Annotated in this window: 55 protein-coding genes and 2 pseudogenes (1 of these 57 only partly in view); 34 read left to right on the forward strand and 23 right to left on the reverse strand. The window is 56.0% G+C overall.

All coding sequences use genetic code 11. From position 1 onward, the window contains the following. Together M2418_RS17110 and M2418_RS17115 are read left to right on the forward strand one after the other, a co-directional pair. Positions 1–237: pseudogene (locus M2418_RS17110) on the forward strand (ABC transporter ATP-binding protein); the annotation flags it as partial. A gap of 273 nt (positions 238–510) precedes the next feature. After that, on the forward strand, positions 511–744 hold the full coding sequence (locus M2418_RS17115; RefSeq protein ID WP_250983718.1) for a BrnA antitoxin family protein: 234 nt from the start codon (positions 511–513) through the stop codon (positions 742–744). 294 nt (positions 745–1,038) lie between these two features. On the opposite strand, the gene M2418_RS17120 is transcribed toward M2418_RS17115, so the two are convergent. The 6 genes from M2418_RS17120 to M2418_RS17145 form a co-directional block, all read right to left on the reverse strand. Then, the gene (locus M2418_RS17120; protein ID WP_250983719.1) at positions 1,039–1,974 is read right to left on the reverse strand and encodes a hypothetical protein; all 936 of its coding nucleotides are present in this window, start codon (positions 1,972–1,974) and stop codon (positions 1,039–1,041) included. 35 nt (positions 1,975–2,009) lie between these two features. After that, positions 2,010–2,936, reverse strand: coding sequence for a LysR substrate-binding domain-containing protein (locus tag M2418_RS17125; protein ID WP_259148052.1), 927 nt, complete (start codon positions 2,934–2,936; stop codon positions 2,010–2,012). 59 nt (positions 2,937–2,995) lie between these two features. After that, complete coding sequence (locus M2418_RS17130; RefSeq protein WP_259148053.1) at positions 2,996–3,925, reverse strand: tripartite tricarboxylate transporter substrate binding protein; 930 nt, start codon at positions 3,923–3,925, stop codon at positions 2,996–2,998. An 86-nt stretch (positions 3,926–4,011) separates the two neighbouring features. Then, on the reverse strand, positions 4,012–5,514 hold the full coding sequence (locus tag M2418_RS17135; RefSeq protein ID WP_192490038.1) for a tripartite tricarboxylate transporter permease: 1,503 nt from the start codon (positions 5,512–5,514) through the stop codon (positions 4,012–4,014). Further along, the gene (locus tag M2418_RS17140; RefSeq protein WP_259148056.1) at positions 5,514–5,963 is read right to left on the reverse strand and encodes a tripartite tricarboxylate transporter TctB family protein; all 450 of its coding nucleotides are present in this window, start codon (positions 5,961–5,963) and stop codon (positions 5,514–5,516) included. Before M2418_RS17140 ends, M2418_RS17135 begins: the two co-directional genes overlap by 1 nt. A 611-nt stretch (positions 5,964–6,574) precedes the next feature. Beyond that, positions 6,575–6,883: a hypothetical protein gene (locus tag M2418_RS17145; protein ID WP_250983720.1), complete on the reverse strand. Its 309-nt coding sequence runs from the start codon at positions 6,881–6,883 to the stop codon at positions 6,575–6,577. Between the two features lie 866 nt (positions 6,884–7,749). Between M2418_RS17145 and rsgA the strand changes: the two genes are divergently transcribed. The 4 genes from rsgA (at position 7,750) to M2418_RS17165 (ending at position 11,903) form a co-directional block, all read left to right on the forward strand. Further along, the gene (gene rsgA, locus M2418_RS17150) at positions 7,750–8,772 is read left to right on the forward strand and encodes a ribosome small subunit-dependent GTPase A (protein WP_259148057.1); all 1,023 of its coding nucleotides are present in this window, start codon (positions 7,750–7,752) and stop codon (positions 8,770–8,772) included. Positions 8,773–9,305: 533 nt separating this feature from the next. Then, positions 9,306–9,767 carry a DUF4126 family protein gene (locus M2418_RS17155; RefSeq protein WP_259148059.1) on the forward strand — a complete coding sequence of 154 codons (462 nt, stop codon included), beginning with the start codon at positions 9,306–9,308 and terminating at the stop codon, positions 9,765–9,767. Next, positions 9,764–11,119: an FAD-containing oxidoreductase gene (locus M2418_RS17160; RefSeq protein WP_259148061.1), complete on the forward strand. Its 1,356-nt coding sequence runs from the start codon at positions 9,764–9,766 to the stop codon at positions 11,117–11,119. Before M2418_RS17155 ends, M2418_RS17160 begins: the two co-directional genes overlap by 4 nt. Before the next feature lie 265 nt (positions 11,120–11,384). Next, positions 11,385–11,903, forward strand: a complete 519-nt coding sequence (locus M2418_RS17165; RefSeq protein ID WP_250983724.1) for a YidB family protein — start codon at positions 11,385–11,387, stop codon at positions 11,901–11,903. Between the two features lie 464 nt (positions 11,904–12,367). On the opposite strand, the gene M2418_RS17170 is transcribed toward M2418_RS17165, so the two are convergent. Beyond that, positions 12,368–13,573 (reverse strand): ROK family transcriptional regulator, encoded by a 1,206-nt coding sequence (locus M2418_RS17170; RefSeq protein ID WP_250983725.1) that lies wholly within the window; start codon positions 13,571–13,573, stop codon positions 12,368–12,370. A gap of 221 nt (positions 13,574–13,794) precedes the next feature. Between M2418_RS17170 and M2418_RS17175 the strand changes: the two genes are divergently transcribed. The 7 genes from M2418_RS17175 (at position 13,795) to M2418_RS17205 (ending at position 20,498) form a co-directional block, all read left to right on the forward strand. Continuing rightward, a complete protein-coding gene (locus M2418_RS17175) occupies positions 13,795–15,033 on the forward strand; it encodes an extracellular solute-binding protein (protein ID WP_250983726.1) in 1,239 nt (412 codons plus the stop codon). A gap of 75 nt (positions 15,034–15,108) precedes the next feature. Next, on the forward strand, positions 15,109–15,993 hold the full coding sequence (locus M2418_RS17180) for a carbohydrate ABC transporter permease (protein ID WP_259148067.1): 885 nt from the start codon (positions 15,109–15,111) through the stop codon (positions 15,991–15,993). Further along, a complete protein-coding gene (locus tag M2418_RS17185) occupies positions 15,993–16,838 on the forward strand; it encodes a carbohydrate ABC transporter permease (protein ID WP_259148068.1) in 846 nt (281 codons plus the stop codon). The genes M2418_RS17180 and M2418_RS17185 overlap by 1 nt, the downstream gene beginning before the upstream one ends. Beyond that, on the forward strand, positions 16,835–17,857 hold the full coding sequence (locus tag M2418_RS17190; RefSeq protein WP_250983728.1) for an SIS domain-containing protein: 1,023 nt from the start codon (positions 16,835–16,837) through the stop codon (positions 17,855–17,857). The genes M2418_RS17185 and M2418_RS17190 overlap by 4 nt, the downstream gene beginning before the upstream one ends. Further along, on the forward strand, positions 17,858–18,787 hold the full coding sequence (locus tag M2418_RS17195) for a PfkB family carbohydrate kinase (RefSeq protein ID WP_259148069.1): 930 nt from the start codon (positions 17,858–17,860) through the stop codon (positions 18,785–18,787). Beyond that, on the forward strand, positions 18,784–19,854 hold the full coding sequence (locus tag M2418_RS17200) for an ABC transporter ATP-binding protein (protein WP_259148070.1): 1,071 nt from the start codon (positions 18,784–18,786) through the stop codon (positions 19,852–19,854). Before M2418_RS17195 ends, M2418_RS17200 begins: the two co-directional genes overlap by 4 nt. 377 nt (positions 19,855–20,231) lie before the next feature. Next, positions 20,232–20,498 (forward strand): hypothetical protein, encoded by a 267-nt coding sequence (locus M2418_RS17205; RefSeq protein ID WP_259148071.1) that lies wholly within the window; start codon positions 20,232–20,234, stop codon positions 20,496–20,498. Positions 20,499–20,934: 436 nt separating this feature from the next. Here the strand turns inward: M2418_RS17205 and M2418_RS17210 are convergent, their stop codons facing one another. Together M2418_RS17210 and M2418_RS17215 are read right to left on the reverse strand one after the other, a co-directional pair. Then, entirely contained in the window at positions 20,935–21,141 is a 207-nt protein-coding gene (locus M2418_RS17210) for a hypothetical protein (RefSeq protein WP_192490023.1), read from the reverse strand. A gap of 207 nt (positions 21,142–21,348) precedes the next feature. Then, positions 21,349–21,861 carry an NUDIX hydrolase gene (locus M2418_RS17215; protein ID WP_250983732.1) on the reverse strand — a complete coding sequence of 171 codons (513 nt, stop codon included), beginning with the start codon at positions 21,859–21,861 and terminating at the stop codon, positions 21,349–21,351. Positions 21,862–22,542: 681 nt separating this feature from the next. On the opposite strand from M2418_RS17215, the gene M2418_RS17220 reads away from it, so the two are divergent. Then, positions 22,543–23,361, forward strand: coding sequence for an alpha/beta fold hydrolase (locus M2418_RS17220; RefSeq protein ID WP_250983733.1), 819 nt, complete (start codon positions 22,543–22,545; stop codon positions 23,359–23,361). Positions 23,362–23,846: 485 nt separating this feature from the next. On the opposite strand, the gene M2418_RS17225 is transcribed toward M2418_RS17220, so the two are convergent. Further along, a complete protein-coding gene (locus M2418_RS17225; RefSeq protein WP_250983734.1) occupies positions 23,847–24,122 on the reverse strand; it encodes a hypothetical protein in 276 nt (91 codons plus the stop codon). A 636-nt stretch (positions 24,123–24,758) separates the two neighbouring features. Next, positions 24,759–26,042: a Gfo/Idh/MocA family protein gene (locus tag M2418_RS17230; RefSeq protein ID WP_259148076.1), complete on the reverse strand. Its 1,284-nt coding sequence runs from the start codon at positions 26,040–26,042 to the stop codon at positions 24,759–24,761. Positions 26,043–26,416: 374 nt separating this feature from the next. On the opposite strand from M2418_RS17230, the gene M2418_RS17235 reads away from it, so the two are divergent. Continuing rightward, positions 26,417–27,337, forward strand: coding sequence for a LysR family transcriptional regulator (locus tag M2418_RS17235; protein ID WP_259148077.1), 921 nt, complete (start codon positions 26,417–26,419; stop codon positions 27,335–27,337). Positions 27,338–27,782: 445 nt separating this feature from the next. Then, entirely contained in the window at positions 27,783–29,738 is a 1,956-nt protein-coding gene (locus tag M2418_RS17240; RefSeq protein WP_259148079.1) for a methyl-accepting chemotaxis protein, read from the forward strand. A gap of 533 nt (positions 29,739–30,271) precedes the next feature. Here the strand turns inward: M2418_RS17240 and M2418_RS17245 are convergent. From M2418_RS17245 to M2418_RS17255, 3 genes are all read right to left on the reverse strand, one after another. Continuing rightward, positions 30,272–31,651 carry a GntP family permease gene (locus tag M2418_RS17245; RefSeq protein WP_259148082.1) on the reverse strand — a complete coding sequence of 460 codons (1,380 nt, stop codon included), beginning with the start codon at positions 31,649–31,651 and terminating at the stop codon, positions 30,272–30,274. A gap of 449 nt (positions 31,652–32,100) precedes the next feature. Next, entirely contained in the window at positions 32,101–32,394 is a 294-nt protein-coding gene (locus tag M2418_RS17250; RefSeq protein WP_250983739.1) for a type II toxin-antitoxin system RelE/ParE family toxin, read from the reverse strand. Next, positions 32,391–32,699, reverse strand: coding sequence for a type II toxin-antitoxin system RelB/DinJ family antitoxin (locus tag M2418_RS17255; RefSeq protein ID WP_259148084.1), 309 nt, complete (start codon positions 32,697–32,699; stop codon positions 32,391–32,393). Before M2418_RS17255 ends, M2418_RS17250 begins: the two co-directional genes overlap by 4 nt. A 1,021-nt stretch (positions 32,700–33,720) precedes the next feature. Between M2418_RS17255 and M2418_RS17260 the strand changes: the two genes are divergently transcribed. The 3 genes and pseudogenes from M2418_RS17260 to M2418_RS17270 all read left to right on the forward strand — a co-directional run bounded on the left by M2418_RS17260 (position 33,721) and on the right by M2418_RS17270 (position 34,942). Continuing rightward, positions 33,721–34,179 (forward strand): VOC family protein, encoded by a 459-nt coding sequence (locus M2418_RS17260; protein WP_110737755.1) that lies wholly within the window; start codon positions 33,721–33,723, stop codon positions 34,177–34,179. An 18-nt stretch (positions 34,180–34,197) separates the two neighbouring features. Then, positions 34,198–34,302: pseudogene (locus M2418_RS17265) on the forward strand (phospholipid methyltransferase); the annotation flags it as partial. A 310-nt stretch (positions 34,303–34,612) separates the two neighbouring features. Continuing rightward, a complete protein-coding gene (locus M2418_RS17270; RefSeq protein ID WP_259148087.1) occupies positions 34,613–34,942 on the forward strand; it encodes an HNH endonuclease in 330 nt (109 codons plus the stop codon). Between the two features lie 156 nt (positions 34,943–35,098). Here M2418_RS17270 and M2418_RS17275 read toward each other — a convergent pair whose 3' ends face one another. The 4 genes from M2418_RS17275 to M2418_RS17290 all read right to left on the reverse strand — a co-directional run bounded on the left by M2418_RS17275 (position 35,099) and on the right by M2418_RS17290 (position 38,010). Beyond that, entirely contained in the window at positions 35,099–35,386 is a 288-nt protein-coding gene (locus M2418_RS17275; RefSeq protein WP_259148089.1) for a putative quinol monooxygenase, read from the reverse strand. Between the two features lie 157 nt (positions 35,387–35,543). After that, on the reverse strand, positions 35,544–36,326 hold the full coding sequence (locus M2418_RS17280) for an SDR family oxidoreductase (RefSeq protein ID WP_259148090.1): 783 nt from the start codon (positions 36,324–36,326) through the stop codon (positions 35,544–35,546). Between the two features lie 14 nt (positions 36,327–36,340). Then, positions 36,341–37,537 carry an aminotransferase class V-fold PLP-dependent enzyme gene (locus M2418_RS17285; protein WP_259148091.1) on the reverse strand — a complete coding sequence of 399 codons (1,197 nt, stop codon included), beginning with the start codon at positions 37,535–37,537 and terminating at the stop codon, positions 36,341–36,343. After that, a complete protein-coding gene (locus M2418_RS17290; RefSeq protein ID WP_259148093.1) occupies positions 37,531–38,010 on the reverse strand; it encodes a RidA family protein in 480 nt (159 codons plus the stop codon). Before M2418_RS17290 ends, M2418_RS17285 begins: the two co-directional genes overlap by 7 nt. Positions 38,011–38,127: 117 nt before the next feature. Here M2418_RS17290 and M2418_RS17295 point away from each other — a divergent pair, with 117 nt between their 5' ends. Continuing rightward, positions 38,128–39,018 carry a LysR substrate-binding domain-containing protein gene (locus M2418_RS17295; RefSeq protein WP_259148095.1) on the forward strand — a complete coding sequence of 297 codons (891 nt, stop codon included), beginning with the start codon at positions 38,128–38,130 and terminating at the stop codon, positions 39,016–39,018. Between the two features lie 47 nt (positions 39,019–39,065). Here M2418_RS17295 and M2418_RS17300 read toward each other — a convergent pair whose 3' ends face one another. The 3 genes from M2418_RS17300 to M2418_RS17305 all read right to left on the reverse strand — a co-directional run bounded on the left by M2418_RS17300 (position 39,066) and on the right by M2418_RS17305 (position 41,670). Continuing rightward, positions 39,066–40,505, reverse strand: a complete 1,440-nt coding sequence (locus M2418_RS17300) for an HD-GYP domain-containing protein (protein WP_259148097.1) — start codon at positions 40,503–40,505, stop codon at positions 39,066–39,068. A 268-nt stretch (positions 40,506–40,773) separates the two neighbouring features. Beyond that, a complete protein-coding gene (locus M2418_RS25810) occupies positions 40,774–41,028 on the reverse strand; it encodes a diguanylate cyclase (protein WP_405049449.1) in 255 nt (84 codons plus the stop codon). A gap of 60 nt (positions 41,029–41,088) precedes the next feature. Next, positions 41,089–41,670 carry a TetR/AcrR family transcriptional regulator gene (locus M2418_RS17305; RefSeq protein ID WP_250983747.1) on the reverse strand — a complete coding sequence of 194 codons (582 nt, stop codon included), beginning with the start codon at positions 41,668–41,670 and terminating at the stop codon, positions 41,089–41,091. Positions 41,671–41,848: 178 nt separating this feature from the next. Between M2418_RS17305 and M2418_RS17310 the strand changes: the two genes are divergently transcribed. From M2418_RS17310 to speB, 6 genes are all read left to right on the forward strand, one after another. Beyond that, on the forward strand, positions 41,849–42,805 hold the full coding sequence (locus M2418_RS17310) for a BMP family protein (RefSeq protein WP_259148099.1): 957 nt from the start codon (positions 41,849–41,851) through the stop codon (positions 42,803–42,805). Between the two features lie 63 nt (positions 42,806–42,868). Next, a complete protein-coding gene (locus tag M2418_RS17315; RefSeq protein WP_250983749.1) occupies positions 42,869–44,398 on the forward strand; it encodes an ABC transporter ATP-binding protein in 1,530 nt (509 codons plus the stop codon). Beyond that, entirely contained in the window at positions 44,395–45,489 is a 1,095-nt protein-coding gene (locus tag M2418_RS17320) for an ABC transporter permease (protein WP_250983750.1), read from the forward strand. Before M2418_RS17315 ends, M2418_RS17320 begins: the two co-directional genes overlap by 4 nt. Next, entirely contained in the window at positions 45,489–46,427 is a 939-nt protein-coding gene (locus M2418_RS17325) for an ABC transporter permease (RefSeq protein ID WP_250983751.1), read from the forward strand. Before M2418_RS17320 ends, M2418_RS17325 begins: the two co-directional genes overlap by 1 nt. Beyond that, the gene (locus tag M2418_RS17330) at positions 46,424–47,344 is read left to right on the forward strand and encodes a polysaccharide deacetylase (RefSeq protein ID WP_250983752.1); all 921 of its coding nucleotides are present in this window, start codon (positions 46,424–46,426) and stop codon (positions 47,342–47,344) included. Before M2418_RS17325 ends, M2418_RS17330 begins: the two co-directional genes overlap by 4 nt. Before the next feature lie 70 nt (positions 47,345–47,414). Then, entirely contained in the window at positions 47,415–48,368 is a 954-nt protein-coding gene (gene speB, locus M2418_RS17335) for an agmatinase (RefSeq protein WP_250983753.1), read from the forward strand. Positions 48,369–48,543: 175 nt separating this feature from the next. On the opposite strand, the gene M2418_RS17340 is transcribed toward speB, so the two are convergent. Next, positions 48,544–49,278 (reverse strand): SDR family NAD(P)-dependent oxidoreductase, encoded by a 735-nt coding sequence (locus tag M2418_RS17340; RefSeq protein ID WP_250983754.1) that lies wholly within the window; start codon positions 49,276–49,278, stop codon positions 48,544–48,546. 156 nt (positions 49,279–49,434) lie between these two features. On the opposite strand from M2418_RS17340, the gene M2418_RS17345 reads away from it, so the two are divergent. Then, complete coding sequence (locus M2418_RS17345; RefSeq protein WP_192490007.1) at positions 49,435–49,782, forward strand: helix-turn-helix domain-containing protein; 348 nt, start codon at positions 49,435–49,437, stop codon at positions 49,780–49,782. Positions 49,783–49,960: 178 nt separating this feature from the next. Here the strand turns inward: M2418_RS17345 and M2418_RS17350 are convergent, their stop codons facing one another. Beyond that, the gene (locus tag M2418_RS17350) at positions 49,961–50,854 is read right to left on the reverse strand and encodes a LysR family transcriptional regulator (protein ID WP_250983755.1); all 894 of its coding nucleotides are present in this window, start codon (positions 50,852–50,854) and stop codon (positions 49,961–49,963) included. Positions 50,855–51,007: 153 nt separating this feature from the next. Between M2418_RS17350 and M2418_RS17355 the strand changes: the two genes are divergently transcribed. The 7 genes from M2418_RS17355 to M2418_RS17385 all read left to right on the forward strand — a co-directional run. Beyond that, a complete protein-coding gene (locus M2418_RS17355; protein ID WP_250983756.1) occupies positions 51,008–52,057 on the forward strand; it encodes an ABC transporter substrate-binding protein in 1,050 nt (349 codons plus the stop codon). A gap of 56 nt (positions 52,058–52,113) precedes the next feature. Further along, a complete protein-coding gene (locus tag M2418_RS17360; protein WP_259148103.1) occupies positions 52,114–52,905 on the forward strand; it encodes an SDR family NAD(P)-dependent oxidoreductase in 792 nt (263 codons plus the stop codon). 15 nt (positions 52,906–52,920) lie between these two features. Beyond that, positions 52,921–54,375, forward strand: a complete 1,455-nt coding sequence (gene allB / locus M2418_RS17365) for an allantoinase AllB (RefSeq protein WP_259148105.1) — start codon at positions 52,921–52,923, stop codon at positions 54,373–54,375. Then, on the forward strand, positions 54,372–55,211 hold the full coding sequence (locus M2418_RS17370; RefSeq protein ID WP_259148106.1) for an ABC transporter ATP-binding protein: 840 nt from the start codon (positions 54,372–54,374) through the stop codon (positions 55,209–55,211). The genes allB and M2418_RS17370 overlap by 4 nt, the downstream gene beginning before the upstream one ends. After that, entirely contained in the window at positions 55,208–55,984 is a 777-nt protein-coding gene (locus tag M2418_RS17375; protein ID WP_259148107.1) for an ABC transporter permease, read from the forward strand. The genes M2418_RS17370 and M2418_RS17375 overlap by 4 nt, the downstream gene beginning before the upstream one ends. A gap of 67 nt (positions 55,985–56,051) precedes the next feature. Beyond that, a complete protein-coding gene (locus tag M2418_RS17380) occupies positions 56,052–56,465 on the forward strand; it encodes a DUF3830 family protein (protein ID WP_250983760.1) in 414 nt (137 codons plus the stop codon). A gap of 3 nt (positions 56,466–56,468) precedes the next feature. Further along, positions 56,469–57,201, forward strand: the 5' portion of a protein-coding gene (locus M2418_RS17385) for an acetamidase/formamidase family protein (RefSeq protein ID WP_259148108.1). It continues 218 nt past the right edge of the window; 733 of the gene's 951 nt are visible here — the first part of the coding sequence; the start codon lies at positions 56,469–56,471; its stop codon lies off the right edge, out of view.

Raw genomic sequence — 57,201 nt, forward strand, 5'->3', positions numbered from 1 at the left:
GTTCAGGCGGAAATTCTCAACCTGTTGCAGCGTCTTCGCGAAGAGCGTGGTTTTACCTACATCATGGTCACCCATGATCTGGCTGTGGTTGATCATATGTGTGACCGCTTTGCGGTGATGTTGCGGGGCGAAATTACCGAAATCCTGCCGCGCCAAGCCATCGCTGGAAACGGTGCCACGCATGAATATGCGCGTGAACTCATTGGTGCATCTCTGGAGTACGAAGGCGCACATTGAAGTGCCTGAAAATTTTCAAGTCTAATAGCCGTGTTCGCTGTCAATTATTAGCGAAAACGACAGCGCGCCTTATTGTACTCGAATGGAATTTTTGCCGAGCAGATAGCGCGTTCAAAGCGGTTAGGTCTTCCAAAAGATGACGACAACTCTGCAATGCCTTGAAACATTGCTCATGCTGAAAATTGTCGAGAAAGAACTCGGGCAGAGATTGCGCCCCCTCTGGTCAAGCTGAATTAAAACGTGCACACCAGATTTGCACGAAAGGAGATAACAATGGCGACGACACCACGACGACCGTCCAATCCTAAAGACGCAGCCGAGGCGCTGTTCAAACCGGCCAAGAAAGTCACGGCGCCGGTCTTTGAACGTCCAATTATCCGCAATGCCAAGGAGTTAGTGTCGCTGAAAATCGACAGCGATATACTGGCGCACTTCCAAGCAGACGGCCCTGGCTGGCAGGACCGTATTAATGACGTCCTACGGGCGGCGATGAATGAAGCCATCTAGCGCGCTTGATGAGATTTAAACGCGCGCAATATCTGCTCGTCCGGTTGCTGCAGTAAACAATTCATCGCCGGAGCGACGCCCGTCTTATTGGCCGGACCTACTCTAGGCCATGGAGTTTCCAAGACTGCTCGATTAAGCGTTTGCAATATATCTGGAAACCTCGTGTCGAAAACCCGCTTACTCTTCCGTGGGCAGCAGCCGCATCCCTCGAACCGGAGTGGAGGACCGGCTAAGTAGTTTCACAATATCGGCTCAATAAACAGGCTGGATACTGAGCCGATATGGATTTTAAGCCTAACTCAAGCGCTCGACGGTCAACCAGACCGGCTCCTTGTGGAGATAGGTGGATTCCCATACAGCTATGCCGACCTCGGCGAGCTTCGAAACATCTTCGGGCAGAACGGAGCCGATAACCGGAGCGAGGATATCTTCTGTCGTGCGCCCATATTGCACAATCAGCTTCTGCCCTGTCCTTGGGTTGAACCTTATGCGACCCGGAGGGGCAAGACGTATTTCCTCTTTGAAAGGCGTGGGTGCGGTTGATACCAGAGGTGTGTAAGCCATAAGTGACTCGCCAGCGACCATCGCATGCGTCTGAAGGCATTTAAACGGCATGATGGCCATTAGCTCATTGCACAACTCCGCATTGCCGTCAGTGACTAGAAATGCTTGGACTTCAATACCAATTGGGTCCCACCTCAACTTTATGAGCGTGCTTGTCGGCTCGAGGCTGTCAACGACTTGTGGAAGTTCGATTTCGCCCCCTTCTTCATAACGCATCGCATCGCCGATGCTCCAGGGGAACCAGTGATATGCCCAGCCATAGAGCAGGTTTGTGTAACGGAGAAACCGAGTGAGCGCCTGATCAAACTGCTCGTTGTTCAATGTCGGAGCCAAGCGCAGCAGTGTATGCCCGAGCACCTTCAGTTCGCCAAAACCACTGTAGCCGAGATAGTTCAAGACCGTTGGGAACATCTCTGCAATCATTGCTCGCGATGCATCCAGGTCTTGCCGCTGGCGGTGCAGAACAAGGCCAGGATACACAATGTACATTGTAAAATCTCGCAGCATTCCATGGGCGATGTCGAGTGTCGTGAAATAACTTCCCTTACCACCGGGCCGCGCCTCAAGCTTGCCTGTTCGAAGTTTGCGGTGTTCCTCAGGCTCCTCCTGCGCGACCCGCGCAACGGCAGCATCCATCGCAACGAGGAAGTCCTCGAAGTCCTTCATATCAGTTCCTTTCGGTGTTTTAGTTTAGAGCAAGGTCATGCGACATGCGCCTGAAGTGATCGTGTCAATCGCTCATAGGTTTCGGTAAACACTTCCACAAAACGCTCCAGCATCGGGCTTCGGACGATGTCAGGCGCGTAGACAACGGACAGTTGATAGCGAATTTTGGGAGAGAATTTGCGCACCACTGTGCTCGATGTATCGACCATCGAAGCAACCAGAGGATCAACAATCGCCAGCCCCAGTCCACGATTGACATAGTGGACAACGGTTCCTGAAAACAGACTTTCTACGCGCAAGCGTGGATGCGCCTCAGCCGCGCGCAATAGCGCCTCTAACTCCATACGCATCAGGCTACCGTGGCCCAACGCGATATAGTCCTGTTTATCAAGGTCTGACGGACTAATGACCTTCTTTTCGGCAAGTGGATGAGTGTGGGGAAGTATGCACACAGCCTCTGCCTCCGGAAGGAGCCGGAATGAGCAGTCGTTACGAGATGCAGGACGCGCAATGATGGCGACATCCACGTGGCTGGCCGCAACAAGATCGATGAGATCAACCGATGCGCCGTTGTGCACAGATACTATAGTATTGGGGAAATCAGAGGCGTAGCGAGCAAGTGCATCCGGCAAGCAATGGCCGGAAAGTGCAGGTATTGCCGCAATTCTAAGCCTTCCTGTTCCAAACTCCCGAATGCTGGAGGCGCTCTCCCGCAATCTTTCAGTCGAAATGAAATGCCGCTCCACCTCGTTGAAAAACTCTCGTGCCTCTGGAGTAGGACTGACTGTGGCACCACTGCGTGAAAACAGTTGCATTTCAAGATCAAGTTCAAGATCACGTATGAGCCGTGTCACCGCAGGCTGCGAAATGGAAAGAAGAAGCCCTGCCTTGGTAATGCTTCCAGATACCATGACAGCGCGGAATGCCTCCAGCTGGCGCGGATTTAGCGATCTGTTTCCCATATCATCCTCTATAGACCCCACGATGGTTGCCCCTCGCGATGTCGCGAGGGGCAAATCTTTTACTGGCCTAACTTGATGCCAAGGCGGGTGATAAGATCGGAATAGGTCTTCTCCTCACTTTGCAGCATGGATCTCGCCGCCTCAGGACTATCGGCAACGACTGTCGCTCCCATCGAAGAAAACTTTTCAACCACCTCCGGTTTTTTCAGAACTTCCACGATCTTTGAGTTCAGGTATTGGACGCGTTCCGCAGGAATGTTGGCTGGAGCAAGAACCATGCCCCATGTATTGGCACTATAGCCAGTGACACCCTGTTCGGCAGCGGTAGGAAGGTCAGGATAAACGGCTGTACGTTCAGGACCCCCAGCGGCAATCGCTACGAGCTGACCGCTGTCAATATATCCACGGACCGCCAGCACCGACTTGAAGCCAACTTGAATAACGCCTGACAGCAGGTCTGGCATTGCGTCCCCAGAGCCCTGGTACGGCACATGAATCATCTCGATGCCTGCCGCATCTGCAAACCATTCTCCAAACAGATGGGTGTTGCTGCCCTGACCGGATGAATCGAAGGCGACATCGCCGGCATGTTCTTTTGCGTAGGAAATAAACTCCTCGACATTTTTTACACCGATCGATGGCGTGGTAACCATCACGATGTCTGTTCTTGCAGTCGTGGTTATGGGTGTGAAACTCGTTACAGGGTCGTAGGGCAGGTTGGGAACCAGAGCCTTCGCCATCGCATGAGACGCAACAACGACACCAATCGTATGGCCGTCGGCCTCGGCATTGGCTATCCCAGAGATCCCGATAACGCCATTGGCGCCCGGTCGATTCTCGACGGTCACTGGCTGCCCGATCAGCGGCGACAAGTGCTCCGCAATCAGGCGGCCCGTGATATCACCCTGGCCACCCGGCGCATAAGGAACGATAATTGTGACGGCGCGTGACGGGAATTCATCCGCCAACACACCTGTCGTCATTGGCATTAACGATGCCAATGTTAAAGCTGCAAAAGTTCTGCGTGAGATTTTGTACATTCTGAAAGTTCCCTTTTTGTATTTTTTGGCAGGCTTTAGTCTTCAACAAAGACTTCTTCTCGTTTCCTGCGCACCACGGGCGAAAGAACGGAAATCAGGAGTGCGAGCGCGGTCAGCAAAAGAACGAGCGAAAGCGGTTGCGTTACAAAAACACTGACGTCTCCTTTGGACAACAGCAGCGCGCGGCGCATATAGACTTCGATCATCGGGCCGAGAATGAATCCGAGCAACAAGGGCGCAGGCTCACAACCCAAGCGGTTGAACAGATAACCAAGGATGCCGAAACCGGCCGCCATCAAGATCGGCGCAGACGAATTTCCGATGGAGTATAGGCCTACCAAGGAAAATATCAGGATAGCCGGGAAGAGCATATTGTAAGGCAGGCGAAGCAAGCGGACCCAAATGCCGATCAGTGGCAGATTGATAATGACGAGCAGAAAGTTGCCGATCCACATTGAGGCGACCAGACCCCAAAAAAGATCTGCATTGCGTGTCATCACCTCGGGACCGGGAACGATGTTATGGATCATCATCGCGCCAATCATCATGGCCATGACCCCGTTCGACGGCAAACCTAACGTCAACATTGGGATGAACGCGCTCTGGGCGCCAGCATTGTTGGCACTCTCAGGCGCGGCAACGCCGGCAGGTGCCCCTTTGCCAAATCGTTCCGGATGTTTTGAAAGCTTCTTTTCAATCGAATAGGATGCAAATGAGGACAGCGTGGCACCACCGCCAGGGAGCAATCCAAGGAGTGATCCCAGCGCCGTGCCCCTCAGGACAGCTGGCCAGGCTTCCTTAAATTCTTGCTTGTTTGGCCAAAGATCTGTGACCTTGCCCTTCACCATACTGCGGTCATGGGTTTTGCTCGCATTGGCGATAATGTCGCCGATCGCGAACAGGCCCATCGCCAGCGCGGTAAATTCCAAGCCGTCAAGAAGCTCGAAAGTACCAAAAGTGTAACGCGCCGTGCCGGTCGTGAGATCGGTACCGACCGAACCCAGAAGAATTCCCACAAGGATCATTCCGAACGCCTTCAGCAGGCCACCGGATGCAAGCACGATTGCAGCGACCAAACCAAGAACCATGAGCGAGAAGTAGTCTGCCGGCCCGAAGGATAGTGCTATCTTTGAAAGATATGGCGAGAACGCCGCAATCATAAGTGTGCCAACGGTGCCAGCAAAGAACGATCCTAGCGCAGCTATCGCCAACGCTGATCCTGCACGGCCGTTTCTGGCCATCGCATTGCCGTCAATGCAGGTAACAACGGAACCAGATTCCCCTGGCAGGTTCACCAGGATCGCTGTGGTCGATCCACCATATTGGGCACCGTAGTATATGCCCGAGAGCATGATCAAGGCACTCGTTGGCTCCAACGAATATGTCAATGGGAGCAATATCGCTATTGTGACAAGCGGTCCCACACCCGGAAGAACACCGATTGCGGTCCCAAGCAAAACACCGATGAAGCATAACATAATGTTATTTAACGTTACGGCTGTCTCGAAACCGCCCGCGAGGTTTGCAAACCAATCCATTACAAAACTCCTGCCAGAAACGGGAGGCGCACGCTGAAGCCAACGACAAAGACAAGCCAGACGAACACCGTCAAAAGCGCAGCCAGTCCAAGAGCGTGCGATATGGGAAAATCACGCGAGGCACGGCTAGAAATCAAAACGGCGCCTGGCACAGCAACCGCTATGCCTCCAACCCGTAAAGTTGCGGCAGCAAAAACCAACGCTGCAACAATATATGCTGGCGTACGCAGGTTCATCTCTGCAACCGCAGCCCCCTTGTGGCCGACTAGCGACCTGATAACGAGTAGCAGGCCCACAAGCGCGAGAAGCAGACCTACCACCAGCGGAAATACGCCCGCGCCTAGGCGGCGCACGCTTCCAAAGCCATACCCGATTGCCGGGACGACAAAACAGACGGCAAGAATAAGGTAGAGCAGGCCTGCTGCTCTATCGGAATCAGATAACTTCATATGTGTCCCCTTGCGATCTTCGCCGCGTTCGTCTGCAGATGATCACTATGAGCGCATAACATCAAATCAAATTGCGTCATCGCATTATACTTAAATGTTATGACGGCTTGGATTGCAGCCCAGGCTTGCATTTTGCAGATCGGCATTGGCGAAACATGGCTGGGCGACAACGACTTACGCGTGACGGCATCACGCTGAGCGGGCCTCTCTACCCGGTAGTCCCGTTTCAGGCTCTAGAAGCCAGAGTTCAGGCCTCCGGGTTTCATGCATTCGCGATCTGAAGACCGAGATGGGATCGATGCGATTGCCACAACAGGCTGCATTCAGCCAGAATGAAGGAACCATCAATGTCTGCGTCTGCGCTGGAAATTCAACCATACCGGTCATGGTCCGATCGCCAAGCGCCTTCGAACGTCGGATAGGAAAAAGGTTCTCATCGACCTTTTTCTTACTGATCGGTGAGCTGACGCAGGAATCGCCATAAATCGCGCCGATGGCGGTTTGTGAGTTTTTGCAATACGGAAGATGACAAAAGACAATTTGATTGCCCGTCCCACCGGCGCTCCGGATAAATTATCTTCCTGCCATCAGGAGGCCGAATGGCATTTGGTTCAACGCCGCCAGCTTCTGAGCGAAATTGCATCGGCCAGTTTGTGCATCCACGTCAGCTTGCCAGGTTGTGACATAACCTCAGAGACGTGCTCTGCCGGTAAAGATAGCTCACCGACTGTCGTTTCTTCGGATACAATTGATGGTAGTGTCTTAGCACCCACAACCACATGAGAGATGTCTGTATGGTCGCGTTTAACAGCAACCAACACTTCGGAGCCTGAACGGATCAAATCGATTGCGTTTTGCGCCGCAGATTGTGGGTCATCCGCTTCAATGAGAGTGGTCTGGGTGACAAGATAGAATGGCATGGATATTCCGCAGTCGTTTCGTAACAAGTCCATTGTCTGGCAGCGCGCGTCAAGACGCATCAATCAACAATCTACAGAAGAAATTTAAGCCCATTTCTCTACCATTGGTTCAGTCGCACACGGTGGCTTTGCGGCGCCAGTAATGACGCACAGTCGTCCGACAGGAATGAGAAAGAAAAAAGGCCGTCGACAAAAGTCGCGGCCTATAAGTTTGAAGGTTCAAAACCTCCAGAGGGGAACAACCGACGCTGCGATCCTGGGAGGAGGTCGCCATGTGCATCGGTTGTAGTCGTTATGCCCGATTTTTGACCATTTGGAAAACAATTACTGTGCAACTCAGCTATGCGCGTATCGCGCTGCTTGTCTGAAATGCGCTGAACGAAATATGGATTACCCACGATCCACCGGTCCTGCCGCCGCTCGCCACCACCACGGTCGCGGAAGCTTCTTGGCCCAATGCAGTTTGGTCCCGCCCGAACAGCGCCGACGTGTGGGTGTATTTCGCAAGATGCGCAACGTGGTGCTGATCAATTCGTCTTTTGTGCAAACACCTGATACACCCATGGGCTGATGGGTATGACGGTCGAACATCATCTTCAGAGTTTAAGAACATCGGACCGATATTGGAGACCATTCTATGGGTTGGAAAACGACAAAGTTTGAATACGTGAATGGATATAAAATCGTCGAAATCGACGGACCCGCCTTCCAGGTTTACGACGGCGACCGTCAGTTGTCAGACCCATTCCCATATTCCGGCGAAGCTGCTGCTTACGCAACCTCTTTGCCTAGGCGAGAACAGCAGCGCACCTAGGCAGGAAACCATCAAACCTCTGTAAACTCCGACAGCGAATGCGATAAGAAATTTGACCGAATCCCATCTTCACACCGCCTTGGTATCGCTTGGTTGGTCAGACTTCTTCGCAGATCAGATCAAGCCTGGTGAAGCTGGCCTCTTGCCTCGGCGCGTCGCATCGGTTCACCGCGCGCGCATCGACGTGATCGGTGCCGCGGGGCCTGTCGAGCTGGTGCTTCCGGCCAATGCCAATACGGCGGAATTTGCGGTCGGAGATTGGGTTTTAGCCGATCCCTACTCTGAAATGTTTGTCCGTCGGCTTGATAGAAAAGCGGTGTTTCAGCGGCGTACAGAGGTGGGACGTGGCCAACAACTCGTTGCTGCCAACGTCGATACGCTGCTGATTGTGACGTCGTGCAATGCCGATTTCAATAGTGATCGGCTGGAACGTTACATAATCATGGCCAACCAGGCTGGGAGTAAGCCGGTAATCGTGCTGACAAAAGCTGACACCGCCGACGATGTCGGCCTGTTTCAGACCAAGGCAGAGGCTTTGCAGCGTGATCTGCCTGTCGTTGCGCTAAATGGTCGATCCGGCGATGCAAGGTCTCTTTTAAGTCCCTGGAGCGGTGCTGGCCAAACGATTGCTCTGGTTGGATCCTCAGGGGTAGGAAAATCGACGCTGGTGAACACGCTGATCGGCCCAGCGTCTGACTTAAAGCAGAAAACCGGACCTATTCGCGAATATGATGCGCAAGGCCGTCACACCACGACCGCGCGATCCCTGCATGCCATTCCCGGTGGTGGCTGGGTGATTGATACCCCTGGGATCAGGACACTCTACATCAGTGATGTCACCGACGGTATCGACACACTTTTTGCAGACGTCGTTGAGCTTGCACCACATTGCCGATTTCGTGATTGCACCCATGCGCATGAGCCGGGCTGCGCAGTTCAGACGGCCGTCAAAAGCGGAGCCTTGGCCGCCGAACGCGTTGATCGGTGGCGCAGGCTTGTCTCTGAAAATCTGGCGAGAACACCTGTCATCAGCGGAGCACGTGGCAACAAGAGTGTTCGCAAGAAGAAATATTGAAGCCCCGCGCTACGATGCGGAGCAACGACGGCGGCGTAACCGCTACCATTACAGCGCTACTGCAAGGCAAAAAGTCCGTCGCCATCATAGTCGGCAACACCGTCGCGGTACTCCTCACACCGTAGAGATGGCCTCCTGATTTCCGGACTACCAGCCAGCCCTCCGTTTGGCTGCACACGGTCAGCCCGCGATCGTTACGGAATGCTGCACTGCGCCGCCTGACTAATTGTCGGCAGGCTTCGCCCTTTGCATCGATTTACGACGCTTAACTCGCCAAACAAAAATCAGTCAGGTAACGTCATCTCGTCAAAGGCCGTCAGAGGAGGATGCTATCAGCGATCGCACGCTGGGACTCGCATCGGGGAACCAGATGATGTCGTCCGCACATAATTGGACGATACGGAAATCTATTCCCAGACAGGGGTCTTGTGACACTGACCTGCTTGACTTCATCGAAGGCTGGACTCTCATTTGCTGCACGCGATGGCGCAGTAGCGACAGGCACCACGCCAGATCAAAAAAAGGGGAATGGCATGATGATTTTTCTCGCGCTTTTAATCGGTGTCATCGCCGGACTACGGGCGATGACAGCTCCAGCTGCCATCGCTTGGGCGGCAAGCCTTGGCTGGCTCGATGTTTCCCAGACACCTCTGGCCTTCATAGGTTACAAGTGGACACCTTTGATTTTGACCGTTCTGGCACTTGGTGAATTGATCACCGACAAGCTCCCAGGCACGCCCTCCCGCAAAGTGCCGGTCCAGTTCGGAACCCGCTTGGCATCAGGCGCTCTGTCAGGCGCAGCCATCGGTGCGTCGGCTGGATTGCTCGCTTTCGGCTTGGTCGCCGGGATCGTCGGAGCGATCATCGGTACCTACGGCGGAGCAGCCGTCCGCGCCAGACTTGCCACCTCGTTCGGGCGCGACCTACCCGCCGCCCTGATCGAAGACGCTGTCGCCGTCGTTGGAGCGCTGCTGATTGTAGCGGCCGTGTCATGACTTCCTTCGACGCCATCTTCATCGGTGCAGGACAGGCCGGTCCATTTCTGGCGGCGCGAATGGCGGCGGCTGGACGCAAGGTCGCGCTGATCGAGCGCAAATATCTTGGCGGCACCTGCGTCAACGCCGGATGCATGCCAACAAAGACATTGGTCGCCAGCGCACGGGCTGCACACGTCGCCCGGCGCGCTGGCGAATATGGGGTCGTTGTCCCCGGCGAGATTGGTATAGACATGGAGACCGTGCGAGGCCGGGCTGAAAAGGTCACGCTCGATGCCCGCAAAGGCCTCGCTACCTGGTTTGACAGTCTCGACAGCATGTCGGTGATCTACGGACAAGGACAGTTCGAAAATCCCAATACGGTTGTGGTCAATGGCATGCGCCTGACAGCACCGCAGGTGTTCATCAACGTTGGTGCACGTCCGTCTATTCCCGACTACCCTGGGCTTGCGGACGTGTCATACCTGACAAGTACGTCGATCATCCAGCTGGCGGAGGTTCCGCGTCATCTCGTTGTGATCGGTGGAAGCTACATCGGCCTGGAGTTCGCGCAGATGTACCGCCGTTTTGGCGCAAGCGTAACCATTTTAGAGCGTGGCACCCGCCTCGCCTCACGTGAAGACGACGATGTCTCCTCCGCCATTGCTGACATCCTACAGGCAGAAGGGATCGCGGTTCATACGGGGGTAAGCGGGCTATCGTTCAGAAAAACTGCGGACGACATCGCGGTCACGACAAACAGCGAGACCATGAATGCAAGCCACGTCCTTATTGCTACAGGTAGACGACCCAATACCGATGATCTGGGTCTTGAAGAGGCTGGTGTCGAGACCGACGACAAAGGTTTTATTGTCGTAGACAACAGCCTCTCCACGAATGTCAGCGGCATATGGGCATTGGGGGACTGCAACGGCCGCGGCGCGTTTACCCACACGTCCTACAACGACTTCGAGATCGTCGCCGCCAACTTGCTTGACGGGTGCAACCGAAAGCTCAGCGATCGCATTCTGGCCTACGCTCTCTACATCGATCCTCCGCTTGGACGGGTAGGCATGACGGAGCGCCAGGCAAGAGCATCGGGTCGCCAAATTCTCGTATCGACACGGCCCATGAGCCGTGTCGGCCGAGCCGTTGAGAAAGGCGAGACACAGGGCTTCATGAAGCTAATCGCGGATGCCGAAACCCGACAGATCCTCGGGGCGGCTATCCTTGGCATAGAGGGCGACGAGGCCATCCATGGCATTATCGATGCAATGAACGCCCGCACCCCCTACCCCGCTCTCCAATGGTCGGTACCGATACATCCCACCGTGTCGGAACTCGTGCCTACGCTTATCGGAGACCTGAGGTAAGTCTCCTGATCTGCGCATGGAAAGCGAAGTGCTTCTTGCGCACGGTGCTGCCCGGTAGGCGACTGGTGAGAAGGGTTACATCCCTTCCGTTTGCCGAACAGAGAAAGGTTGCCAAAGTTGGCCCGCCGTGCGGCAGGCGGCGCGCATGGGGTCGCTGCGTTCGTTGTACCTGTGGAGGCGGAACTTCATGGCCAACCAACCGTTTCAGTCGAGCGAACAGGGCCGCGTCGCGACGTTGTTTTCGAGGCCCACGGAGGAGAAGAACATGGTAAGTGGTCAACTGAAAGCATTGCTTGGTGTACTTGCCGTCGCTGGCTATCAGAACAGGGACAAGATCGCGGACCTCCTGCGCGGATTGAACAAGCCGCAGGCGGAAGGCGCAAACACAGGTCAAGACGCTGGATCGCGCCAGACAAGTAGCCTTGACGATCTGCTTGGCAAGCTCGGTGGAGGTAATGAGACGGGGGGAATCGGGTCTATTCTCGGCGGCCTGACCTCTGGGGGAATTTTGAGCGGTGGCCTGAGCGACCTACTCAAAACGTTCCAACAGAACGGCTTCGGACAAAAAGCTGATTCCTGGGTAAAGCCTGGGACAAATGACGATATCGATGACAACGAACTTGCAGAGGCGATTGGACCGGACGTGCTAGACGAATTGACTGCAAAAACCGGTCTGTCGCGAGAGGAAATCCTCGCACGTCTTAGCAAGGATTTGCCACGGGCGGTCGATGAACTGACACCGGATGGGAAGATACCCGGCGATGATCAGCCAACGACTGTCTGACCCGCAGCGATGCGTCCTATAGCCGACGAACCGTCGGCAGCGCAGTGATCCTACTCTGGTAAGAGCGTCTCATTTCTATGGATTAGTAGCGTGCGGCAGTCTTCCGTTGCCGCATGAAACATAATGGACGCCTTGTTCGAATTATTAGACGGCTGTTTTGACCGCACAACAGTAGTTCTTCTGCATTCACCTGGCAGTCTCCCAATGCGCACATGCCCGGCCCTGCAGATCAGCAATCTCATCCTGTGTGAATGGATTAATGAGACGGAGCCGACCGCATAGGCCTAAAGCGCATAGAATCCGCTTACTTTGCAATGTCTGAACGGCGGTGCGATTAGAGAAGCCGACAATCAGCCCAGTTGCGACCGCCACAAACCGTCCCATTGGAATTAAGTCTTCTGCGCAATCGTCGTCAAATGCCCGTCGCGATAGTTCTGCAACCACTTTACGGACATGAACCAGCTTCAAATTGCCTGCTTGAGAATCGCTGAAAATCGAGGGTCGAAAGCGCGACTGATGGGTTCTGCCGCCGCCCCCAGTGCTACCGCCCATGGATCTGTCATTCCCAGCTGAAACCTTGGCACGCTGCGGTCGGAGCGCTGCGCAACCGACGGAACCAGCGGCTCCATCGCTGCCATCAAGCGAAAGGCAAGCGCTTCGGGCGCACCACCGCATAAGATCACTGTTTGTGGGTCGAAGACTGTTTCAATGAGATGGACGCTCCAGCGAAGATCCATCACCGCTTCATCAAGCCATAGCTGGACCCTCGGATCATCCGTCGATGCGAGTTCGTTGACCTTGGCGTAAACCCTGGGGTCGGCCGGATCGATTTCAAGATGCTGGTAGAGTGCGGCCAGCGACGCTCGATGTTCCAAGGGAGCAGCACGTCCGCCCGGAGACAACAGAGCCATACCAATTTCCCCAGCATTGCCATTTGCGCCGCTGTATAATTCACCACCGAGAATCAAACCGGCACCGATACCATAGCCGAGATAAAGGCAAACGGCGTGGTCGAGCCCGTGGGCCGCTCCTACCATGCGCTCCGCTTGCGCACAGGCTGCCGCATCGTTCTGCAACCCTACTTCAAGGCCGGTGCCTGCAGCCAGCATTTCCAGCAGCGGAAATGTCTGCCATGCCGACATCATCCAGGGATCGTCTGTCGTGTTTTCTGTGCCGAAGGGTCCCGGCATCGCGGCGCCCAGGCCGACCAAGCGTCGCTCAGACTGGCTGAACATCTGACCAAGTTCTCGTCTGACGGCCTCGACAAGATCCAGGATGACCTTCACGCCCCCCTGTGGACCGTTCGCCGGCAGCGGCGCTTCGGCGCGGGTAAGGATCGTGCCCATGAGATCGACCGCTAACGCGCGGGTGATGTGCCGGTCGATCTGTAGGCCGATAGCGAATGCACCTGCCGGAACCAGACTGTAAGGGGTCGAAGGCTGCCCCCTGCCCTTTCGGATCACCTCATGCGCGGCCACAAGCCCATCGCGCTCTAGTTCATCGATGATGTTGGATACGGTCTGTTTCGTCAGTCTGGTGGCACGGGCAAGATCGGCCCGTGAGAGCGCGCCGTTGACGCGCAACGCATCAATCATCACCCGTCTGTTATGCGAACTGGTGCCTTCTTGGTTGGTCCCGCTTTTGGCCCTTATCGGACGTCTGTCATGCATCTGCAATTCCCCTTGACACCAATAGAATATTGAACAAGAAATAAAGTCAATGCAATTGACTTAATAAGGAACCGCAGAGTTCCGGGGAACGCAGAGAGCCCAAAACGGCTCCACGACGCTCCGAAATCGGCATCTGAAACACTGGATGCCTTGAAGGCCGGAGGCGACGTACAGCCGCCCCCGGGAAACGCGTGAATGCCAAAAAGCTGGAGGCTGGCTAAATGTTGAACTCATTAAATAAGACACTGCTTGGAGCTGCACTATTCGGCGCGTCCTTTGCACCACATGCATTTGCAGAAACCACGATCAATGCACTTTTCATGGCGCAGGCGGCCTATAGTGAAGCTGACGTGCGCGCGATGGCCGAGGCTTTCAGCAAGGCAAATCCCGAGGTGAAGGTCAATCTCGAATTTGTTCCCTATGAAGGCTTGCACGACAAGACGGTGCTCGCACAGGGTTCCGGCAGCGGCTATGACGTCGTTCTCTTCGACGTGATCTGGCCATCGGAATATGCCTCCAACAACGTACTCGTGGATGTCACATCGCGCATTTCCGACGACACCAAGAAGGATGTTTTGCCGGGAGCCTGGACCACCGTTCAGAACGACGGCAAATACTATGGGATGCCTTGGATCCTCGACACCAAATACCTGTTTTACAACAAGGAAATCCTTGAAAAGGCCGGCATCAAAACACCGCCAAAGACCTGGGACGAACTTACCGAACAGGCCAAGGTAATTAAGGACAAAGGACTGTTGGATACCCCGATCGCGTGGAGCTGGGCGCAGGCCGAAGCTGCGATCTGCGATTACACGACGCTGGTCAGCGCCTATAAGGGCGACTTCTTGAAGGACGGACAACCGGCTTTCCAGTCCGGCGGCGGTCTTGATGCCCTCAACTACATGGTCGCAAGCTACAAGTCCGGCCTCACCAACCCGAACTCCAAGGAATTCCTCGAAGAGGACGTCCGCAAGGTCTTCCAGAATGGCGACGCCGCCTTCGCGCTGAACTGGACCTATATGTACAACATGGCAAACGACCCCAAGGAAAGCAAAGTTGCCGGCAAGGTCGGTGTCGTGGCTGCTCCCGGTGTCTCCGGCAAGAGCGAAGCATCTGCGGTGAATGGCTCGATGGGTCTCGGCATTACCTCGGCCAGCAAGCATCCTGACGAAGCCTGGAAGTTCATTGAATTTATGACGTCGCAGGCGACGCAGAACCAGTATGCCAAGTTGAGCCTGCCCATCTGGGCATCCTCCTATGATGATCCTGCCGTCACCAAAGGCCAAGAGGAGCTGATTTCCGCTGCGAAAATCGGTCTCGCCGCCATGTATCCGCGACCCACGACTCCGAAATATCAGGAGCTCTCGACCGCCCTTCAGCAGGCGATCCAGGAGTCCCTTCTCGGCCAGTCTTCGCCCGAAGATGCGCTGAACACGGCTGCAGAAAACAGCGGCCTTTAAGCAAGTGAACCACCAGGCGGCCACTAGCGCCGCCTGGCTTGCCATCTCCATACCGATGAATTGAAAGGGCGCCCCATGTCCGGCACCTGGATGACCACCCGTGCGTGGCTTTTGATGTTGCCGCTGCTCGCGGTGATGATGGCCGTCATCGGATGGCCGTTGATTGACACCGTCACCTTGTCCTTTACTGACGCCAAGTTGGTCGGCACCGCAGGCAATTTTGTCGGTATCGATAACTACGTGAAGATGCTCACAAGCTCTAATTTCCAGCGCACGCTTTCAACGACCCTCGTGTTCGCGATTGTCTCGGTGACCGCCGAGATGGTGATCGGTGTTCTTGCTGCGTTGCTGCTGAACCAGAATTTCTACGGCCGCACCCTGCTGCGTGCGCTGATGATCCTTCCCTGGGCGCTGCCCACCGTGGTCAATGCCACCCTCTGGCGGCTGATTTATAATCCCGAGTATGGCGCGTTGAATGCAATGTTGACCCAGCTCGGATTGCTCGATGCCTACCGCTCTTGGCTTGGCGAGCCGGGCTCTGCGCTTGCAGCGCTCATCGTCGCCGATTGCTGGAAAAACTTTCCGCTTGTTGCACTGATCGCCCTTGCCGCACTGCAGGCCGTGCCCCGCGATATAACATCGGCATCGCTGGTCGATGGTGCAGGGCCTTTCTCCCGCTTTCGTTTTGTCATCCTGCCCTACATCGCTGGTCCGCTCATGGTTGCACTGGTTCTGCGCACGATCGAAGCTTTTAAGGTTTTTGACATCATATGGGTGATGACCCGTGGCGGACCTGCCAACAGCACTCGCACGCTGTCGATCCTCGTCTACCAGGAAGCATTTTCGTTTCAGCGGGCGGGATCCGGGGCCTCTCTGGCATTGATCGTCACACTGCTGGTCACCGTGCTTGCAGCCGCCTACGCCATACTTGTTCGCAAGACCGCAGGGAATGCAAGCTGATGGAACGTCGCAATCCTGTGTTCAACATCTTTATCTACGGCTGCGCGCTGTTGCTTGCCGCCGTCATTCTCGCTCCGGTCCTCTGGCTGTTCATCATGAGCATCTCGCCAGCTGCCGACCTTGCCGCCAAGCCATTGCGGTGGTGGCCGCAATCGCCAGACTTTTCGCGCTATGGTGTGTTGCTGTCGACGTTGGAAAACAGCGCTGGCGCAGCATTCACGTCGTCGCTGGTTAACAGCATCGAAGTTGCCGCATTGTCTACTATTGCAGCGATCGCCCTCGCCATCCCCGCAGGCTGGGCTGTGTCAAGGACACCAACGGTCGGCTGGTCGCTCACAATGGTGATCGCCACCTACATGCTTCCGCCTGTGGCGCTGGCCGTGCCGCTCTATATGGGTCTTGCCCATCTCGGCCTGCTCAACAACGTCTTAGGACTGGCACTGGTATATCTGACAATTCTCGCTCCCTTTACCACTTGGCTGATGAAATCCGGGTTCGATTCTATTCCTAAGGAAATCGAGGCGGCGGCGATGATCGACGGCGCGGGCCTGTTCCAGACGCTGAAGATCATCACGTTACCACTGGCCATGCCCGTGATGGCGACGTCGGCCCTATTCGCCTTCCTGCTGGCCTGGGACGAATTCTTTTATGCGTTGCTGTTCACCTCCGACCAGCGCGCCAAGACACTCACGGTTGCCATCGCAGATCTCGCCGGTGGCCGTGTTTCCGATTATGGACTGATTGCAACCGCTGGAGTGCTTGCCGCCCTGCCCCCGGTGCTGGTCGGTCTTGTCATGCAACGCGCCCTGATCTCAGGGCTTACCAGCGGTGGCGTCAAGGGATGATCATGACCCAGCAAAAGAACAGACCTGTCGGCCTCGTCGCCATTGACCGCGAAATGGCCCGGCAGCATGCCGATGCGCTCGCCTCGTATGAAGCAGCGAAGACAAAAGCCCACACCATTGCCGCGTCATTGGCAAAGACAAGGAAGCTGCTGCTGCTCGGCATGGGCGGATCGCACGCGGTAGGCCGTGCCGTCGAACCACTCTATCGCGCGCTTGGAATTGACGCCATTGCCGCGCCTCTTTCGGAACAACTGGGCCAGCCACTGGCGCTCGAAGGTCGCACCGTTCTGGTCACCTCGCAGTCGGGCGAGAGCGCTGAGGTCGTGCGCTGGTTCGAAGAGACAGGCGGCAATGCCGAGACCTTCGGGCTGACATTAGAGGGCGGATCCTTCCTGGCACGCACTGTGACATCACTGATCGGTGCCGGTGGCACCGAGCTTGCCTTCGCCGCGACCCGCAGCCTCACGGTAACCTTCGCCTTGCACCTCGCCATTTTGTCAGCGTTCGGAGACGATCCATCAGCGGCTTTCGCCGTGCTGAATGCACCAGAGGAGCCCGACATCGCGCCGGCACTCGCTGCTCTCGCCACGGTTCGTACCGTCGTCACCTCCGGCCGCCGCCTGCAGGGCCTTGCCGAAGCGCTCGCACTCGGCCTCACCGAACTGTCGCGTCTGCCATGCTTCTCGCTCGAAGGCGGCCAGTTGCGGCATGGTCCGATGGAAATGCTCGGCGCGGATATTGGCGTCGTTCTGTTCCGCGGCAACGACAGTACGGCCGGCCTCGTGACGGCCATGGCCGTCTCCGCGGTGGAAACGGGCGCTCCTGTCATCATGTTCGACGCTTCGGGCGACGAACCGGTCGCTGGCACGGTCTCTATCCGCTTTGCCCCAGCCAACGGCCTTGCGGCGATATTCGCAATGCTGCCTGCGGCGCAGCGGCTGATGATCGCATTTGCCGATGCCCGCGTCGACGATGCCGGCACGCCTGTACGCTCAACCAAGATTACCAGGAGCGAATAAATGCGACCTCTCGCAGTCATCGGCAACGTCAATGTCGATCTTATTTTGGGGCCTGCAGCTCCATGGCCAAAGGCTGGCACCGAAATCATTGTCGATCACGACGAGCTTCGTGTCGGCGGCAGCGCCGGCAACAGTGCGCTGGCCTGGGCAGCGCTCGGCGTGGAGTTCTCGATCGCCGCCAATGTCGGCAGTGACCAGTTCGGCAGCTGGCTGCGTGAGGCCTTCGGGGAGCGCGCCGCCAAATGGTCCGTCCGCTCGGAGCGCACCACGCTGTCGGTCGGCATCACCCATCCGGACGGCGAACGAACCTTCTTCACGACACGTGGTCATTTGCCACGCTTCGGAATATCCGACGTCCTGACCACGATCGACGGCGCGGCGATGGCGGGTGGATATGCACTGGTTTGTGGCTCATTCCTGACCGACGACCTGGCTCACAACTATGACACACTGTTCGACTGGGCGGCGACCCACCAAATCACCCTTGCACTCGACACGGGCTGGCCGCTGGACGGGTGGACAGAAAAGAACTGCACGAAGACACGTCGCTGGCTTTCCCGCTGTGGTATTGCATTGCTCAATGAGGTCGAAACGACAACGCTAGCTGGCCTTGATGATCCGATCGAGGCTGCACGCGAAATCAGCTCGCACATGCCTGAAGGAGCGATTGTCGTCGTCAAACGCGGTCCTGATGGAGCAGTTGCCATTTGCCCTGACGGCTCGTTGGTTACAGTTGCAGCACCCAAGGTCGAAGTCGTCGACACGATCGGCGCCGGTGATGTGTTTAACGCCGCATTCCTGGCTGCGCTTGCCAATTCCAGGTCGATTGAAGCCTGTTTGCTTGCCGGCACACAAGTCGCATCGCGCGCAATTTCCACCCTTCCGCGTCATTATGGCGGACCACTTGCTTCCGAGGAGGCCGTTCGATGAGCGCGCTTGAGATCAACAGTATTCGCAAGACATACGGTGAAGTCGAAACACTGAAGAGCGTCGATATCTCGCTTGAAAGTGGCGAGTTTCTTGTCCTTCTCGGCTCGTCCGGTTGCGGCAAGTCAACGCTTCTGAACATCATTGCAGGGTTGGTAGAAGCGACTAGCGGCGATATCCGGATTGGAAATCGTTCGGTGCTGGGCGTGCATCCAAAAGATCGCGACATCGCGATGGTATTTCAGTCCTATGCGCTTTATCCCAACCTAACGGTGCGGCGGAACATCGGTTTTGGACTGGAAATGCGTAAGGTACCGGTGCAGGAGCGTGACAGAGCGGTCAACGAGGCTGCCAGATTGCTGCAGATCGAGCCGTTATTGGATCGCAAGCCTGCTCAGCTTTCCGGTGGACAGCGCCAGCGCGTCGCGATCGGTCGTGCGCTGGTGCGAAAGCCTGAAGTCTTCCTGTTCGACGAGCCCTTGTCCAACCTTGATGCCAAATTGCGCATGGAAATGCGCACAGAGCTCAAGCGGCTGCACCAGATACTGAAAACGACGGTGGTGTATGTCACGCATGACCAGATCGAGGCAATGACACTTGCGACCCGGATCGCCGTCATGAAAGACGGACGCATCGAACAGCTTGGCACACCTGCTGAAATCTACGACCAACCGGCAACCTTGTATGTAGCCACTTTTGTTGGCGCACCGCCGATGAACCTGCTGCAGGTGACGGTCGAGAATGGCGCTCTGGCGATCGATAATGGAGACGGCCGTGTGCCTTTGCCGTCATCACTGAAGACTGCGCCAGCAGATGGGCAGAAGCTCATCCTCGGCATTCGCCCGGAAGCGCTTTCGCTCGCCGGCAATGGCAATACCATCGACGCGCGTTGCGATGTGGCCGAGTTAACCGGTCCGGAGCTTCTCGTTACCGCATCCGTCGGCACACAGCGCGTCACAGCGAGCCTACCACCAAGAACAACTCTGGCCAGCGGCGACCACATATCGCTGTTCTTTGATCCGGAAGCCGTTCACCTCTTCAATGCGGAAACCGGGCTTCGGTACGGCTGAGCGCGCGTAATCGTATTCGATGCGTCAGGACTATGCCGGGTAGGCGTCGCCCGTCGACGCCCCCGAATTGTCCATAAACAAGATGTCGCCTGGCATTAGAATCTAAATCACTGATGCCAAGTGAAGCTCCAACAACAGTAGAGCCTCAGTAATTATTCACCTCGAAAGAATTCGACCCCGCGTTCGAAAAATCGATTTATAGTCAAGGCGAGACAGTCCCCGCAATTGTCCTGAGATTCGATGTTGGCGACAGCACCATCGCCCTGCCCTCCGGTAAACTGGCTGTCGAAACAAATGGATTGAATGAATTCCGGATCTGGCACATTGAAATGTCTTCCGTTGGTTGTTACCTGATCGCAAAAATAACAGGATGTCAGATGGCAGCGCGCGACAGATATTCCCGAAAGCTTGAATGTTCAAACTGTGGTCACCAGGGCTTTGCGGAAGTCTCGGAGACCGACGATAAGCGTTCAGCTAATGTCGATTTTCGCGTCGACGAGATGCCGCGCGGATTTCGTGCCGAGCGTCCATCCAGCATTCCCTCGGAATTCATGATCCGCTGCTCGCACTGCGGCAACCAGTTCCGATTTGTCGAAAAGACAGCCTACGCTCAAGGCGGTGAGCCGCGCAAGCTGGGGCGCTAGGTCTCCAGTTCCGTACAGGCTTCAAACACTTTCGTTATACAAGACACGCATATCAGTGTTTAGGGATTCTAGCTGCTACTTGTCGGTGACGAAAACTCTCGATAGGGATCGACGACACACCAGTCGCTCTACCCTGGTCCTTCGCAACGAACATCACAGTATTCTGTGACGCGTTTGCCCGACTATCCGATCTTCTAACGCGTCGACAATGCAAAGGTAGTCGTCATTCATATTCTGCATGGCGCCACCGACTATGGCGCCTCCCTTTCGCAAGCTTGGAGGCGACAAGATACCAGAAACATCAAACCAGTATGCATTGGCAGGGTTTTTATGCCTGAAAAATGCGGTAAGCGGCACGGCCTCCCTATAAACTTCTGTGCGTGACAGTCTGCCTACAGGACAATCACCGACCGGCCGCTTGCCGCGAAGGCTTACCTTACAAGCCCACACCTTGCAGTTTTTCGATCAGAGTGTTGCGATCCTCAAGGGACTTCAATCGCACCGTGAGTGCCTCACTCTTGACCGGCACCTGGGGCGGCAGGGACACGGCGACGCCCGGAATATTTTCGGCCGCCCACCGCCTGAAACGAGGCAACTTGTTCGGGCCGCTGATGGGGAACGTATGGGTGTATCTAAAAGTCATTGGTGGCTCTTTCTGGATATGGATTATGCTCTGGTACAAAGGGCCAGGCTTGCCCCACAGTTTCAGTCACGGATTGGGAAACACCTGGCGCCAATGTTGCAATCGCAGCTCTTGGCGCCAGGCAGTTAGCGTCCGGCACTGGTCCTTCGAATTGGAAAGACAGAAGGCATCCAACCTGCGAAGCCTGTCAGAAATATCGTCGGCACGTCAGGCACCTCGCGTATGGTGGTCGCGTAGTCCCTCGGAACGGTTGTGTTGCTCAAGGCGACCCGGCTCCGAGTCGATTGTCCTTACGAACTCGGCAAGCTGGATATCATCAAGCTTGTCCGCCGCTGCTTCGAGGGAAAACCACCGTCGGTGTCTTTGCTCCTTCTGACGCCAGTGGGTCAACGTGCCACGCACGTTCATACCGAACACAGTGACGCGGCAGGCAACCTGCGATCCTTCGTCAAGGACCTTGATGTATTGGTAGGTTGTCACCGGGACGGTGGAAATTTCACCGATGATGCCCGCCTCCTCGAAAGCCTTCCGGGACGCCGCAACAAAGGGCGGTTCTCCCTTCACGGGCAACCCCCTGGGCATGATCCATCGTCCCTGCCTGCGCGAGGTGATGAGCAGCACCGTCCGTTCGCCATCACGCCCGATACGCCACGGAAGGACCCCGACCAGCTGCAACTCGTCCGTATCGCCACCTGTTAGGGTCTTACCGCTCAACGTCATAGCGCAACTCATAGTCCGGCATCCTCCGAGAGCAAAAGGAATGTCTCTAGAGACGTCTGTTGCTTACGAACGGCAGAGCGGCGGTCGATTGTGGACGGGACAGAGGTGTCGCACCATGGGCAACGGGCCGCAGCACCCGGCAGTTTGCGGTTGCATGTGACGCAGGTGGGATGGTGTCGAAAAAGGGACATGATACGCTCCATGACACGCCTCAACGACGTGTAACGAAACCGCACTTTCTATTGCTTGGGTGCCCGGAGCGGCTGGGTCTGTGGCGGCGTTACAGGATCAATGCTGCCAACTCCGGGTGACGGAGCGTGCTTGATCGGTAAGCCAGGAGATTTGAATGACCCAAATATTTCGCATGACAGTTAGATACGCAGAGGCAACTTATCCTTCAAGGCGACGTTTTGCCGCACGATTAAGAGAACGCCATAACATCTGCGCCAGAGCGCGCTGACCTCATAGAAGTCGTCGTTAGCCTGAAACGCCGTCAGCGATTTGCGGATGACAGTGGGGACGCCATGATATTCCTAATAGCCCAAGTGACGCGTCTTAGACCTCTCGATGAAGATCTGTTCGGTGCAACGAGCAGTCAAACGAAATACTTGGAATGTGATCTCCGAGGAACAAGATGTCCGCTGTGAGCTTTACTCTTGGCATCATCCAAGGAGTTTCATAATGGCATTTATTGAAGCAAAAGACGGGACTAGCTTGCACGTAAAAGACATGGGTCAAGGACGCCCTGTGGTGCTGATCCATGGCTGGCCCCTGACCGGCGACATGTTCGAATATCAAACGGTTGCTCTGCTCGAGGCCGGTTTCCGAGTCATCACATATGACCGCCGTGGATTTGGACAGTCTGGTCACCCCGCAAGTGGCTATAATTACGACGTCTTCGCTGACGATCTGGCCTCAGTTATTGACGGTCTTGATCTGCAAGGTGCTGCGCTTGTCGGTTTTTCCATGGGGGGAGGCGAGATTGCCCGTTACCTGTCGAGACACGGCGCATCCAAGATTTCTAAAACCGTGCTCGTCGCATCGGTCGCGGGCTACCTACTCAAAGATGATACGAACCCGGACGGTGTCGATGGAAGCGTCTTTGATGGAATGAAAAAAGACATCAGAGAGGATCGCTTTGCTTTCCTCCAAAGCTTTGCCAAGACGTTTTACGGCGTCGGATATGTCACTAAGCCTGTTAGCCAAGGTGTGCTGGACTGGTCGTTTGTGCTGGGTGTGATGGCGAGCCCGAAAGCCACAATCGATTGCGTAGATGCATTTGGCAAGACCGACTTCCGTGCAGATTTTGCTGCCTTCACGGTTCCAACACTGGTGATCCACGGTACAGGCGACAAAACGGTCCCCATTGATCCCACTGGGCGGGCTGCCGCGAAGGCTATCGCAGGGGCGAAACTGATCGAATATGATGGCGAACCCCATGGCCTGTTCGCAACGGTCCCTGATCGCCTCAACCAGGACCTTATCGCGTTTCTGTCTTAAGCAAAAACGGGCGAGCGCAAAGGTTACTTTGCGCTCGCTATCTCAACAATTATTTCGCGACGATGTCGCCAACCCGATTGGCCGTACACAGTTGAAATGACTTGAGTATCTGCCAATTCCGCATCAAGACCAAAACATTAAGAACGCATTTTCAGTGTAGCCAGTCACGAACAGCACTTTCAGGCTCGGACGAGAATGACGGTGAAAGATGTACCCTTCCAACTTCGAAATGCACGTGAACCGATCAGCCTGATGGTTGGCAGACCCGAAGATCCCCAAAAGCCCAAGTCCCGTTCCAAGCCAATAGGTTTTACTCCTGATGGACGGGCCCAGGAGCTTCGGGCACTGTGGGATAAGTTCGAGCCTTGCGCCGCTGAAGAGGCTTGCTTCGCCAACGTCGTTTATGGCCTTAGCGAATGCAGGGCAATTCCTTCACGAAGGGCGGCACATGGAGTACCCTTGTCGTCAGCCACATTGTGCATGGCTTACTCGAGGAGCTGGGAGTTCTTCGCCGAACAGCGAGCGAAATCCACCACGACAACATTGCCGCCTGAGCCAAGATCGATGCCTCCTACCTCTTCACAGCTCTGATAAACTGTCAGTTCCTCACTACTTGACGTGCAAGTCGAATTGTTGAGGTGGCTTTCGTCCTTCGCTGTTTGCCGGTTCTGATGAAGCTGCACGACAAGCTTTTTGTAATATGCGACTATGGCATTATGTTCTGCACGGCTTATGTAGCGCTCATGAAATTGGGGGGTCATTCTATCCTCATCTGCAACACCGTAATCGGAATGCCCGCGCTCCGTCGGAGGTTCCCGCGCCGCTTAGACCATGCTTAATGCATAGTGAATCCGGGGTGTTGGCTAACAGGCGTGTCGTGGACGAGCGTTCGATGGCGGAGTTGGTCTCTCGAGTATTAAAAAACGAAAGAGCCGGGTACTGCCGCGACGAAGTGCAAAAAGTTTCGACTAGATGCAGTGCCACGGAGTGTTCCATAAGCTCCAATGTTCGAACTAATCCCCTTCCCCAGGGGCCTCGCGATTGGAAAAAAGCGCGGAACGCGGCTATTATATCCGAAGGGTGCTAATCTCGTCTTCACCGATTTCACTCCTGCAGTCGCCTCAACTGTATTGGCCTTGGATGGTCCCCTCATGGACTGGGTGGAGCTCCCCATTTCCAAGCCAACCATGCCATGCTTCGTTGGCGCGGACGTGTACCGTCTGTCGAAAACGCTACCGCGAATGGAGCCTCGTGCAAAATATCGGCACATCAAACTCGGTTCTCTAGGGGTGCGCTGCTTTCCAGACGATAACCTTGCTGGACACGCTCACGCCGACGTGTCCCAACAAAGCATTGCGCGTGCCGCCGAAAACGTTGCACGCGCTTTGAAAAACCGCTCAGAACTGGACCATATCGTCGACTTCGACCGGTAAGCCCGTCTGGAACGACCGGTTGGCGGCAAGGCCGGTCAGGATTGACATGGCACCATCGCGAAAATCTGCGGCGAAGGCACCGCCGGAATTCGAACTACCGAAGATATCTGCCAGCATGCGGTTGTCGCCACCGCCATGACCGCCCTCCTCCATCACGACAGGTACGATACGCGGTTCGCCGTGCAGCGGGAAATGATAGAGTTGGATACCCTTTGCAGCGCCTTCCTCGTGTGAAGAACCACCGGCATTGATATAGGAGGTTTCGCGAACCATGAGTTCGATTCTCCCCTTCGACCCGTTGAAGGCAACATTAAATCCTTCCCAGGGCGCATAGGTGTTGAGCGAATAGGTCATGACCGCGCGGCTCTTGTAGCGCACCATGACCTGCATCGTATCTTCGATGCTGATGCCATCCCCGAAGACGTTCTGATCCCGTTGGTAACCGTCCTCATGTTCGGCATCCCAATAGAGCGCTTTCTGGACCGGGCTTTCGGTCAGGTCGATGGCGAAGGGATCGGTTTTAGCGGCGGCAACTCCGGTGGTGCGGTTGTAAGGCGTGAACAGGCCCCGCTCCTCGGCATTGGCGCGGCCATAAAAGCGCAGATCACCCATGCCGAACACGGTCTGTGGCTGGCTTTGCAGCCAGAAATTGACGAGATCGAAATGGTGAGTGGACTTGTGCACCATTAGCCCGCCGCTGTTGCGCTTGTCACGATGCCAGCGGCGGAAATAGTCGGCGCCGTGTTTGGTATCGAGCAACCACTCGAAATGGACGGAATAGACGTCACCAATTCCGCCTGAAGCGATGATCTCGTGGACAGCCGCATTGTGCGGCGCGTAGCGGTAATTGAAAGTGACGCGGACCGAGCGACCGGTACGCTTGACCGTGTCGATGATCTGCTGGCATTTGACCACATCCGTGGTCATCGGCTTTTCGGTGATGACGTCACGGCCAGCTTCCAATGCCGCGATGATGTAGGTGTGATGTGTACGGTCGATCGAGGTGACGATCACGACATCGGCAGCTGTCTCATCCAGCATGCGACCGAAATCCTCGACCTTATAGGTGGGCAACTGGCTAAGGCCGAACTCCTCGATCAGCACTTTGTTGGTGTAATCCATGCGCGTCTGGTTGGTATCGCAAAGTGCCACCAGTTCATTCTGCGCGCTGAAATTACGCGCAATGGCTTCGTAAAACATGCGGGCGCGCGCGCCTGCGCCAACGATGACGTATTTTTTCTTGGCCATCGGCTATCTCCTCTTCCATTCACGCCAAACCGCTTCGATCAATGATGCCGATCTGACGCAGCCACGTGTTTCTGATTGTCCCGTGAGAAGGACGCTGCTTCGCTTTACCGGCGCAGGGCGCAACCTTCCGCATCGAATAGGTGCAATATTTCGGATCAGTCCGCGATGCGGCACGATCGGCAGATCGGCAGGGCACGCCGGGTGCCAGGGGTCAGCTTATCAACCAACAAACTGGCCGGTGGGATTATTAATTGTCCCCACTTTTCCTCCTTAAGTGTGCTCTGCACGGCGAAGTTAGCCCTCTCGAGGTATATGGACAAATATAATATTTCCGACCATTCATAAAATTTCTTTATGGAGACGAGGAGACGGACATGAACAAAGCACTTGAGCAATTTGTGGCGGTCGCCGAAGCTGGGTCATTCATGGCAGCGGCAGAGATACTGCACATCTCGCAACCAGCACTGAGCTACAACATCAAGCGACTGGAACAGTCACTGGGTGTGGAACTCCTTTATCGCTCGGCACGCGGTGTCCAGCTGAGCCCTTATGGGGAAACGCTCTACAACAGCGCGATCCTGATGAACCGCCTACACACGAACGCCCTTACAACAATCGCCCGGCAGAAAGCGGAGCTGGAAGAAGGCATCAGTATCGGAACCGGCTATTCCACCTGGATTCTGCTTTTGAAGGATTTTGTGATCGAACACTTCAAAGCCCACCCGGCAGCACCAATCAATGTCAGCATAGGCAATATGATGCGCTGCATGGACCAGCTGGTCGCTGGCGACATTTCCCTGTTCATGGGACATCGCATCGACCATCTAAAGCCGGGGCTTGCGGTCGATTTCATTCCTTTGGGATCAGCGACCGACGGATATTTCGTCCGTGAAGGGCATCCGCTTCTTGAAGGAACTCGTAAAATTGACGAAATCCGTAACTATCCAACGACAATGGCGAATCCGGCAGAGGCTCGTCAAAAGCGCCTCATCTCAGGGACAGGTGCTCAAAACCTCGACGGCACTGGCCACGCATTCGCATGCAACTCGATGGATGCCTGCATCGGTTTTGCGCAGAGTACGGACGCAGTGCTGATCCACAGCGATGTCCTGAGAGACTATTTTGTCGAAAAGGGTCTGCGAGAGGTGAAGATTTGCCCGAATAGTCCTCGCCGCCTGGCAGTGATGGGGTTTTACCTTCTGCCGGAGAGCAGATCCAATCCCAAGATTAAGGACATCATCTGCCTGATATCAGCCCGTGCCGAGGCGGCGGGCCTGTTTCCATCGGCGATTTGAAGACAAGTATTGTTAACCCGCCCACGGTAACGAGAAGGCAACCGGGCGTTCGACGGCTGGCTATCGTCGGGACGGCAGCTCGGGACCAGCGGCGATCGCAACAACTATCACGCGGGCGTTTATGAAATTGCGCGACGGCAAACCATCATCGCACACAGGTTGAAATTGCACCGCAGGCAAGGAGAAAAAATATACTATAAGTTGCCAAAATAGATCAAAATAATTTCGATAAACCTCAAGAAATGATATTTAATTATATTTAAACCATAACTAACTAAGCATAGGCGCGACAGAGCATCGATCAGGTCGCCATGATGGCAGGCACCGTCTGTTATTCTTCATATCCACGCCGAATCCCCTGCAGCAGAGTTTTTCGTTCGACCGGCCTCGGTCGTAATGCTCCCTGCTTCGTGTTCGCGACTTCAAAATAGAACCGCGAGGAAATATGTCATTTCTTAAAAATGCGAGCATTCGCACGAAAATTCTGTCCCTGATCCTTCCCCTTTGTGTGGTTGGCTTGAGCGCCACAGCCTTTATCTCCACCCGGTACAAACAAGCAGATACAAGCTATTCCGACTTTATCTCAAATGACGCTGCGGCAAGCGTGGAAATGTCGCGCGCAAACCGAAATGTCGTGGCAACCGCATATGCCGCCTATCAAATCCTGACTTATCGCCAGGAAGATCCAGCGATGAAAACAGCGGTGGACTTTTACAACGATAGCAAAAGTAAGCTATTTGAGCGTCTTCAGAATACGAAACTACTCTTTCCCAGCGAGAGTGTTGCGATCGACAAAATCATAGAGAGAACGAAAGACGTCGTCGCCCTGACCGACGAGGCCGTACAACTGGGGCAAGCGGACCAGAACGACCCTGCAAGGGCGGCTCTGGCGAAAGCCGACACGCTGATCCTGCCTCTGACCACCGACAGCGCAACGTTTCTGGATCAGATATTGAAAACGGTCGCCGTAAGAAGTGACGGACTGACCAACCAGACAAATTCTACTATCTTCACCTCGCTGACGGTCGTCGGCGTGGCCTTTGCGCTTGGCATCATTGCATCACTCATCGTTGCCGCCAAAGGCATTACCACTCCAATCGCAGCCTTGCGTGAACGCATGATTTCGCTGGCCCAGGGGCAGACGACTGCACCTGTAGATGGGCAGGACCGCAAGGACGAAGTCGGTCAGATGGCAAAGGCTGTCTCCGTTTTCCGTGACAACGCCCTTGAGAAAATTCGCCTCGAAAAAGAAGCTGACGCGAACCGCAGCCTTTCCGAACAGGAACGCCTGGAACGAGAGGCCCAGAAGGCGCGGGACGCTGCCGACACGCAGTTCGCCGTCGATCAACTGGCCAAGGGTCTCGATCGCCTTGCAGATGGTGATGTTGCCTACCGCATCGAAACACCTTTTGTTGCCCATCTCGATACGCTACGCAACAACTTCAACGGTTCGGTTGCCAATCTGAATGACGCACTACGTGCCGTCGGCCAGAATGCCCGCGGTATCGACGCTGGTGCCAATGAAATCCGTTCTGCGGCCGACGACCTGTCCAAGCGCACCGAGCAGCAGGCTGCATCGGTCGAAGAAACAGCGGCCGCGCTGGAAGAGATCACCACCACAGTGAAGGATAGCAGCAACCGTGCCGAAGAGGTCGGCCACCTCGTTGCCAAGGCCCGTAATGGGGCGGAGAAGTCAGGTGAAGTCGTGCGTCAGGCCGTGACGGCCATGAACGAGATCGAGCGCTCGTCCCGTGAGATCACCAGCATCATCAGCGTTATTGATGAGATTGCCTTCCAGACCAATCTTCTTGCTTTGAACGCCGGTGTCGAAGCTGCACGCGCTGGTGAAGCTGGTAAAGGCTTTGCAGTCGTCGCACAGGAAGTTCGCGAACTGGCGCAGCGTTCGGCAAAGGCTGCGAAAGAAATTAAGGCATTGATCACCACTTCCGGTGAACATGTTCGCTCAGGTGTCAATCTGGTCGGTGAAACGGGTCGCGCGCTGGAAGTGATTGTCACTGAAGTCCAGGAAATCAACCGGCACATCAATGCCATCGTGGAATCCTCACGCGAACAGTCGGTTGGCCTTCAGGAAATCAATACTGCCGTCAACACGATGGATCAGGGCACGCAGCAGAACGCAGCCATGGTTGAGCAGTCGACCGCGGCTAGCCACAGCCTTGCCAAGGAAGCTGCATCTCTCAACCAGTTGCTGTCACGCTTCAATCTGGGCAACGGCGCGGGTGCAAGCAGCTCGGCTCCAACTGCCGCACCTGTCCGCTCTGCGTCAAGCGCGTCCATACCAGCGCCATCTCCAGCACGTGCGCTTGGCCGCAAGATCGCGGGCGCATTTGGTGGTGGCTCTGCGGCTGCCGTTGCACGGGATTCGTGGGAAGAATTCTGACATCCAAGACTGCTGCTAGGGGCGCTTATTCGTCCAGCCCTTAACGAAACTTTGAAATAATTATGGTCGGGAATTTTGCTTACGGTAAAGGCAGGTTCTCGACCGATGGTCTTGCCCACAAAGACTGGGCAATCAGTGGCTGAACGGCAATGAGGATCGGCGGAACAGTAAGCCCACAGCCAGAGTTTATTTTTAGCTGTTTCTTCAGTCGGCGCCGTAAGCGGCAAGCGACGGCGCGCCAGGCAAGAGCATGGGGGGGGGCCCGCCCCATCCTCACACCGACACGACTACATGAGCCATGTCAGCGGAGCCGTTGAGAAGATGAGACACCGGGTTTCATGAAGTTAATCGCAGATGCCGAAACCCGACAAATCCTCAGAGCAGCTATCCTTGGCATCGAGGGGGGACGAGGCAATCCAAAGTATGGATGCAATGAACGCCTGCCCCCCATAACCGACCCTTTTAATGCTCGGCACGTGCCCACGCTTATCGGAGACCTGAAGTCAGCCTCCTGATCTGCGCACTCGCACCGCTCAAGCCAACCAGAAAATCAACCCCGATATAGCAAAACCCACAAGGCCCACTAACGTTTGCATAACAGTCCAGGTCTTGAACGTTGTTTTAATGTCCATTTCAAAGAAACGGCCAACCAGCCAGAAGCCGGAATCGTTGACATGTGAAAGCACCGCAGAACCGGACGCGATCGCAATGACGATTGCCGCCAGTTCGATGCCCTGATAACCGGCAGCCTGGACAGCAGGCTGGATCAGTCCAGCAGCTGTAATCAGGGCAACTGTTGCAGAACCCTGTGCGACCCGCAATGCAGTTGCAACCAGAAAACCTGCCACAAAAACTGGCATACCGATATCAACCAATGCGCTCGACAGAGCATCGCCGATCCCAGAGGCACGAAGGACACCGCCGAACATGCCTCCTGCGCCGGTAATCAAGATAACGGAGCAAACCGGACCCAGAGCGGAGTCGACGATGCGCTCAACCTTGATAGGATCACGACCCCGCATTGGTCCAAGAACGACGGCCGAGACCAAAACAGATATTAAGAGGGCAATAGGCGTCGAACCAATCGCGCGTAACAACTGAAACCAGCCTGCATCCTTATCCACCCAGTCCTGAGCCCGGGCGAAATCAAGTCCTGTATTCATGAAGATCAGCGCAAGCGGCAAAAGCAGGAGCCCGACGACAAGTCCGGGACTTGGCAGGGACGCCTCGTCCTCAGGCGTTTCGTCTTTCTGAACGACTTGGGGAACGGGTAAAAGGATTCGTTTGCCGATCCATTTGCCGAAGAAATGACCAGCAATGATCCAGGTCGGGACGGCAACAACCAGACCGACAATGACGAGTAGACCAACGTCCGCACCGAGCAACTCAGAGGCGGCAACCGGCCCTGGGTGCGGTGGCACGAAGACATGCATGCATGAGAACGCGCTCGCAACAGGAATACCATACAGCAGGAGACTTCCGCCCAGGCGACGCGCAACCGTGAACATTACAGGCAGCATAACAACGAGGCCTGCGTCAAAGAAGATCGGGAAGCCGAAAAAGAGGGAGGCGATGCCCAAGGCCATTGGCGCGCGTTGCTCGCCAAAACGCCGGACAAGATCATCGGCGAGAGCTTGTGCGCCACCAGATACTTCGAGCAGGCGTCCCAGCATTGCGCCAAGTCCGACAAGCAGCGCTACGCCGCCAAGTGTAGAGCCAAATGCATTTGTCAGTGTGTTCATGATGTTTGCCATCGGGATGCCCGTGACAAGCGCCGTCAGGAAGCTGACGAGAATAAGGGCAACGAAGGCGTGGACACGAAACTTGATGATGAGCAACAATAGTAGCGCGACAGCGCCAACCGCTATCGAAATCAGTGTGCCTGCGGATAATGTCTGTTCAAATTCCGGCAAATATAAGCTCCTTGATGTGATGGAGTGGCTGTTGACAGCCGCTTTTCTGAAAATCCCTGTTGAACTTAAAAAGATTTCTGAGCCGAGGCCTTACGACAAAGAACAGCACCACTCAACGAGATCACGCGTAAATCTCCTGAAAAGAAGCGCGCAAGCGTCACCTCTTCGTGACCATCCGCCTACGCGCGCGAAAAACTCGAAAGCAAAACCAAGCGATGAACATTCGACCCATCCTGCCCGTCGATGTACCAGCCATTCGTGATCTCTTTCTACGGTCACGCCGTGCAGCGTTCGTATGGGAGCGGTGGTCGGACCCGACGCTTGATTATTTCGACAGTCAGACCGAGGGCGAGTCACAAATGATCGCGCTCGATGGAGAGCGACGTGTGGGTTTCATCTCGATGTGGGGACCTGACAATTTTATCCATCATCTCCACGTGACGAGTCGTTTAACTGGGCGGCAGATACTCTGGCCATTCCTGCGCCCCATGAAGCACACGAAGGATCCGAACTTTCGTCTCAGTAATAGTGTATGCAGCGACGTAGGGCGTGCCATTGATAACGAGTTCGCGTGTCCCGGCAATTCTGCCCACGCGCCCACTCGCGGGGAAATCGAGTAAACGACGAGAAGCGGCGACTATTCGTTCATCGATCAGAACTGCGGCAGCGGGATTGTCAATTTCGATGTATGTAAAGATGGCATCGCGATCTGATAGCGCAAACGCAGACCAGGTAAGTTTCACGATTTTGGTGCGCCTGCTTTTAGACGGGCGGCTTTTCGCCGTTCTGCAAAATGCGCCTCAACCTCTTCGTCTGATAGATCCGGTCGAGTATCGTTCAACGCTTGAAGCACCTTGGTCCGAAACCAGGCATCATGCGCTTCACTGCCCGAAAGAAGTTCAAGCGGTAGCGCCCCCTCGTTGGCAGTCCGCGTGAGCAAGATACGAACCACATCAGATACGGTGAGGCCCATACTTTCGAGCACGGCAGAGGCACGGTCTCGAACCTCGGCATCAATACGTGTTTGGACAAGTGCGTTTGCGGCCATGACTATCTCCATATTTGTCGGAATAGTAATGCAATTGAATGACATTTTCTAGATGAACTTTAACGGCGGGATAATCCTGCTGACGGCTCTTTTAAGATGTGGGAGAGATCGAACTGTCTCGCAACAAACAACGGCCTGTAGAATCGACACAGATATTGATTTCATTTGGAAACACCGAGAGCTCGATAAGCCTAAGCGGCACCAACTGTGATGACGTTGCTGTCGTTGCGACATACAATGTAACAGCAAACGCCTTCTCCAGGTCACAGCAGGAACGGTGTAGCATCACTAAGGGCGATTCTTGCCACAGGATAAAACAGTGCTGGCAGACCGAGTTCCCGATAAGGTTTTGGCAGGCGGCTTGAGAAGATGCCACAAGTCTACCTCCCATCATTCAGAGTTATAGCAAACCGCGAACGTCCCCTTCGACTAAAGCGCCTTGAAAAGCTTCAATCTTCCTTCGAAAGCGAGGTTGATGCGTAGTCAAAAATTGGGAGCTTATGGCAGCATTGCGCCAAAAGGAGACATTCGCAATAAGCCGTCGGCTCCACGGGACCGTTCGATATTCATTAATTTGGAAGGTCGTCGCACAGATAGTCGTGTGTTCTTGTGTTTGGATACGCAGCAGAGGAAAGAGAAAGCCACCACTGATGCGATGGTGCCTGCACAAGGCTGAGCGGGAACATCAGAGTTTCGCTCTTCAAAAAGAACGATATTTTCTGCCTTTCATCGAAGAAAGAAATTTGGACCTGCTGAAGGACAAAGGGAGTAGTTTTTTGGCCTGGCATAACGAATTCCGGCCAAAGCCCTCCGGTGGATACTCCGTCCCTGCTTTTGCTGGATGGGTTAATTCTCATTTCGATGGTAGGCGGAACATGCGACTTATTATCTTCATTTTGCTGAATTATTTGACGTGAAGTGATGCTCCGAACGGTGTCGAGAGACGAAAGAAAGTTCGTAAGGCTATCGAGACGATCGCTAGATCGGGCAGACGTAACTGGTAGATATGTGAGGATTAAAGATGGCCGAAGATGCCGGCGTAATAGCTGTGGACCACACGGGATTCTCCGTCGCCTCGTTGGAGGAGGCGATCCAGTTCTGGACTGAGGCGATGGGTTTCGACCTTGCTCGCCGAGGAGAGATGGGTGGGGAGTTTCTACGGGAGGCTACGGGGGTTGACGACCCCCGTTGCCGAATGGCGCTGGTGACGGCTCCAAATGGCTACCCTATCGAGCTTCTCGAGTATTCGACAGGCCGTACGCTGGGCCAGACACCTCGTAGCGCGGGTGCGATCGGAGCCGCTCATATCGCCTTCACGGTTAAGGATATCCGCACGGCGATCGCGCGGGTTGAGACGGCGGGGTGGGCAGTGAACGGTTCGCCGCAGCCGATACCAGCCGGCCCCCGATGCGGAACAATGGTCGCGTACATCTCCGGCCCGGATGGTATCACCATAGAGCTAATGCAGCCGCCTGCTTAGTGGAGGATTGCTAATACTTTACTCCAGCGGCTGGGGCTCAAGGCTATTCGCATCAGCACCACCTATGCAAACCTGCCACCTGCAAGCGTATATCGCATCATGAGGACGACAGTCGCCGCATGAATCGGACAGCTTGCACACCCTGGCTTGTCCGCTTTGGGCAAATTGCGGCCATCAAGACTAATGTGCTCTCGAATAGATGTGAACCGACAACCCGCCAAAGCAAGACCGTCAATCATGAGCAATATTCTATAATATCCTATCCCTCGTCACGAGGATCGACTAATCGACTGATCGTACTTAGTCGCCGATGTTGCTCCGATGCACACGCCAGTGCCTTGTCGAAAACGGCTTGGCGTTGTCGGCATGCTTGGGTTGGTCTATCGATGCGGCGCGAACGCAGTCTGACAGCCGATAGAGAGGCACCAAATCAATGGCACGCAAGCAGAGAGACAATTTTACTACGCAAGATGTGGAGGCGGAGCCCGTCATCTGCCAGCTCTGCGAGCGGGTGATACCTGACGACCAGATCGAGCACCACCATCTTGTTCCTCGGAGTAAGGGTGGCAGGGTCACGGTGCCTTTGCATCGGATATGCCATAGCCACATACATGCAGGCTTCACTGACGCCCAGTTGGCAAAGAAATTCTCCACGATCTCAGCTATTCTCGAGGACCCCGCGATTCAGAAGTTCGTCAGTTGGGTAAAAACAAAACCAATTGGCTTCGATGATGAAGCAGAGGAGCGGGGCCGACGTCGCTGACTATTGGCCACCAGACTACGCGCTCAAGGCTTGATTTAAGATTGCCTGCGCGTTGCCTGCCCGATTTAATGCTTTGACCCCTGGTAAAACATTGATGCGGCAACGTAGCGGAAACGCATTTTTGCGGGAAAACTGCGCTAAATGGCCGATTCACAGTTATTCAGTGACTACGTAGTCCCGTTGGATCATTGACGTGGCTGTGAACCACTCGGATGCGCGAGTACGCTGCTGATGAAAATCAAAGGCGGCTCGGTCCGAAAACACTTCTTCAACGCACCAGAGGAGAGGGTTTTCAGTCTGCGACACCTCAAAGGAGAGGCAACCCGGCTCTGCCTTGGTCAGACGGATATGATCAGGCAGGTGCGTTTTGACGATCTCCACCTCATCAACGGTCGCGCAGCGAAGGAGGCCAGAGAGCCGAACCTGAGTTTCTGGTTTGTCCATATTGTTTCTCCAATTCCAGCATTTGGCCGTGTTCGTCCATCAGATATCGCGTCGACATGTGGTGCTATGAGGAGCCGAACTATTATTGACGATATGGCGGCCGAGAAGCCGCCATTGCCTATCTCATACCGGTAAAGACACGCGTCTTTTCACCACCCTATCCGTGAGTGGATTGGAACGCCCCGCCGTCGAGCAAAAGATTTTGTCCAACGATATAGCCTGCGTATTGGCTGCACAGGAAGGCGGCGGCGGCACCAAACTCTTCTGGCGTGCCGAACCGGCCTATCGGATTGAGCGCATGTGCTTTGCGTCGAGCCTCATCGAGGCTGATACTTTGTTCTGCGGCGGTTCTCTTCATTAAACCCTCTGTACGATCTGTTTCGTGTGAACCGGGTAGAAGATTGTTGATGATGACCCCGTGTTTTGCCACCTGCCTAGCCGTTCCGGCAACGAAACCGGTAAGCCCGCTGCGCGACGCGTTGGAAAGCCCAAGTTCGGGGATCGGCGCTTTGACAGATGCGGAGGTGATATTGATCACCCTTCCCCATTTCCTGTCGATCATGCCCGGCAGCACCGCTTTCATCAGCAATATCGGCGCAAGCATATTCGCGTGAAGAGCTTTGAGCCAGTCATCCTCAGTCCAGTCGGACCAAAGCCCCGGCGGTGGGCCCCCAGCATTGTTGACCAGGATGTCCGGTGATGGTTCCGCGTCCAGAAGTGCCGCGCGACCTTCCGCCGTGGTCACGTCAGCAACGACCATGTGAACCTCGGCATTGGTCTGTTTTCGAATTTCGCTTGCAGTCAACGCAAGTGCTTCAGGGTTCCGGCCATTGAGCGTGACGATGGCGCCCGCTTCCGCGAGTTTCTGCGCGACACCCTTGCCAAGCCCTTTTGAACTTGCGCAGACGATTGCCCGTCTGCCAGCTATTCCAAGATCCATTGCGCGTTCTCCTTCTATCGTTTGGCCATCCGGGCGATTGCTTCAACCGCTTCAACAAGTTGGACGATCTCATCTTCGGTGTTGAGGTAGCTGACCGAAGCGCGGGCCACTTCCTGCAAACCGCGAGCTGTCATATCGTAAGGCGTGTATGACACCCCGTTTGCACCGATGTTGATGCCTTTTTCGGCCAAGCTAATTTTGACGTTTGAGGCCAGGATGCCATCTACCGTGAATGAAACCAGTCCCGAATATGTCGATCCGAGATCACGCACTTCGACACCGGGCACATGACGCAATCTGTCCCGAAGGCTTGCGGAAACCGCGCCGATGCGGTCCCGAATTGCCGCCACACCCAGCTCCGAAGCAAGGGAAATTGCCTCTCCCAAACCCATAAGCAATGCGATTGATGTCTCCGACATTTCGAACTGACGCGCATCTGACCGCAGGAATGGCGTACCATTCACAAGAGGAGCTGAACTTACATCCACAAAAAGCGGATCAAGTTTGTGGAGAAATTCGGGCCGAATATACAAGAGCGCGGTTCCGCGCGGTCCCCGCAAATGTTTCCGTCCGGCACTTTTGAGCATGTCGCAACCGATCTTTGCTACATCAATCGGGATTTGACCCAATGCCTGCCCGGCGTCCACCAGATAGGGAATGCCAGCGGCGTTGGCTATCTTTCCAACGGCCTCGGCATCGTTGATCAGGCCACCATTCGCGGGAAGCCAGGTCAATGAAATCAACCTAACGGTATCATCAATCATGGCGGCCAGCGCAGCCGGATCGACACTTCCGTCCTCGCGGCAGGGAATGACCTCAATGCGGGCGCCGCTTCTGCTTGCCGCGCGCTGCATCGTAGCGACATTTCCACCCCATTCGTGGCGACCGACAAGAATGCGGTCATCCTTGCGCAGCGGTGGCAGTGCCGCAAAAACCATGCCCCACACGGAGGACCCCGACGATCCGAATGCGATATCTTCGGGCTCTGCACCGATCAGGTTTGCCGCATTGTGACGTATGGTTGAAAGCAGATCTGCGACAACGGCTGCAGCCTCCATCGGACCACGTGATGATTCAAGTGCCAAGTGTCGTGTCACCGCCTCCGCGACAGCCCTTGGTGAAAGCGATGCGCCAGCATGGTTGAAATGGATGAGCTCGGCGCAGCCTGGGGTGTCAGCTCGTAAGCTCCTGACCCTGGCGTCTGTCAGCACCCGCTTTCCTCCAACTCAACAATCGCATCGATCTCGACAGCAGCTCTGGCGGGCAGCGAACTCATTCCGAGTGCGGCCCTTGCGTGTTTGCCAGCATCACCGAAGACAGCAACCATCAGGTCTGAAGCGCCATTTGCGATCTGGGAGTGATCCTTGAACTCATGTGTTGCAGCGATATAGACGCCGAGCTTGAGGACACGGCGCACGGATGAAACCAGGCCATCCGTATGGGCTACGATCTGAGCGAGAACATTGATGGCCGCAATGCGGGCGGCCTCGGTGCCCTGCTCATCCGCACAATCCCTACCAAGTGTTCCCGCGAGAACCTCACTGTTGGGAGCCTTGCTGATCTGACCTGAAATGAACAGGAGATTGTTCGCTTTTGTCACAGAGACGTAGCTTGCGACAGGCGCAGTTGGAGCAGGCAGTTCAATTCCGAGAGTCTTGAGCTTTTCGCTGATGGATATCGACATGTGTTTCTCCTTTTTTTAATTCATGGAAGAAATCGGTGCCATCGACCAATTCAAAGCTTTGCAGCCTGCGATCGAAATTGTTAATGTCACGCACAACACTCGTGAGGCAGACCAGATTTGCGCAGCTCCCCCCTACTTCCTCCACTGCCCGCTCTCAGGGTATTTCAGGCCGTAGCCCACCGTTTAAGTTTTCGGCTGGCTGGTGAGGAGTTGCTGATTACTCAAAGCGCCGTCAGTCACCATATCAAGCAGCTTGAAACCGCATTGGGCACGCAGCTTTTCCAACGCAAAAGCAAAAGCATCGAGTTGACTGACGAGGGTGTGATGTTTCTGGCCACCGTGGATCAAGCATTGTCCCTGCTGGCGACAGGGACTGCGCAGTTGCGCGCACGCTCAAGCCAGACATATCTGCGCGTCAGCCTCTTACCATCTTTTGCTGCAAACTGGCTGATCAGTCGCCTTGAGCGGTTTGAAACGCAACATCCGAATATAGAGCTGGATCTGGACCCAACGCTGCGTGTGGTCGACATAAATCGCGGGGAAGCAGACGTCGCAATCCGTTTCGGTGACTTTAGTGCGGATAAGCAGGGAGGCATTCATCTCGCGAATGAGGAGCTTTCACCTGTGATGAGCCCGGTTCTTTACGGAGACGGATCCCGCTTCCAGTCTACCGATGATCTGCTACCTCACCCCATATTGCAGGCGAAAAGCGGGCTCGAATGGCAATTGTGGAGCGACAGCGCGAACCTCTGCCTCGACAAAGCCAGACACATACGCCTAACCGATTACAATATCGTCCTGCAGGCAGCACTTGATGGACAGGGTATAGCCATGGGCCGAAACCTGCTCATCAAGGAACATCTGCGAAAGGGGCGGCTGATTAAGCCGTTTCCAGTCAGTTTCAGCTCAGAGAAGGCAGCCTATTGGGCGGTATGTGATCTAAACTCAAAAAAAGCCGCCGCTATCGAGGCATTCGTGGAATGGCTCAAAGCCGAACTGCAATTTTAGCTTGGGTCAGGCGTAACGCGTTGACCGTAACATTTCCTTCTCCTGAATCAGGCCCGGGCGGACGTAGCCGAAAGTTGACTACTGCGCTGATGAGACGGCAATGCGTAACGAGCCTCTAATTGCTGTAGTGCTGGCCTCATAAACGTGCCCAGTTTTGCTCTGTCAAGGGCCCGTTCCAATGCCTCGATGCAAATAGGATCGTGCGATGTTCCCGCTCCTTCTCGCAGGATACCTATGGCTTTGTCTATCGGCATTGCAGATCGATATGGACGATCGGCGGTAAGTGCGTCAAACACGTCAGCAGTGGAAACAATTCGGACTTCCATTGGAATTTCTTGCGCGGTTAAACCCCGCGGGTAGCCTTTACCGTCCAACCGTTCATGATGAGCGCCGCCAATTAACGCTGCCTCTGAAAACGCTCCGATTGCGGAAAGAATCCGCTCGGAGAATTCCGCATGGCGCTTCATTTGCAGCCACTCTTGATCGTCAAGCTTCCCCGGCTTGTCCAGCACGTTGTTGCTCACGCCAAGTTTGCCTATATCGTGAAGAAGAGCAGCTCGTTTCAGAAGCCGACGATCCTCAAAACCGATACCCATTTCTTCAGAAATCAAATCTGTGTAGAGCGCAACACGATCGCTATGGCCTGACGTGTAGGGGCTTTTTGCATCAATGACTTTCGCAAAACCGGCGGCGATATCGTCCAGATAATCATCGTCAGCCATGACGGCCTGCTGTCCGGGCTCCGACGCAAGCACCAGGGCCTCAAGATCAGGCGAGGCTAAAGTCTTCCAGAAATTTGAGCGTGATGACAGCCGGGTGAAAGCATCTACCAATTCGGGGTCGAACCACTCTCCCCTACGCTTCCTTATCTCCCTCAACGCACTGTTGGGGCCGCCGGATTCCTGAAACACGTCGATGACTTGTGATAAGAGCGCAATACGGGCAAATAATGGGATTGTCAGACCTGCAGCGCCGTTTGGTTTTCCGCCACCATTCCAGTGCTCATCAAGGGCAAGAATACCGTCTGCCACCTTTTCAGAAAACCTCATCTGACGGGCAATGTCTGCTCCTCGTTGGCATCGCGTCTGAATGAGCTCGGTGGATATAGTGCCGCCGTTTTGAAGAATGTTCAGAATTCCACGAAAGCGCTCGGCCAAACCTGACTTCATCCCGGTGTGGCCAATCACGAAACGCAGCACCTGGCCGAGACTTCCATCGACCAGCTTGAAATCGTGTTTGAAGCTCAGATCGTCAGCAAGGTAGAGTTCGCAAATGCGGGCAGCATTACTGCTGCACCCAAGGTCTTTCAACAGAAGAGTATAATACAGGTCGTGGAGATCGCTGTCCTCAAGTCCAATTTCCCGCCCGATTTCCGTTCCAATGTAACAGCACCGAATGCAATGTCCTTCCGGCTGCCCTTCTGTCATATCGAGCGCCTTGCTCAACGCTTCGATGATTTCAGCCAGGCGGATCTTTATGCCGGTCATGGAGTGGCCCTCGTTTGAACGACCACAATATTTGCGAGAGCGTTTCAAAATCATTGATCGAAGACACTAAAACGGCAGAAAAGCCATCGAAATCAATTAATTAGACCGAGCTAACAAACGCGCTAATTTTAAGTATTGAGTATGAAACAACCTGACATGGCTAAGCTTCTATTTTTTGCTCTCCACCGTGGGAGGAAGCAACTACAGCGTTGCGGCCACTGGCTTTTGCTCGATAAAGCGCTTCGTCTGCCAGTTTGAACAAGCTCAACTAATCAATGTTGGCAATGTCTGTTGCGACCCCAATACTGATCGTTACGTGCCCGAAGCTACTGTTTTTATGCGAAATGTTGAGGTCTGCGACCGCCCGCTTCATCGTTTCTGCAAGTAAAAACGCACCTTCCTCGTTCGTGTTCGGGAGAACGACAGCGAACTCTTCGCCACCATAACGGGCGCAGCTGTCAGCCGGGCGTCTAATGGATGCGGAAATTGTTGTTGCGACGCTTTTAAGGCAATGGTCACCTATAAACGCGCCTGACTGACTATAGAATTAGAAATCAGGTCTATTCGCGACATCCGGCCAATGCTAGCCGCCGACAGCGAATAACTGGCTAAGTTGAGCAAAGTCTCTACGCGTTAGCCTATCAATCTCGAGGTCCGAAATTCCGTCATCGCTCATGAACTGTTGAAACCGTGCGTTTTGAAGCTGAAAGATCGTGTCCGCTAGCGCGTCGGGATCGATCGCAGCCGACAAAGTGCCTGCTTTTATACAGATACGCGCCCAATGAGCGAGGAAATCCGTCAACGCGACGTCGAGAGCCCGGTAGCTGCGCCCGAATTCTTCACTTCCGCTCTGGATCGACGCAGCCAGAATTTCGCGCCAGACCGGCTTGGGAAGGTTGCCGGTAGCGTGAAGACGAAGACGTTGCGCGAAGTCGGCACAGTAACCCACGAAATCGGGTGCATCATGCGCCAGCACCGCCTGCTCCTCAATCAGTCGTCGGGTAAGGCTACGGTCGCTTTCCTCGACAAGTGCCAGCAACAGACCAGCTTTATGACCAAAATAATTGTAAACAGTCACGCCTGAAATGCCTGCTTCATAGGCAATCGATTCAACTGTGACGTCACCGTAGGGTTCGTCTCGCAACTTACGGCGTGCAATATCCATTATAAGTTCGCGCCGCTTTGCCTTTTTGCGTTCTCTAAGTCCCGTTTCAGTCATTATCTGCCTGTTTTTTATCCGTTTTTTCGTCTGGTTCGATTAATAATTGAGCTAAATATTTAATTGACAAAAATATTTTATGTCATAAAAATTTTTATAAATATAACCAAAGGGAACTATCTGCATGATTAAGTCATTGCGCAATGGATTAATCGGCACCGCGCTAGTGTTCGGTGGCCTTATCACGCCTGCATCCGCTGATGATTTCAAGGTCGCGATCGTGCTTCCTGGCGTTATCACCGACAATTCCTTCAATCAGTCAGGCTATGAAGGCGTCAAGGAAGCTGCCGACACGCTTGGCATCGAGTTCGCCTATAGCGAAAAGACGGCGCAACCTGACCAACCGCAAGCGCTGGCCGACTACGCGCGCCGTGGCTACAATCTCGTCATCGGTCACGGAGGGGAATTTCAGGATGCTGTCGACCGCGTTGCAAGCCGTTTCCCGGACACCAAATTTCTCGTCGTCAATGGTGTCGAGGCCGGCAAGAACGTTTCCGTAGTCAGCTATGACTTCCCGTCCATGGGTTATGCAATGGGGTATGTCGCCGGAAAAACATCACAGACCGGCAAGGCTGGATATATCGGCGCGCAGAAGCTGAAATTCTATGTCGAACTTGGCGAAGGCTTTGAGAAAGGCTTCAAGGCCGCCCGCCCCGACGGAGCGGTCATGACCGCGTGGACCAATGATTGGGACGACGTCGCCAAGGGCAAGGAAGCGGCGCTCAATCTGATCGGCCAAGGCGCCGACGTGATCTTCCCGTCCATGGACAATGCGGTCGTCGGTAGCCTACAGGGTGCCAAGGAAAAGGACAAGATGGCGATCGGCATCTATTATGATGCGATCAAGGACTGGCCGGATACGGTCATTCAGTCAGCGGTCTTTGACATGCGCGGCGCGCTTGGCGAAGTCATCAGGCTGGCGAGGTCCGGCAAGCTTGAGCCTAAACCCTATATTTTCAGCTTCGACCATAAGAATGCGACACGCATCGGGACTTACGGGCCGAAGGTTCCGGCGTCCGTGCCTGCCGAAGTGGATGCACTGCTTCCGAAGCTTGCTTCCGGCGAAATCTCCTTAAAGTAAGCCCGATTGCCGGCAGAATTGCCTTCTGCCGGCGGCCTCGGTTGCCAGAGAAAGGTTGGTCGCATGGTGGTTCCTGCCCTTCGCCTTCACGGAGTCGGAAAACTGTTCGGTGAATTCCGCGCGCTCGACGCGATCGAAATGACGGTGGCCGCAGGCACTATCCACTCGATCCTCGGCGAGAACGGTGCCGGCAAGACGACACTGATGAACATCCTCTACGGTCTTTACCAGCCCGATGAAGGCGAGGTGGAGGTCTTCGGTCAGACGGTCAGTATCCCATCGCCACGTGCAGCGCTCGACCACGGCATCGGCATGATCCATCAACATTTCATGCTGGTGGATACACTGTCCGTGGTTGAGAACATTATTCTGGGACTTCCGGGCCAGGGTATGCGTCTGTCACTTGACGAGCATTCCTCAAAGATTGACGCGCTGTCGCGTCGCTATGGTTTCGACGTCAATCTCCACGCACCGGTCTGGACGTTGCCCATGGGCATGCGCCAACGAGTCGAAATCCTGAAGGCGCTCTATCGCGAGGCGCGAATTATTATCTTCGACGAGCCGACAAGCATTCTTGCGCCACAGGAAGTCGATGGCCTGCTGCGGGGACTTAGGCGCCTGCGTGAAGAGGGAAAGACTGTTGTCCTCATCACCCACAAGCTAGAGGAAGTGGCCGCCGTCGCGGATCGCATCACTGTGATGCGATCGGGCCGTGTCGTCGCCGAACAGGATGTCGCTGGTCTCGAAAAGTCCGACATGGCGAGAATGATGGTAGGGCGCGATGTCGCGCTTTCATCTTACGACGTCGAGCGCCCGGATCCCGGCCCTGTCGTCCTCGAAGCCCGCGGACTCGCGGCACGCAATAGCCATGGCGTCCTGGCACTCAAGGCTGTCTCCTTTGAGCTTAGGGCCGGCGAAATATTCGGGATTGCCGGCGTCGATGGCAATGGCCAATCCGAACTGGCCGAGGTTCTGACAGGTATACTGCGCCCTGAAGGCGGCACACTAACACTTAACGGAGCAGACATTCTGCCCATGACCATCGACCAGCGTCGCCACGACGCAAAGATTTCGTCCATTCCGGAGGACCGGCAGCATACGGGCCTCGTTCTGGATCTCTCTGTCTGGCAGAACGCAGCACTACGCGATTTCCGGCGACAACCATTTTCGCTGAGGGGATGGCTCAAGCCAACACGCATGCGCGACATCGCCGCCGACTGGGTGAAGCGCTACGATGTGCGGCTGCGCAGTCTCAATCAAGCGGTGCGCTTCCTCTCTGGCGGCAATCAACAGAAGCTGATCTTTGCACGTGAGATCGAGGCCAGGCCCGCGGTCATGGTGGTCATGCAGCCCACCAAAGGCGTCGATGTAGGCGCCATCGAACTTATCCAGCGCGCCATTCTCAAGGCACGCGCCGAGGGTGTTGCCATCCTCTATATCTCGACCGAACTCGAGCACATCCTCGCCGTAGCCGATCGTGTCGCAGTGATCTGCGGTGGCCAATTTACCGGCATGCTGCCGCGCGCCGAGGCGACGGTTGAGCGTATCGGCAGCCTGATGGCTGGTATCAGTGAAACACCGGAGGCCCCATGATCCGTCTCGTCGCAACGCTCTATGCCCTGCGCACCGTCTGGGCTCTCTGTATAGCCTTCGCGCTTGGCGCACTGCTGATGCTATTTTCCGGCGGCAATCCGCTTGCCGCCTACTCCGCGCTGATCAACGGTGCTTTTCTCGATTATTGGGGAATTTCCGGCACGCTTGTAAAGATGTCGCCGATCCTGCTCGCCGGCCTCGCCGTCATCCTCTCGTTACGCGGCGGCCTTCTCAATCTGGGTGTTGAGGGGCAAATCTATATGGGCGGTCTGTTCTCCTCGATCGTTGCGCTCTACGTCACCGGGCTTCCTACAACATTACACCTCATCCTCGCCATTCTCAGCGGTGCGCTCGCCGGCGGGGCATGGGGCATGATCGCGGGCGTGTTGAAGGCTAAGCGGGGCGTTAACGAGGTGATCGTCACGCTGCTCCTTAATTTCGTTGCCATCAATCTCGTAAGCTATTTCGCAGGCGGGCCGATGATGCAGGACGGTGCGCCTTATCCCTATTCCGAGGAAATTCCGGAAGGCCTATTTCTGCCGATTATCCTGCCAATGACGGATGCTCATTTCGGCGTGGTGCTCGGTTTACTGATTGCCATCTTGTTATGGGTTCTGCTCCGTTCTTCGACGCTCGGCTTCTCGCTCGATCTCGTCGGCCGCAATCCGCAGGCGGCGCGTTATGCGGGCGTCGACGTTGGGCGCGCCGTGATCTCGACCATGTTTCTTTCCGGCGCACTCGGCGGCTTGGCTGGAAGCTTCGAAATTCTTGGGCTGAAACACCGTCTCTACCACCTGTTCTCTGCTGGTTTCGGCTTTGACGGCATCGTCGTCGCCTTCATGGCACAGCTCAATCCGCTGATGTCGGTAATCGCCGCCTTCTTCCTTAGCGGCCTGAAGAGTGGCGCACTGATGATGCAGCGCGCAATAGGACTGGAGAGCACCGTTGTCGACGCGGTAATAGGCATTGTCATCATTTGCGTCGCCGCATCGCAGGCCTTTACGTTCAAGGCCGACCAGTGGCGCGCCTGGTTTGCCAGACGCCAGAGGCTCAACGCTGCGCTTGCGGTTCAATCGCAGGAGGCCAAGTGATGGATTACATTATGAATCCGGCGTTCCTCACCGATTTTCTCTCGTCTTCCCTACGCTTGTCGATCCCGCTCATCTTTGCCGCGATCGGCGTCGTCTGGTCGGAGCGCTGTGGCGTGTTCAACATCGCCATCGAAGGCTGCATCCTCGGCGGCGCCTTCGGCGCAGCAATCGGCACGTGGTGGTTCGGCGACCCTCTGGGCGGCCTCCTTATGGCCCTGGTCATCGCCAGCCTGCTCGGCCTTCTGCTAGGCGGGCTGGCGGTCGGCCTCGGCATCAACCAGTTGGTGGCCGGCATCGCAATCAATCTGCTGGTCGGCGGCATGACAGCCTACCTCGCCCGCCAGATCATGGGCAACAACGCGACCGCGCCGCTGCCCGGCTTCGCCGTCATGCCGATTCCCCTTCTGTCAGATATCCCAATCGTGGGGCCCGTCCTGTTCAGCCAGGGGCCGCTTGCCTATCTCGCCTATGTCATCGTGCCGCTCGGCTGGATGCTGCTTTACCGCACGCCATGGGGACTGCTTGTGCGGGCTGCGGGCGACCAGCCGATGGCGGTCGATACGGCCGGCGTCGACGTGCAACGGCTTCGCTTCCTCTCGGTCCTCGGCTCCTGCATGCTGGGCGGGCTCGGCGGCGCCTATATCGTTCTCTCGCAGGTCCATGTCTTCACCGAGCACATGAGCGCGGGCAAAGGCTTCATAGCGCTCGGCGCCGTCATCCTCGGGCGGTGGAATCCGCTCGGCGCAGCCATCGCCTGCCTCGCATTCGGCATGGCTGACGCTACCCAACTGCGGCTGCAATTCGGCAGCCCCGAAATTCCCTATCAGCTGTTCTCCACCCTGCCCTTCATCGCGGCCCTCGCAGCCCTGGTCCTGTTCTCGGGCAAGGTCCACGCGCCAGCCGCCGTTGGCAGAAAATTCGAGCGCAGCGGCAAATGAAAGGCATAGACATGATCACCAATCCCGTTCCGTGGCCGAACGGCGCCAAATGCGCAGCCTGTGTCACCTTCGACATGGATGCCGAAAGCCTCATCCACATCGACCATCCGCAAGACGGCTACAAACGCGCTTCAGCCCTTTCCATGCTGCAATACGGACCGACCGTCGCTATTCCACGGATCGTCGAGACCTATCGTCGGCTCAGCCTAAAGCAGACCTTTTTCATCCCGGCTTGGTGCATAGAGCGCTATCCGCAGGCAATCGAAACCATTCTCGCCGGTGGCCACGAGATCGGCCAGCACGGGTTCCTGCACGAAAATCCGGTCAAGCAAAGCGCAGAGGAACAGGCCTATTGGCTCGATCGATCGAGTGAAGTGATCGAACGGGTCACCGGCAAGGCGCCGCGCGGTTTTCGCGCGCCGCTATACAATTTCTCCGACCAGACGGCGCGTCTCCTGGTTGAGCGCGGTTTCCAATATGACAGTTCGCTGATGGCCGATGACGTGCCTTATCTGGTCAAGGCCGCGGGCGGCGATTTCGTCGAGCTACCAACGCACTGGGGCGTTGACGACTGGCCGCAATATGTGCAGTCGATGGACCTTGATTATATGATGCCAATCCGCTCGCCGAGCCACGGCTTCCAGATCTTTCGCGAGGAGTTCGAGGCGGCCTATCTTTATGGCGGTCTGTGGATTCCTGTCGTCCACCCCTTCGCCACCGGCCGCCTGGCACGCTGGCATGTCGTCAGCCAATATCTCGAAGAAGTCGTCGCCCGCGGCGATGTCTGGTTCGCGCCAATGGAAGAGATCGCCGCGCATGTTCGCGACGTCACCGCCAAAGGGCTCTACACGCCAAGGGAAATCCCGATGCCGCAATATGACGGGCCGGTAGAGCTCAGCGCACCCCGGTTCGCATAAGCGGTCGCTTCCCACCAATTGCCTGAAAATTTACGGCCCCTGTGCCCTAACCATTTTGAAAGGAACTGTAATGGCCTCCCACGGATATGATTCCGGACGGCTGAACCTGCCGTTCGTAGGCATCTCGACCTTCGCCAAAAGCCCCTATGTGGAAAACTGGGACCAGATCGAAGCCGATGTCGCGATCCTCGGCGCGCCCTTCGATTTCGGCACACAATGGAGGTCCGGCGCCCGTTTCGGGCCGCGTGGCATCCGGGAGGCCTCAACGTTGTTTGCCTTCGGCCATGCCGGCGCCTATGACCACGAGGACGACGTCACCTACCTGGAAGGCGTTCGCATGGTCGATCTCGGCGATGCCGATATCATCCACACCGACACGATAAGCAGCCATGCCAATATCGAATATGGCGTGCGCAAAATTCTGGCGGCTAACGCCCTGCCTGTCGTCCTCGGCGGCGACCATTCGATCAACATCCCCTGCATCAACGCCTTCAGCGAGCAGGAGCCAATCCATGTCGTACAGTTCGACGCGCACCTGGACTTCGTTGATGAGCGCCACGGTGTCCGCTTCGGCCATGGCAGTCCGCTGCGCCGAGCCTCGGAAAAACCTTGGGTCACTGGCATGACGCAGCTCGGGATCCGCAACGTCTCTTCCACTGCCAAGGAAGGTTATGACGATGCGCGCGCAAAGGGCTCGGACATTCTTTCTGTGCGGCAGATCCGCAAGCTCGGCGTCGACGCCGTTCTGGAGCGCATTCCGGCCGGCAAACGCTATTACCTTACCATTGATATCGATGGATTCGATCCATCAATCGCACCGGGCACCGGCACACCGAGCCATGGCGGCTTTATCTATTATGAAGTGCTGGAATTGATCGCAGGGCTTGCGAAGCGCGGTACGATCGTCGGCGTCGATCTTGTCGAAGTCGCGCCGGATTATGACCACACTGGTTCCACTGCCATTCTTGCGGCTCAGCTGCTGCTCAACACGATTGGCAGGATCTTCGTGAATAATCGCAAATGAAGGTGTCCGCAGACGTCAATTGGCGAGCATCCAAGATGCTCGCCAATTGACACAGTAGAGGAGATATAAAGTTTGCATTTCTTTCCGAGCCGCGCAGACGGCATGATTATCCGAACGCGCTCATTCGCTGCGGCAAGTTCACGAAACAGTGTCGCTATTCATCAGCGGCTTGGTGTCAGACCTGCGCTAAGCCGCCATCAACGAAGACTTCGCCGCCCGTCATGAAACTGGAATCTGAAGATGCCAGAAACGCTGCAACACCGCCTGTCTCAGATGGCTCGCCCATACGACCAAGCACCGTCGTCGCTCCGATTGCGTTCATCCCTTCGTCACCGAGAACTTCCAGTGCCAACTCTGTGGTGATCGGGCCAGGTGACATCACATTGACACGGATGCCGGTACCTCGCAGGTCTAGCGCCCAACTGCGCGCTAGGTTTCGAACCGCGGCTTTGGTCGCACTATAGATGCTGAACGCCGGTGTCCCCATCACACCCGTGCTTGAACCCGTCAAAATAATCGAGGCACCCGCCGTCATGAGTGGCAGTGCCTTTTGTACCGTAAAGACCGTGCCCTTTACATTGAGGTCAAATATCTGGTCATAGTGCTCGGGCGTAATCTCGCCGAGCGGCGCAAACGCTCCGGTTCCTGCGTTAGCAAGGAGTATGTCGAGCCCGCCCCGCTCGTTTTTTACCTTTTCATAAAGACGGTCGAGGTCGGAGAGATCGGTCACTGAGCCCTGGACCGCCTGCGCTGAGGATCCAAGTTGCGCAACGGCGGCATCAAGCGTTTGTTGCCGACGGCCAAAAATATAAACGAATGCCCCCTCCTCAATAAACCGCTTGGCGGCTCCAAAACCTATACCGCTTCCGCCACCCGTTATAACTGCTGTCTTACCCTGTAGTCTGCCCATGTCGCGCTCCTTTGTTGTAATCACACTAAGCTGGCGACCTACGCACCCATTGACAAGTATGCACCTTTTGGTAAGTACCTAGAAATGTCAAATCGATCACACCCATCCGTATCACCGACGGCGGCCGAACCACCTTCGGAGACCTGCACCCCGACACTGGCCGGCTTTACCTGCGGACTTGACGCAACCTTGCGTGTCATATCGGGGAAGTGGAAACCGTTGATCTTGTACTTCGTCGCCCAGGGTGGCCCGACCCGCTACGGTGCGCTTCGGCGCGCAGTGCGAGACGTAAGCGACAAAGTCCTAATCCAACAGCTCAAGGAGTTGGAGGCTGACGGTCTCGTGAGGCGGACTGACTACAAAGAGGTCCCGCCGCGCGTCGACTACAGTCTGACCCCACTGGGCAGGAGCTTGGCCGAAGCCTTAGTGCCGCTTTGCTCTTGGGGCACAGACAACATGGCCGAGGTTACGCGCGTCTTCGCTGAGCGCGGTGCTTTGCGGTAAAGCCGAAGCTCTTGTCGGTATCATGCCAATATTGAACTCACCAAGTCTGGCCACCTAACTTAACGCAACGGTTGCCTGCACGAGCGGGTACAGAAATAAGCCCGCGGCCCCAAAGCCGATTGATGAGCAGTCAACAATTATGAGCCCTCGGCCACTGTGCGCCAATAGCGGACAACTTCTACTTGGCTGTCGCTTTCACGATGCGCTCAGCAAAACTTGCCGCGGCAAGTGGCAGGATGCGTCCGCGCAACTGGCACATCACGAGGTCGGATCGCGGGATATCGCGTTCATCGATTGGCCGACCAACCACACCCATGCCGAACTCTTCGCGCGGCGCGCCAACGTCAATCTGGAAGGAGATCATGTTGCCGCGCAGCACAAGGCCGCGGAGCATCTCAAAGGAATTAGATTCGGCCATGACGTCGAACCGAAAGTCGCGCCTTGCAATAACTTCATCAAGAACCTGGCGTCCGCCAAGACTTTGGTCCGGCAGTGCCAACGGATGCCCGACGCAGTCGGAGAGGCGCAAAATCTCTTTGCTAGCCAACGGATGGTCATCGCGCATGATCGCGACGAGTCTTTGCGGAACCGAGGCCAGAATTCGAACTGCGGGGCGCATGGCTGCGCGGTAGACGATCGCGAGATCGACGTCGTAGTCGATCAGAGCATTGATCGCGGCATTGTGATCCATGACCTTGATGTTGAACACGAGGCGCGGATTGGCCTTTCTGAACTCGCCGATCTGGGAGGGCAGGAAGTCGAGCGCAAGTGCCTGACTGCAGGCGATTTTCACGGGACCACGGCGCAGTCCTCGCAAGTCTTCGACCTGGGAGCTCAGGCGTTCCGCATCGGCGATCTGGCTACGTGCATAGCGGACAAACATCTCTCCGGCGGCCGTCAGCCTCACGCCACGCGCTCGACGTTCGAAAATCGGCGTTCCGATCTCAAGCTCGAGGTCCTGGATTTTCCTGTTCATCGCTGATGCCGTGATGTTCATCTTTTCCGCCGCCTGACGGATCGAACCGGCACGGGCGATTTCCGAGACTTGCTCTAAAAGCTTGAGATGTCGCATGGCGTTCCTCCTCAGTGAGGCCTTTTTGTCACCGCTGATGCACGATAATAGCGGTAGATGTGTTCACTGAATAGTGGCACTTCTGCATTGCAACACAGACGAAAGAGCAGCCGGACAAGGCGGCCCCCAACCACCAGATCAAGGGAACAGAGAATGGCTCACCATCAGATGAAGACACACGCCCGCATGGTAGCACTCGCTGCGATGACGGCGCTTGCTACGGTTGGCGCTTCCGCGGTCGCGCATGCGGAAACCAACATCAAGCTGGTCCTGAACTGGAAATATCAGGGACCGCAGGGCTTGCTGTTTCTGGCAGAGGACAAGGGCTACTTCAAGGAAGAAGGCCTGAACGTCACGATGGACCAAGGTAATGGCTCGGGTGCCGCGGTCCCGTTGGTCGCCAATGGTGCTTACGACATGGGCTTCGGCGACATCAACGCGCTAATCGAGTTTGCGGCAAAGAAGCCGGAAGATGCCCCGGTTGGCGTCTTCATGATGTATAATCAGCCGCCCTTTACCGTTGCCGTCAAGGCCGACAGCCCGATCAAGACGCCTGCTGACTTCGCGGGGCACACGTTAGGCGGAGCCGCCAACGACGGCGCGCTGAAGCTATTCCCGGCTCTCTGCTCGATCACCAAGACGGATTGCTCCACGGTCGAGATCACCAACATGCAGCCGAACCTGCGCGAGCAGATGCTGATGAAAGGCCAGGTCGACGGCGTCTTCGGATACGTCAACACCATCCGCTTCAGCGCCAAGCTGATCGGCGTCAATCCGGACAAGGATATCCGCTTCATAAACTACGGCGACTACGGCATGGACCTCTACTCAAACGCCATCATTGTCTCGAAGACCTTCATGAAGGATCACCCCGATGCCATCAAGGGTTTCCTGCGCGCGCTGAACAAGAGCATCAAGGACGCGATCAAAGATCCCGAGGCTGCCATCGCCTCTGTGAAGGCCCGCGAGCCGCTGATCAAGTCCGACGTAGAACGCGAACGCTTTGATGCGACCCTGGCCGATGAGATGGCGCATCCGGAACTTGCGACCGTCGGCCTCGGTGATATCGACGAAGCACGTCTGGCGAAGTCGATCGACATCCTTGTAGACGCCAATAGCCTGCCGCGCAGCCCGACGGTCGGCGAGGTCTTCGACCGTAGCTTCCTGCCTGCCAAGAGCGAGCTTCTGACCTCGGTCAAGTAACCGACGGCGCAGTGCGCCGTCCCCCTTTCTCCATACACAACGAACGGAGCAACATCATGGACTTGATGCTGAAGGATAAGGTCGTCTTTATCACCGGCCCCGCCAAGGGCATGGGCGCGGCAATCACGCTGGCCTTTGCCCGGGAGGGCTCTAAGCTCGCACTTGTCGGTCGCGACACGGCAGCGATCGAACCTGTGGCTAAAGACGCCCGTTCCAAGGGTTGCTCCGTCATCGTTATCGGCTGCGATCTCACCGATGCGGGCCAATGCGATGTGGCGGCTGAGAAAACTGTCGAGGCTTTCGGCCGCATCGACGTTCTGGTCAATGTCGCAGGCGGCTCCGGTCCTATGGGCAAGACCGGAGTCGAAACCACGCCGGAAGAATTCGACGAGATCGTCACGCTTAACATGAACGGCTGCTTCCATACGATCCGCGCGGTCCTGCCGTCGATGATTGAGAACCGCTATGGCAAGGTTGTCAATGTGGGCGGCACCTTCGGCATGAGGGGACGCTCCGGTCGCTTGGCCTACTCGGCATCCAAGTGGGGTCTGCGCGGCATCACCAAAAGCTTCGCACTTGAGGTCGGCCAGCACAACATTAACGTCAACAACGTCGCACCCGGCATGGTCGATGGGCCCCGCTTCCGTGACAAGGTCTGCAAGACCATGGCGCAGAAGCTCGGCATCACCGAAGAGGAAGCCGCGATCCGTCACGCCGAGGATTACGCGCTGAGGCGCATTACCGTCGACGAAGATGTCGCCAATGCCTGCCTGTTCTTTGCCAGCGACGTATCGCGCCAGATCACCGGCGCGGATATCCCGGTCGACGGCGGCTGGGCAGCACTTTAAGGAAGGTTCTAAGTCATGACCGCAGATACCACCGCAGACCTCGTCATCCACGGCGGCACCATCGTTTCGCCGGACACCGAATACAAGGCTAGTATCGCCATCAAGGACGGCACAATCCTCGCCATCGGCGAGCAGTGTGCCATGCCTGCCGCGAAGGAAACGCTCGACGCAACCGGCCTCCACATTCTTCCCGGTGCAATCGACGTCCATGTTCATTTTCGCGATCCGGGCTATGCCCAGAAGGAAGACTTCGCCAGTGGCACGGCGGCCGCGGCATTCGGCGGCGTCACCACGGTTTTCGACATGCCGAACACCCTGCCAGCGATCTCCGACGCGAAATCACTTAAGGAAAAGCATGCAATCGCCAGCGCGAAGGCACATGTTGACTACGGCCTCTACGCCGTGCTCGGCGAAGACAGCCTGCCGCACATCCATGATCTGGTCGATGGCGGCGTCATCGGGTTCAAATGCTACATGGGCAACACCTTCGGCCGCATCCCGTCGCCAAGCACTGGTGCAATGCTGGAACTGTTCGAGATCGTCGCTCCTACGGGTAAGCGCATCTCGCTTCATGCCGAGACGAACTCGATCATGGAGCGTCGCGAGGCACGCCTTCGCCAGATGGGGCGCACCGATGCGCTTGCGCATCTTGCCGCACGTCCGGCCGTGGTCGCCACCGAGGCCGTGGCCCGCGCTGCGATCCTCGCCGAATGGACGGGTGCCCGCATCCACATCCTTCACATCTCCTCTGCGGCCGAATTACGGCCTCTCGCAGAAGCCAAGGCACGCGGCGTTGACATCACCGGCGAGACCTGCCCGCAATATCTGGTCCTCTCAGCCGACGACTATGAGGAAAAGCGCGGCGTGATCCGCGTCAATCCGCCAGTCCGAGAAGCGGAAAACCAGGACCCGATCTGGCAGGCGCTAGTGGACGGCACGATCGACATGATTGCCACCGACCATGCCCCGCATTCCATCGAGGAAAAGACACGTGAAGACATCTGGACAGTTGATTGCGGCTTCCCGGGCGTAGAAACCCAAATGCCGCTGATGCTGACGGAAGTCGCGCGCCGCAACGCAAGCATCTCGGATTACGTTCGCTGGAGCGCGGAAAACCCGGCCAAGTGCTGGGGTCTCTTCCCGAAAAAGGGCGCGCTGATGGTCGGCTCCGACGCCGATATCGCTATCGTCGACACCAACCGCACCTGGACAGTCGATGACAACCTGATCCAGTCCACCGCCAAGATTTCTCCCTGGCACGGCATGGAGACAACCGCTCTTCCGATCCATACGATCGTCCGCGGCCGCTTCGCCATGAAGAACCGCAAGCTTCAGGAAGACGCACGAGGCTGGGGGCGCTCGGTCCACGACATTCAGGCGATGCCGACGCCAGACGTCCGCCACGCAGATCAGACGATGGCAGCCGTCACGTCTCAAACAGCAACGAACAAGGGGAGTGCTGCGGCATGACATCAGCTCTCGCTACCGAAATCGCAGTCCGTAATGCTATTATCGATCTGGAAAGGGTGAACGTCACCTTCGGTGGCGAGAAGAACAAGACCGTAGCACTGGCGGAAACGTCGCTTAGGATCGAGAATGGCGAATTCGTCGCTCTCGTCGGTCCCTCTGGCTGCGGCAAGTCGACGATCCTCAAGCTGGTGGCGGGAACGCTCTCGCCATCCCAGGGACACATCTTCGTTGCCGGCCGTGAAATCGGTGCGAATAACGTTCGGATCGGCATGGCCTTCCAGAACCCGACACTGTTGCCCTGGCTCAACATCCGCGACAACGTAATGATGCCGCTAAAGATCGTCTCTCCGTTTAAACAAACCTATTCGAAGAAGCAGAGCGGTGAATATCGGGATCGTGCCGAGGCGCTCCTGAAGCAGGTGGGCCTGACTGGCTTCGGAGACAAATTTCCCTGGCAGCTTTCGGGCGGCATGCAACAGCGCGCTTCACTCTGCCGGGCGCTGATCCACGATCCCACCCTGCTCCTGCTCGACGAGCCTTTCGGCGCACTCGATCAGTTCACCCGCGAGGAGCTCTGGGAGATCATGCAGAACCTCTGGATCGACAAAAAACCGACGGTGCTGCTCGTCACCCATGATCTCAAGGAGGCCGCCTACCTCGCATCCCGCATCTGCGTCATGCAGGCGCGCCCGGGTCGAATCATCGAAGACAGCACCGTGCCTTTCGCCCGGCCGCGAACCATCGATGTTTCCTTCGAACCCGAATTCGTTTCCCTCACGCAAAGGCTTCGCGAGCGCATCGTCGCGGCACGGGCCGTCAAGGAGCATCAGTCATGAAGCCGGATACCAGACGTCGCCTTCTTTCCGCCTGCTGCATATTCGGCTTTTTCATCGCCTGGGAAGTCATCTGCCTCGCCTTCGGGATCTCGGAAATGGTCCTGCCCCGCCCGACACAGGCCATCTACACCTTGGTAAGCCAGTTCCCGTCGATCTGGCCGCATGCGTTTCAGACTATTTACACGACGCTGGTCGGCCTCGGTCTCGGCATCATTATTGGTGTGCTACTCGGCATGCTCATTGGATCGTCAAAGCTTGCCTATGACGTCGCTTATCCAATGTTGGTCGGCTTTTCCTCGATCCCGAAGGTTGCGATCGTGCCGATCCTAGTGCTCTGGTTTGGAGCGGGAACGGTTCCGGCGATCCTGACGGCGATGGTGATGTGCATTTTCCCGATCGTCGTCAATGTGGCGACCGGCCTTGCCTCGACGGAACCCGAGTTGCAGGACGTGATGCGGACATTGAAGGCGACGAAACTCGAAATCCTCTGGAATATCGGGTTGCCTCGGACCATGCCCTACTTCTTCGCTTCGCTGAAAGTTGCCGCCACGCTCGCATTCGTCGGAACGGTCATCGCCGAAACCGTCGCCTCCAATCGCGGCATCGGCAACCTGATGATGATCGCCAGCTCCAGCTTCGACGTGCCTCTGGTGTTCGCCGGGCTGTTCATTCTCGCGGCTCTCGGCGTCGCCCTCTACATCATCTTCTCGGCCATAGAGGCACGGGTCACTGGTTGGGCAGTGCGCAACGATAACTTCGCCGCCAACGGCTGATCTTTCCAAACAACCGCATCCTCGCCTCCTCTACCACGACGGAGCCGAACCTCAGAGGGACAATCCCATGACTAAGCTCAAAATCACGGCAGGCCCGTTTACCTTCGACGCCCGCCTCGAAACCGGAAGTGCGCCAAAAACCTCGGCAGCTTTCCTCAAACGCCTTCCTTATGAAAGCCAAATCGTCCATGTCCGCTGGAGTGGCGAAGGAGTGTGGGTGCCGCTGGGCGACGAAGACTTCGGCGTCGGCTACGAGAACCACACCAGCCACCCGGCTCCAGGTCACATCATCCTCTATCCGGGTGGCATCAGTGAAACCGAAATCCTGCTCGCCTATGGCGGCGTCGACTTCTCCTCCAAAATGGGGCAGCTTGCCGGAAACCATTTCATCACGCTAACCTCGGGATTGGAGAATTTGCCCGCACTCGGAAAGAAGACATTATGGGAGGGCGCACAGCCCATCCGTTTCGAGCTGGCTTGACCCATGACCGAGCACGAGCTTCTTCCGAGCATCGATACGGTCCATTGGGGTTATCTCGACGCGACCCTGCCACCGGCGCTGGAGATTGCTGATGGTGATATCGTCACAGTCCATTCCGTCAGTGGCTCGGCGGAAGAAACTCCTGTCGCCGGATACTGCGTGCGTCCGGAACTCAAATCCATCCAACGGGCACTATCGCCGGAGCTTGGCCCTCATATTTTGACCGGGCCAATCAAAATCAAAGGGGCAATGCCTGGGGATACGCTCAGGATCGACATTCTTGACGTCAGATTACGCGACAACTGGGGCTACAACATCATTCGTCCCGGCAAGGGTATGCTGCATGAAGAATTCGGAGAGCCGCACACGGTGCATTTCGGGATCGATCTGGAAACAGGAGCCATCGCAACTCCCTGGGGTGGTGCACTAACAGCACGGCCATTCTTCGGGGTTATGGCGACGGCTCCCAATGCCGAAGATGGTCGTCGTTCATCGGTTGCGCCAGGATATTTCGGTGGCAATCTAGACAACAAGGAACTGACCGCTGGCTCCACACTCTATTTGCCGGTGTCCGTTGAAGGGGCGCTTGTGTCTATTGGAGATGGACACGCAGCGCAGGGCGACGGCGAGGTCTGCCTTACCGCCGTTGAAACTGCATTGACCGGATGTTTCCGTTTTACGGTTATCAAAGCTGGACAGATGCCGCTACCTTACGCCGAGACACTAACCCATATGA

It is taken from the genome of Rhizobium sp. BIGb0125 (genome assembly GCF_024810055.1).
GTDB lineage: Bacteria > Pseudomonadota > Alphaproteobacteria > Rhizobiales > Rhizobiaceae > Agrobacterium.

Excerpts from the sequence above, each read along its gene's own strand:
- M2418_RS17115 (WP_250983718.1), top strand. The coding sequence starts at position 511 with ATGGCGACGACACCACGACGACCGTCCAATCCTAAAGACGCAGCCGAG.
- M2418_RS17120 (WP_250983719.1), bottom strand. The coding sequence starts at position 1,974 with ATGAAGGACTTCGAGGACTTCCTCGTTGCGATGGATGCTGCCGTTGCG.
- M2418_RS17125 (WP_259148052.1), bottom strand. The coding sequence starts at position 2,936 with ATGGGAAACAGATCGCTAAATCCGCGCCAGCTGGAGGCATTCCGCGCT.
- M2418_RS17130 (WP_259148053.1), bottom strand. The coding sequence starts at position 3,925 with ATGCCAATGACGACAGGTGTGTTGGCGGATGAATTCCCGTCACGCGCC.
- M2418_RS17135 (WP_192490038.1), bottom strand. The coding sequence starts at position 5,514 with ATGGATTGGTTTGCAAACCTCGCGGGCGGTTTCGAGACAGCCGTAACG.
- M2418_RS17140 (WP_259148056.1), bottom strand. The coding sequence starts at position 5,963 with ATGAAGTTATCTGATTCCGATAGAGCAGCAGGCCTGCTCTACCTTATT.
- M2418_RS17145 (WP_250983720.1), bottom strand. The coding sequence starts at position 6,883 with ATGCCATTCTATCTTGTCACCCAGACCACTCTCATTGAAGCGGATGAC.
- M2418_RS17155 (WP_259148059.1), top strand. The coding sequence starts at position 9,306 with ATGATGATTTTTCTCGCGCTTTTAATCGGTGTCATCGCCGGACTACGG.
- M2418_RS17160 (WP_259148061.1), top strand. The coding sequence starts at position 9,764 with ATGACTTCCTTCGACGCCATCTTCATCGGTGCAGGACAGGCCGGTCCA.
- M2418_RS17165 (WP_250983724.1), top strand. The coding sequence starts at position 11,385 with ATGGTAAGTGGTCAACTGAAAGCATTGCTTGGTGTACTTGCCGTCGCT.
- M2418_RS17170 (WP_250983725.1), bottom strand. The coding sequence starts at position 13,573 with ATGCATGACAGACGTCCGATAAGGGCCAAAAGCGGGACCAACCAAGAA.
- M2418_RS17175 (WP_250983726.1), top strand. The coding sequence starts at position 13,795 with ATGTTGAACTCATTAAATAAGACACTGCTTGGAGCTGCACTATTCGGC.
- M2418_RS17180 (WP_259148067.1), top strand. The coding sequence starts at position 15,109 with ATGTCCGGCACCTGGATGACCACCCGTGCGTGGCTTTTGATGTTGCCG.
- M2418_RS17185 (WP_259148068.1), top strand. The coding sequence starts at position 15,993 with ATGGAACGTCGCAATCCTGTGTTCAACATCTTTATCTACGGCTGCGCG.
- M2418_RS17190 (WP_250983728.1), top strand. The coding sequence starts at position 16,835 with ATGATCATGACCCAGCAAAAGAACAGACCTGTCGGCCTCGTCGCCATT.
- M2418_RS17195 (WP_259148069.1), top strand. The coding sequence starts at position 17,858 with ATGCGACCTCTCGCAGTCATCGGCAACGTCAATGTCGATCTTATTTTG.
- M2418_RS17200 (WP_259148070.1), top strand. The coding sequence starts at position 18,784 with ATGAGCGCGCTTGAGATCAACAGTATTCGCAAGACATACGGTGAAGTC.
- M2418_RS17205 (WP_259148071.1), top strand. The coding sequence starts at position 20,232 with ATGGCAGCGCGCGACAGATATTCCCGAAAGCTTGAATGTTCAAACTGT.
- M2418_RS17210 (WP_192490023.1), bottom strand. The coding sequence starts at position 21,141 with ATGACTTTTAGATACACCCATACGTTCCCCATCAGCGGCCCGAACAAG.
- M2418_RS17215 (WP_250983732.1), bottom strand. The coding sequence starts at position 21,861 with ATGACGTTGAGCGGTAAGACCCTAACAGGTGGCGATACGGACGAGTTG.
- M2418_RS17220 (WP_250983733.1), top strand. The coding sequence starts at position 22,543 with ATGGCATTTATTGAAGCAAAAGACGGGACTAGCTTGCACGTAAAAGAC.
- M2418_RS17225 (WP_250983734.1), bottom strand. The coding sequence starts at position 24,122 with ATGACCCCCCAATTTCATGAGCGCTACATAAGCCGTGCAGAACATAAT.
- M2418_RS17230 (WP_259148076.1), bottom strand. The coding sequence starts at position 26,042 with ATGGCCAAGAAAAAATACGTCATCGTTGGCGCAGGCGCGCGCGCCCGC.
- M2418_RS17235 (WP_259148077.1), top strand. The coding sequence starts at position 26,417 with ATGAACAAAGCACTTGAGCAATTTGTGGCGGTCGCCGAAGCTGGGTCA.
- M2418_RS17240 (WP_259148079.1), top strand. The coding sequence starts at position 27,783 with ATGTCATTTCTTAAAAATGCGAGCATTCGCACGAAAATTCTGTCCCTG.
- M2418_RS17255 (WP_259148084.1), bottom strand. The coding sequence starts at position 32,699 with ATGGCCGCAAACGCACTTGTCCAAACACGTATTGATGCCGAGGTTCGA.
- M2418_RS17260 (WP_110737755.1), top strand. The coding sequence starts at position 33,721 with ATGGCCGAAGATGCCGGCGTAATAGCTGTGGACCACACGGGATTCTCC.
- M2418_RS17270 (WP_259148087.1), top strand. The coding sequence starts at position 34,613 with ATGGCACGCAAGCAGAGAGACAATTTTACTACGCAAGATGTGGAGGCG.
- M2418_RS17275 (WP_259148089.1), bottom strand. The coding sequence starts at position 35,386 with ATGGACAAACCAGAAACTCAGGTTCGGCTCTCTGGCCTCCTTCGCTGC.
- M2418_RS17280 (WP_259148090.1), bottom strand. The coding sequence starts at position 36,326 with ATGGATCTTGGAATAGCTGGCAGACGGGCAATCGTCTGCGCAAGTTCA.
- M2418_RS17290 (WP_259148093.1), bottom strand. The coding sequence starts at position 38,010 with ATGTCGATATCCATCAGCGAAAAGCTCAAGACTCTCGGAATTGAACTG.
- M2418_RS17300 (WP_259148097.1), bottom strand. The coding sequence starts at position 40,505 with ATGACCGGCATAAAGATCCGCCTGGCTGAAATCATCGAAGCGTTGAGC.
- M2418_RS17305 (WP_250983747.1), bottom strand. The coding sequence starts at position 41,670 with ATGGATATTGCACGCCGTAAGTTGCGAGACGAACCCTACGGTGACGTC.
- M2418_RS17310 (WP_259148099.1), top strand. The coding sequence starts at position 41,849 with ATGATTAAGTCATTGCGCAATGGATTAATCGGCACCGCGCTAGTGTTC.
- M2418_RS17315 (WP_250983749.1), top strand. The coding sequence starts at position 42,869 with ATGGTGGTTCCTGCCCTTCGCCTTCACGGAGTCGGAAAACTGTTCGGT.
- M2418_RS17320 (WP_250983750.1), top strand. The coding sequence starts at position 44,395 with ATGATCCGTCTCGTCGCAACGCTCTATGCCCTGCGCACCGTCTGGGCT.
- M2418_RS17325 (WP_250983751.1), top strand. The coding sequence starts at position 45,489 with ATGGATTACATTATGAATCCGGCGTTCCTCACCGATTTTCTCTCGTCT.
- M2418_RS17330 (WP_250983752.1), top strand. The coding sequence starts at position 46,424 with ATGAAAGGCATAGACATGATCACCAATCCCGTTCCGTGGCCGAACGGC.
- speB (WP_250983753.1), top strand. The coding sequence starts at position 47,415 with ATGGCCTCCCACGGATATGATTCCGGACGGCTGAACCTGCCGTTCGTA.
- M2418_RS17340 (WP_250983754.1), bottom strand. The coding sequence starts at position 49,278 with ATGGGCAGACTACAGGGTAAGACAGCAGTTATAACGGGTGGCGGAAGC.
- M2418_RS17350 (WP_250983755.1), bottom strand. The coding sequence starts at position 50,854 with ATGCGACATCTCAAGCTTTTAGAGCAAGTCTCGGAAATCGCCCGTGCC.
- M2418_RS17355 (WP_250983756.1), top strand. The coding sequence starts at position 51,008 with ATGGCTCACCATCAGATGAAGACACACGCCCGCATGGTAGCACTCGCT.
- M2418_RS17360 (WP_259148103.1), top strand. The coding sequence starts at position 52,114 with ATGGACTTGATGCTGAAGGATAAGGTCGTCTTTATCACCGGCCCCGCC.
- allB (WP_259148105.1), top strand. The coding sequence starts at position 52,921 with ATGACCGCAGATACCACCGCAGACCTCGTCATCCACGGCGGCACCATC.
- M2418_RS17370 (WP_259148106.1), top strand. The coding sequence starts at position 54,372 with ATGACATCAGCTCTCGCTACCGAAATCGCAGTCCGTAATGCTATTATC.
- M2418_RS17375 (WP_259148107.1), top strand. The coding sequence starts at position 55,208 with ATGAAGCCGGATACCAGACGTCGCCTTCTTTCCGCCTGCTGCATATTC.
- M2418_RS17380 (WP_250983760.1), top strand. The coding sequence starts at position 56,052 with ATGACTAAGCTCAAAATCACGGCAGGCCCGTTTACCTTCGACGCCCGC.